Genomic DNA, 50,722 nt, shown 5'->3' with positions numbered 1-50,722 from the left:
CGCGCATCATGATGCGCGCAGGTCACGTGTCACCTATGTCTCCGAACACCTGTTACCCATGTCTCCGGTCTGTACAAGCGGGAGAGGGAGCAAACCAGCAGCGTCGGAAACACATAAGATCATTCAGACAGAGGAGACAACCATGGCGCCCAAAACCCCAACGACACTCGCCCGCCTCGCACTGGCCGCGGCCCTCGCCTTCAGCGCCGGCACCGCCCTGGCCGACATCACCGTCGGCGTCAGCCTGTCCACCACCGGCCCGTCGGCGTCGCTGGGCATCCCGCAGAAGAACTCGCTGGCCTACCTGCCGCAGAAGATCGGCGGCGAGGCGGTACGCTACATCGTGCTGGACGATGCCTCGGACCCCACCCAGGGCGCCAAGGTGGCGCGCCGCTTTGTCTCCGAGGACAAGGTCGACATCATCCTGGGCTCGTCCGCGGTGGCGCCGTCGATCGCCATTGCCGAGGTGGCCGATGAGGCCCAGACCGTGCAGCTGGCGTTCTCGCCGATCGAACTCAAGCCCGGGCGCGGTGCCTGGACCTTCCGGCTGGCGCAGCCGGTGCGGCTGATGGCCAATGCCGTGGCCGCCACCGCCAAGACCAACGGCGTCAAGACCATCGGCTTTATCGGCTTTGCCGATGCCTACGGCGAGACCTGGCTGAAGGACTTTACCGCCGCCGCCAGCGCCAACGGCATCCGCCTGATCGCCACCGAGCGCTACGGCCGCGCCGATACCAGCGTGACCGCGCAGGCCATCAAGCTGATCGCCGCCAAACCCGATGCCATCCTGATCGCCGGCGCCGGCACCGGCGCCGCGCTGCCGCACACCACGCTGCGCGAGCGCGGCTACGGCGGCACCATCTACCACACCCATGGCGCGGCCACCAAGGACCTGATCCGCATCGGCGGGCGCATGGTCAATGGCGCGATCCTGCCGGCCGGGCCGGTGATCGTGCCGGAGCAGTTGCCCGCGGGCGACCCGGTGCGCAAGCCGGGGCTGGACTACGTCACCCGCTATGAGAAGCAATACGGGGCCGACAGCCGCACGCAGTTCGGCGCCCATGCCTACGACGCCGGGCTGGTGCTTGAGCGCATCGTGCCGGTGGCGCTCAGGCACGCCAAGCCGGGGACGCCGGCATTCCGCCAGGCGCTGCGGCAGGCACTGGAGACCGAGCGCGACATCGTGGTCTCGCACGGCGTGCTGAATTACAGTGGGCAAGACCACTATGGCTTCGACCAGCGCGGGCGGGTTATGCTGACCATCGACAACGGCAACTGGAAACTGCTGAAATGAATCCCGAAGCATCCGGCACACCGCCCGCCGCACCCCCGCGCCCGCGCAGCACCACCGCCGCGTCCGCGCGGCGCAAGGCGCGCGACCCGCTCGCGCCGGATCCGGCCGCAAGCGCCGGTGCCGATGCCGGTTTCGACCCGCATGTGCCGAATATCGACTATGGCGTGCTCGACAACCTGATCGGCTACGCCATCCGCCGCGCGCAGATCCGCATCTATGAAGACTTTGTGCTGTCGCTGGCGCAATGGCAGATCACGCCGCCGCGCTTTTCGGCGCTGATCATCATCTCGCGCAACCCGCACCTGAAGCTGACCGAGCTGGCGCAGATCCTCGGCATCGCGCGCTCGGGGGCGGTGCTGCTGGTCGACGCGCTGGAAGAGATGAACCTGGTGGCGCGCCGCCCGGCAGCCGGCGATCGCCGCGCCTACAGCCTGGTGCTGACGGCAGCCGGCCGCCGCACGCTGGAAGCCGCCACGCAGGCGGTGGTGGCGCACGACGCGCACGTCGGCTCGGCGCTGAGCGAGGCCGAGCAGGCCACGCTGAAGTCGCTGCTGGCACGGCTGGCGCCGCCGCGCGCCGGCTGAGGGCAGCCGGCAAGACTGTCACCCGCCTGCCAGTGGCCATGCGTTAACATGGCCGCCATGCCAAGAACAATCGCCGCGCCTACTGCATCGCGACCCGGCGCCCTGCTGCGCCGCCTGTCGCCACTGCTCTCGCCCATCCTTGCCGCCGTGCTGCTGGCCGGCGGTCCCGCGCTCACCCCGGCGCAAGCCAAAGCGCCCGTCAAGACGGTCAAGGCGGCAAAAGCGGCCAAGGCCGCCACCGCCGCAAAAACCGCTGCCGATCCCGCACTGGTGAGCGCCGGCGTGCCGGCCCCGGTGGCCGCGGCGCTGCGCCGAGCCGGCGTACCGGCGTCCGCCGCCAGCTTCTACGTGGTCAGGCTGGGCGCGAGCACCGCCCGCGCCAGCTGGAATGCGCAGCAGCCGATGAACCCGGCCTCGACCATGAAGCTGGTCACCACCTTTGCCGGGCTGCAGTTGCTGGGCCCCGACTACCGCTGGCAGACCTCGCTCTACGCCGACGCCCAGCCCGGCTTCGACGGCACCGTCAACGGCAACGTCTACCTGCGCGGCCACGGCGATCCCAAGCTGGTGCCCGAGGAAATGGCCAAGCTGGTGGCGAAGGCGCGCGCCGGGGGCGCCACCGGCATCAACGGCGACCTGGTGCTGGACCGCAGCTACTTTGCCGATGGCCTGGACGGCAACGGCACCATCGACGGCGAGGTGCAGCGCGCCTACAACGTCGGCCCGGATGCGCTGCTCTATGCGTTCAAGACACTGTCGTTCACGCTGACGCCGGACCCGGCCAGCCAGACCGTGGCAGTCAGCGTCACGCCCGAGCTGGCGCAGCTCAAGCTGGACAACCGGCTCACGCTGACCAACGGCCGCTGCGGCGACTGGCAGTCGAGCGCCAGCCCGAGCGTGCTGCCGCAGGCGGACGGCACCGTGCTGGCGTCGTTCTCGGGCGACTATGCCAGCGACTGCGGCGAGCACGTGCTCAATATCGCCACGCTGTCGCATGCGGAGTTCACCTGGGGCGGCTTCGTCGCCGAATGGCAGCGCGCCGGCGGGCGCTTTGCCCATATGCCCGGGCTGCGCAGCGGCAAGGTGCCGCGCGGCGCGGTGCTGCTGGCGCGCCACTACGGCCTGCCGCTCGCGGATATCGTGCGCGACATCAACAAGTTCTCGAACAACGTGATGGCGCGGCAGCTGTTCCTGACCATCGGCGCCGAAATGGACCGCGGCGGCCCGGCCAGCACCGGGCGCTCGATCCGCGTGGTGCAGCGCTGGCTGGCACGCCAGGGGCTGGACATGCCCGGCCTGGTGCTGGACAACGGCTCGGGCCTGTCGCGCGAGGAACGCATCAGCGCCTATGACATGGCGCGCCTGCTGCAGCAGGCCGCGGCCAGCAGCGTGGGGCCGGTGCTGATCGATTCACTGCCGGTGCTGGGCGTCGACGGCACGCTGCGCAACCGCCTGACGCGCGCCAACGCGGCCGGCAACGGCTACCTGAAGACCGGCACGCTGGCCGACGTGCGCGCGCTGGCCGGCTTTGTGGATGCTGCCGAGGGCGGCCGCTACGTGGTGATCAGCATGATCAACCACCCCAACGCCGCGCAGGCGCAGGAAGCGCACGACGCCCTGCTGCAATGGGTGTACCGCGGCGCACCCTGAGTCCGCGCCGGGCAGGCTGCGGCGCGGCGCCGTGGCCTGGCGCCAACGCCGCGGCCGCATTTTGTTAAGCGGACACTTACCAGCGTCCGATCCGCCCCTATAATGCCAGGGTGCCGGCCGCGTCCTGCGGCGGCAGCCTTCCGGGCCGGCCCTCGGCCCCGGGCCTGCATTGCCCCCTCGCCCTCTGACATGACTTCCCGACAACCCCCGGTGTGGTTGCGCCTCTGGCATCGCTTCGCACCGGCCGAACGCGCCGGCTTTATCGACGGCGCGCGCTACTTTGCCCCGTCCCTGCCCGCGGTCTTCTCCTGGGGCCTGGTGACCGGCGTGGCGATGAGCAAATCCGTAATGACCGTGCCCGAAGCCATCGGCATGTCGCTGCTGGTCTATGCCGGCTCGGCGCAGCTGGCGGTGCTGCCGCTGTTCGCTGCGGGCCTGCCGCTGTGGACCATCTGGCTGACCGCGGCCGTGGTCAACCTGCGCTTCGTGATCTTCAGCGCCGGCATGCAGCCGCACTTCAGCTACATGCCGCTATGGCGGCGCACCATCCTGGGCTCGTTCAACGGCGACCTGCACTTCGTCTACTTCCTGCAGAAGTACAGCACGCCCGGCTACGAGCCCGGCAAGGAAGGCTACTTCTGGGGCATGGCGCTGACCAACTTCTGCATGTGGCAGCTGTCGTCGATCATCGGCATCGTGCTGGCCAGCCTGTTCCCCGACAGCTGGGGCCTGGGGCTGGCGGGCACCATGGCGCTGATCCCGGTGATGATCGCCACCATCAACTCGCGCTCCACGTTGCTGGCCGTGGTGGTGTCGGCGGTGCTGGCGCTGCTTTGCTTCGACTTGCCGTACCGCCTCAGCCTGGTGGTGGCAGTGGTGGGCGCGATTGCCGCCGGCATGGCCAGCGACGACCTGGCCGCGCGCGCGGCGCTGCGCGGCATCCGCCGGCGCAAGCCCAAGGCCCCCGAGGTCACCAACGCCGCCGCGCCGGAAACGCCGCCGGGAGACCGCGCATGAGCCATCTTGAAATCTGGATTGCCATCCTTGGCATGGCGGTCGTCACCATCGTCACGCGCGCGCTGTTCCTGATGGCCGGCGAGCATGTCACCGTGCCCGACCGCATCGCGCGGGCGCTGCGCTATGCGCCGGCCGCGGCACTGGCGGCGATCATCCTGCCGGACCTGATGACCTGGCAGGGGCATTTCACGGTGGCGTTCTCCAACGACAAGCTGATGGCCGGGATTGCGGCCACGCTGTTCTACCTGCTGACGCGGAAGATGGTGGGGATGATCATGGTGGGGATGGCGGTGTATACGGCGTTGAGGTTGCTGGGGTGAGGGCCGGCGCGTCGACGAAGTAAGGCCAGCGGCGAGCCACCGCCCGCCTCATCCTCCAAACGCCGCCGCCGCCCGCTCCAGCCGATCCCGCACCCCGGCCCAATCCTGCCCTTCAGGCAACACCTCGAACATCAGCTGCGTATAGCCCTGCTTGTCGAGCTTGCGCAGCAAGCGGTAAAGCTCGCGCGCATAGGCCGCCGCGTCCGCAGGCGCCTGCACCCAGGTACAACGCTGGTCCACCAGCGGCGCCCGGCCGACCCACGCCACGCGGGCATCGTCCGGCAGCGAGGCCAGCTGCGCCGATGCTGCTTGCGCATCGGCCAGCAGCAGCGGTGTGTGCGGCGCGTAGTGGGCCTTGAGCGTGCCTGAAGCCCGCGGCGCGGCCGCATCGGGCGGCAGCGGGGCCGCGCCCAATACCTGCGCCATCATCGCCGCGGTGATCGCCCCCGGCCGCAGCAGCACCGGGCCGATGCCCTGGTCCAGCCGCGACAGGTCGACGATGGTCGATTCGATACCGACCTCCACGCCATCGCCTTCCAGCACATAGACCGCATCGCCGAACTCGTCGCGCACATGCTGCGCGGTGGTCGGGCTGACCTGGCCGAACTTGTTGGCCGACGGCGCGGCAATGCCGCCGCGGCCGCGCTTGAAGCGGGCCAGCAGCGCCTGCGCCACGGGGTGCGAGGGGCAACGCACGCCAATGCTGTCCTGGCCGCCGGCGACGGCCGGATGGATATGCGCGGCGCGCTTCAGGATCAGCGTCAGCGGGCCGGGCCAGAAGGCGTCGATCAGCTGCTGCGCGGCCTCGGGGACCTCGTCGGTCCAGTAGCCGATATCGGCGCCGTCCACCACGTGGACGATCACCGGATGGTTCGACGGCCGGCCCTTGAGCGCGAAGATGCGGGCGACCGCCTCGGGATTCTCGGCGTCCGCACCGAGCCCGTAGACGGTTTCGGTGGGAAAGGCGACCAGTTGCCCGGCCTCGAGCAGGCGGACGGCTTCGTCCAGTTCAGCGGCCGTGGGCATGCGCGGCGACATCGTGTTCCTTGGAGCTATGGCTTCAGAGCGGGATATGCAGCGCCTGCGCGGCGGCGGCAAAGGCGGCGTCGGCCGCTTCGGCATGCTCGCCCACGCAGTTGACGTGGCCCATCTTGCGCGACGGGCGCGCATCGCCCTTGCCGTACAGGTGCAGCTTGGCGCCGGGTTGCGCCACCACCTCGTCCCAGGACGGCGTGCGCTCCAGGCCGAACTCGAACCACACGTCGCCCAGCAGGTTCAGCATCTTGCCGGCCGAGTGCTGGCGCGTGCTGCCCAGCGGCAGCCGCGCCATGGCGCGCACCTGCTGTTCGAACTGGCTGGTCTCGCACGCATCCATGGTGATATGGCCGGAGTTGTGCGGGCGCGGCGCCATCTCGTTGGCGACCAGCGAGCCGTCGGTCAGCACGAAGAACTCGATGCACAGCACGCCGACGTAGCCCATCTCCGTAGCGATGGCAGCCGCTGCAGCACGCGCGCGGTCGGCAATGTCAGGCGACACGCTGGTCGACGGCATCACCGTCGAGAACAGGATGCCGTCGCGGTGCACGTTCTCGGCCAGCGGCCAGGTGGCGGTGGAGCCGTCCGCGGCACGCGCGGCCAGCACCGAGACCTCATAGGCCAGCGGCAGCATCTGCTCCAGCACGCACGGCACGTGCTGCATGGCATTCCAGGCGGCGCGCACGTCGTCGCGCGTCTTCACGCGCGCCTGGCCCTTGCCGTCGTAGCCCATGCGCGCGGTCTTGAGGATGCCGGGCAGCACGTGGTCGGGCAACTGGTCGACATCGGCATCGTGCTGGATCACCCAGTGCGGGGCCGGCGACACGCCGGTGCGCTCGGCGCACGCGGCAAAGAACTTCTTCTCGCCGATGCGGTTCTGCGCGATCGACACGCAGTAGCCGCGCGGCGCGACAAAGGCGCCCAGCTGCTCGAGCCGGTCCAGCGACAGCGACGGCACGTTCTCGAACTCGGTGCTTACCGCCTGGCACAGCTTGCCCATTTCGGCCAGCGCGGCCTCGTCGGTGTATTGCGCACAGATATGCTTGTCCGCCACCGAGCCGGCCGGGCTGTCCTGGTCCGGATCGAGCACGCATACGCGATAGCCCATCGCCTGCGCCGCATGCGTGAACATGCGGCCGAGCTGGCCGCCACCCAGCATGCCGAGCCACGCACCGGGCAGGATAGGCGCGTCGGGACGGTCGACGCCGAACTCGGCGCGCGATTCCGGCGTGTGGGCTTCGGAGAGGTAGGGATGGATATCGGTAGGCATTGCTAGGTTCCGTGGGATGTCCGGATGATTACAGCGGCAGCGTCATCGCGCGCGCGGCTTCGGTCTGCTTCGCGCGGAACGCTTCCAGCGCGCCGGCCAGCGCCTCGTCGGTGGTGGCCAGCGTGGCGATCGCGTGCAGCGCGGCATTGGCGGCACCGGCCTCGCCGATGGCAAAGGTGGCCACCGGCACGCCCTTGGGCATCTGCACGATCGACAGCAGCGAATCCTCGCCACGCAGGTACTTGGACGGCACCGGCACGCCGAACACCGGCACAATGGTCTTGGCGGCGATCATGCCGGGCAGGTGCGCGGCCCCGCCGGCCCCGGCGATGATGGCGCGGATGCCGCGGCTGCGCGCGCTCTCGGCATAGCGGAACATGTCGTCCGCCATGCGGTGCGCCGACACCACCTGGGCTTCGAACGGCACGCCGAAATCCTTCAGCATGGCCACTGCGTGCTGCATCACGTCCCAGTCGGAACTGCTGCCCATCACCACGCCGACCAGCGGCTTGTCTTGCTTGCTCACGTTTGATCCTTCCTTGTTTGCGCCCCTCTCCCGCTTGCGGGAGAGGGGCGGGGGTGAGGGCCGGCGCCTCTTGACGCGTGGCGCCTTGCTGAACCACCCCTCACCCTGCCCTCTCCCCATGAGGGGAGAGGGGAACACATTTTGGTTACTGCAGTTCTTCGCCCGTCAGGCGCGTCAGCGCTTCACGGTACTTGGCGGCGGTCTTTTCGATCACCTCGTCCGGCAGTTGCGGTGCCGGCGCGGTCTTGGGCCAGGGCTTGCCGTCGATGCGCACGGCTTCCAGCCAGTCGCGCACGAACTGCTTGTCGAACGACGGCGGGTTGGTGCCCACCTGGTAGGAATCGGCCGGCCAGAAGCGCGACGAATCGGCGGTCAGGACCTCGTCCATCAGCGTCAGCACGCCATTGTCGTCCAGGCCGAACTCGAACTTGGTATCGGCGATGATGATGCCGCGCGTGGCCGCAAACTCGGCCGCTTCCTTGTACAGGCGGATCGAGATCTCGCGCATCTGGCGCGCCAGCGCGATGCCGATGCGGGCCTCGACTTCGGCGAACGAGATGTTCTCGTCGTGCTCGCCCATCTCGGCCTTGGCGGCCGGGGTGAAGATCGGCTCGGGCAGCTTCTGCGCGTTCTGCAGGCCGGCGGGCAGCTCGATCCCGCACACCTTGCCGGTGGCCTGGTAGTCCTTCCAGCCGCTGCCGGCGAGATAGCCGCGCACCACGGCTTCGACCAGGATCGGCCGCAGGCGCTTGACCACTACGGCGCGGCCCTTGACCTGCTCCACTTCCTCCGGCGCGACCACGGTCTCGGGCGCGATGCCGGTCTCGTGGTTCGGCACGATGTGCGCGAGCTTGCGGAACCAGAAGTTCGCCATCTGGTTCAGCACGCGGCCCTTGTCGGGAATCGGCTCGCCCATGATGACGTCGAACGCCGACAGGCGGTCGGTGGTGACGATCAGCAGCTTGTCATTGCCGACGGCATAGTTGTCGCGCACTTTGCCGTGGCCCAGCAGCGGCAGCGAGTTGATGGAGGACTGGTAGAGAGCGTTGGACATGATGGTTCCGATAAAACGGCGAAGCCGCCGGGCGCTGGATGCGTGCCGCGGCGGCCGGAACTGCAATCCGCCTTCCCCTTGCGCGGAAGGCGGACTAGGGACATTTACTGCACGACCTGCGACAGCTTGCCCGCCTTGTACTGCTGCGCGATGTCGGTCAGGCCGATCGGCTTGATCTTGCCGGCCTGGCCTTCGCAGCCGAAGGCGATGTAGCGCGCCTTGCACACCTGCTTGGCGGCTTCGCGGGCCGGCTTCAGGTATTCGCGCGGGTCGAACTTGCTCGGGTTCTCGGCGAAGAAGCGGCGGATCGCGCCGGTCATGGCCAGGCGGATGTCGGTGTCGATGTTGATCTTGCGCACGCCGTACTTGATCGCTTCCTGGATTTCCTCGACCGGCACGCCGTAGGTTTCCTTCATGTCGCCGCCGAACTTGCGGATCTCTTCCAGCAGCTCTTGCGGAACCGACGACGAGCCGTGCATCACCAGGTGGGTGTTGGGGATGCGGGCGTGGATTTCCTTGATGCGGCTGATCGCCAGGATGTCGCCAGTGGGCTTGCGCGTGAACTTGTAAGCGCCGTGCGAGGTGCCGATGGCGATGGCCAGGGCATCCAGCTGGGTGGCCTTGACGAAGTCGGCGGCCTGCTCCGGATCGGTCAGCAGCATGGAGTGGTCCAGCACGCCGACGGCGCCGATGCCGTCTTCTTCGCCGGCTTCACCGGTTTCCAGCGAGCCCAGGCAGCCCAGTTCGCCTTCCACGGTCACGCCGACGGCGTGGGCCAGCTGCACCACCTTGCGGGTGACGTCGATGTTGTACTCGTACTCGGCCGGGGTCTTGCCGTCTTCGCGCAGCGAGCCGTCCATCATCACCGACGAGAAGCCCAGGTCGATCGCGCCCTGGCAGATCGCCGGCGACTGGCCGTGGTCCTGGTGCATCACCACCGGAATATGGGGATAAGCCTCTACCGCGGCTTCGATCAGGTGGCGCAGGAAATGCTCACCGGCGTATTTGCGCGCGCCGGCCGAGGCTTGCATGATTACCGGGGCGTTGACCTCGTCGGCAGCCTGCATGATGGCCTGCACTTGCTCGAGGTTGTTGACGTTGAAGGCCGGCAGGCCGTAGCTGTTCTCGGCCGCGTGGTCCAGCAGCTGGCGCATCGATACGAGTGGCATGTCTAACTCCTAATAAAAAATGGGGTGTCTTCCGCGTATTCTTCTAATCGGCGCTTACGCAGTGCATCGACTTACGTGGCGCTGCCCGTGCCTGCCGGCTCCGTCAGCCTTGCGCATTCCGCGCTGGCGCTCCGTCCGGCATGGCACGCATTGCTTCATCTCACTTTCAGCTGCCCACCCTGACGATCTTCAGGGTGTTGGTGCCGCCCGGCTGGCCCATCGGCTCGCCGATGGTCAGCACGATGAAATCGCCGCGCTGCACCACGCCCTGCGCCAGCAGCAGTTCTTCTGCCTGCTCCAGCGCGGTGTCGCGGTCGGCGCTGGACTGCAGCGGCAGCGGCACCACGTTGCGGTACAGCTGCATCTTGCGCTGCGAGGCCAGGTTGGGCGTCATCGCATAGATCGGCACATGGATGCGGTGACGGCTCATCCACAATGCGGTGGCGCCGGAATCGGTCAGCGCGGCAATCGCCTTCACCTGCAAATGATAGGCCGTGAACAGCGCACCCATCGCCACCGACTGGTCGATGCGCGAAAAGGTCTGGTTCAGGAAATCGGTGTCGAGCTGCACCACCTCGGACTTCTCGGCTTCGATGCAGACCGCGGCCATGGCCTCGACCGTCTCCACGGGGTAGCGGCCGGCGGCGGTTTCGGCCGACAGCATCACCGCGTCGGTGCCGTCCAGCACGGCGTTGGCCACGTCCGAGACCTCGGCGCGCGTGGGCACCGGGTTGACGATCATGCTCTCCATCATCTGGGTGGCGGTGATGGTCAGCTTGTTGGCCTCGCGCGCCAGCTTGATCATGCGCTTCTGCAGCGCCGGCACGGCGGCATTGCCGACTTCCACGGCCAGGTCGCCGCGCGCCACCATGATGCCGTCGGACGCCTGCAGGATCTCTTCCAGCACGCCCGGGCGGATCGCCTCGGCGCGCTCGATCTTGGCGATCATGCGGGCCTTGTGGCCGTGCGGCTGGCCGGCCACCGCGGTCAGCTGGCGCGCCATTTCCATGTCGGTGGCGTTCTTGGGGAAGCTGACCGCGACGTAGTCGGCGCCCAGGGCCATGGCGGTCTTGATGTCGTCCATGTCCTTGGCGGTCAGCGCCGGCGCCGACAGCCCGCCGCCCTGGCGGTTGATGCCCTTGTTGTTGGACAGCTCGCCGCCCACGCGCACGGTGGTGAAGATCTCGCTGCCGAACACACGGTCCACCACCAGCACGATCAGGCCGTCGTTGAGCAGCAGCAGGTCGCCCGGGCCGACGTCGCGCGGCAGGTCCTGGTAGTCCAGGCCGGCGCGCTGCTCGTTGCCTAGCTGGCAGCTCGAATCCAGGATGAACGGGTCGCCCGCCTTGAGCGTGATCTTGCCGTGCTCGAACTTGCCGACGCGGATCTTGGGGCCCTGCAGGTCGGCCATGATGGCGACCTCGCGCCCGCATGCCTGCGCGGCTTCGCGCACCAGGCGGGCGCGGTCGAGATGGTCCTGGGCGGTGCCGTGCGAAAAATTCAGCCGCACCACGTCGACCCCCGCCGCGATCATGCGGGTCAGGATTTCCAGCGAGCTGGAGGCGGGGCCGATGGTGGCGACGATCTTGGTGGAACGAGTCATGCGCGGAATTCCTGGTTCAGGGCCCCGGCAACACCGCCGGGCCCGGCGGATGCGTCAGCCTGCGGCGCGCTGCTCCAGCACTTCGAATGCGGGCAGCTTCTTGCCTTCCAGGAATTCCAGGAACGCCCCGCCGCCGGTGGAGATATAGCCCACGCGATCGGCGATGCCGTACTTGGCAATGGCCGCCAGCGTGTCGCCGCCGCCGGCAATCGAGAACGCCTTCGATTCGGCGATGGCCTGGGCCAGCACCTTGGTGCCGTTGCCGAACTGATCGAACTCGAACACGCCCACCGGGCCGTTCCAGACGATGGTGCCGGCGGCCTTGAGCTGCTCGGCCAGCATCGCGGCGGTCTTGGGGCCGATGTCCAGGATCATGTCGTCGTCGGCCACGTCCTTGACGTCCTTGACGGTGGCCGCGGCGGTGGCGCTGAATTCCTTGGCGCACACCACGTCGACCGGGATCGGCACCGAGGCGCCACGCTTGGCCATGATGTCGATGATGGTTTTGGCGTCGCCGACCAGGTCGGCTTCGGCCAGCGACTTGCCGATCTTCAGGCCGGCGGCCAGCATGAAGGTATTGGCAATGCCGCCGCCAACGATCAGGTTGTCGACCTTGTCGGCCAGCGACTTCAGGATGGTCAGCTTGGTCGAGACCTTGGAGCCGGCCACGATCGCCACCAGCGGGCGCGCCGGCTGGCCCAGCGCCTTGCCCAGCGCGTCGATCTCTGCGGCCAGCAGCGGGCCGGCGCAGGCGATCGGCGCGTACTTGGCGATGCCATGCGTGGTGGCTTCGGCACGGTGGGCGGTGCCGAAGGCATCGTTCACGTAGACGTCACACAGCTTGGCCATCTTCTGGGCCAGTTCGTCGCTGTTCTTCTTTTCGCCCTTGTTCACGCGGCAGTTTTCCAGCAGCACCACCTGGCCCGGCGCCACCTCGACGCCGTCGACCCAGTTCTGCACCAGCTTGACCGGCTTGCCCAGCAACTCGGACAGGCGCGTGGCGATCGGCGCCAGCGAGTCCTCGGGCTTGAACTCGCCCTCGGTCGGGCGGCCCAGGTGGGAGGTGACCATCACCGCGGCGCCGCCAGCCAGGCAGGCCTCGATCGCCGGCACCGAGGCGCGGATGCGGGTGTCCTCGGTGATGTTGCCGGCGTCATCCTGCGGCACGTTCAGGTCGGCGCGGATAAACACCCGCTTGCCGGAGATTTTGCCTTGGGAAATCAGGTCGGAAAGACGCAGGACAGAGGTCATGGCGATGGATGGCGCGAGATTTCGCTGGAATTCGGGGAAACGGGCATTTTACCTGATCGTGGTCAACGCTTTGCCGATTCCGGACCGTTACGCACATGTGATATGCCTCTTACAGCACATTATGCGCAATCCCGCACAAGCCAGGTGGCGCCCCTCCCCACGAAAGAAGGGGCAGCTCCGTGCCCCTCTTGACCCCCGAGTGCGGTAATGTATGCAACGTCTGCTACAACAGACACGCAAAAGCGCCAGAGCCGGTCTTGAAACGGCCATGACAACAGGCGGCCAAAATAACAAGCAGCCAAAAAGAAAGCAGCCGGTGTGCGATCAGACGCACCGCCGGCGCCGCGCATTTCCTTGTCGCGAATGCAGGGGGTGAGTCAGATGAAAGAAGCCGACATGCACGGAGCGATCCGTGGCTTGTACGAGGGCATTCTCGATCCCGGTGCCTGGCAGCAGAGCCTGCGCACCCTGACGGATCTGGCGGGCACGGCACACGCCTCGATGATGGTCTGGGACACTGTCCGCGACCAGGTCACCGTCAATGAGATCGTCAATCCGGTGGTGGAACTGTTTACCGAGTACGAATCGGACTACCAGGCCATCGATCCGGCCAAGCAGTTCGCGCCGCGCCTGCGGCCGGGCGACTGGTATATCGACGCGCGCGAACTGGGCGAAGGCACCATGGCCCGCCATCCGTTCTACCGTGACTTCTTCCACCGCTACGACCTGCGCTCCTACGTGGCCTGCCTGGTCGAGCGCCAGCCCCACTACGAAGTCTATTTCTCGATGCAGCGCGCGCGCACGCAGCCGCTGTTCTCGCCCGACGACACCCGCGGCATGGACTGGATCATCCCGCATATGCGCAGCGCCATGGCCATGCGCGACCGCACGCTGGGGCTGACGGTGCTGGCGCGGCTGTCGACGCAGCTGGTGGAGCGGCTCAATTTTGCCCTGCTGGTGTTCTCGCCGCAGCGCCAGGTGCTGCTGAGCAACCGCGCCGGCGAGCGCTGGGCGCGGCGCCTGGACCCGGCCGGCAAGGTGTCGGACTGGACCCTGTCGCGCCCGTTCGCCGACATGGTCCAGGCCGCCTGCGACCCGCAGCGCGCGGTCGCCGCGCAGGCCGCCCGCGCCACCGACGGCAACGGCGCCTGCGCGCAGGTGATCGTGCTGCCGCTGCCGCCCTCGCACGCGTTTGCCGCGCAATGGCAGGAACCGGCGGCGCTGGTGATCGTGCATGAGCAGGACAGCGCGCCGCTGTTGCTGGCGCCGGTGCTGCGCGACCTGTACGGACTGACCCCGGCGGAGACCCGGCTGACCACCCAGCTGGCCACCGGACAGGGCCTGCCCGAAGCCAGCCAGCAGCTGAACATCCGCCACGAAACCGCGCGCACCCAGCTCAAGGCCATATTCCACAAGACCGGCTGCAACAGCCAGGCCCAGCTGACGCATCTGCTCTCGCGCCTGGGCGCGGCGCTGGACCAGGCCTGAACACCACGCGCCCGGCAGCGGGCCGGCGCCGCGCCCGCGGCCCGCCCGTTGCCCCGCGAAGAAAGTGCTAAAAATAAAAGAAGTAAAAAGAAGGGAAGCCATGAGCGACACACAGATGCACGACACCATTCGCGCGCTGTACGAGGGGATCTTCGATGCCGATGCCTGGCAGCGCAGCCTGGGCGCGCTGTGCCAGGCCAGCGGCAGCACGCATGCCCATCTGCTGGTGCTCGACACCGTCAACGAGCGCGTGCTGGTGAACCAGGAGGTCAACCCCATGCCGGAGGCGGTGGCCGCCTACAGCGAACAATACGTAGCCATCGACCCGGCCCTGCCGTTCGCCAGGCGCATGTCGGTGGGCAACTGGTATATCGATTCACGCGAGCTGGGCGCGCAGGCGATGCGCAAGTCGCCCTTCTACGGCGAGTTCCTGCGGCAATTCGAACAGTCATCGGTGATGGCCTGCCTGATCGAGCGCCAGCCGCACTACGACGTGTTCCTGTCGCTGCAGCGCCCGCAGGGCCACGACCACTATTCGCCCGAAGACGCGCGCGCGCTCGACTGGGCCATCCCGCACGTGCGCCATGCGATGGCGCTGCGCGACCGCACCCACCAGGTGTCGGCACTGGCGCATGCGTCGGCGCAACTGATGGAGCGGCTGCCGTTCGGCGTGATCGTGTTCCGCGACGACGGCAAGCCGCTGATGGCCAACAGCATTGGCGAGACCTGGGTGCGCCGGCTGCTGCCGGCGGTGTCGGTCGAAACCCGCGCCGTGGCGCCGCCCGCCATAGCCGTGCGCGAGGAAGCCGACTGGCAGCTGTCGCGCTCGTTTGCCGAGGCGCTGCGGGCGGCATGCAACCCCGCCAACCCGCAGCCGGCGCAGGCGCTGCGCGCGGCTGACAGCGCCGGCCGCCAGGCCCAGGTCGTCCTGCTGCCGCTGCCGCCGGCGCACCATCTGGCGATGGACTGGCAGCGCCCCAGCGTGCTGGTGGCGATCCACGAGCCCGGCACCGCGCCGATGACGCTGCCAGCCGTTTTGCGCGACCTCTACGGCCTCACGCCGGCCGAGACCCGGCTGGCCTTGCAGCTGTCATCGGGCATCGGCCTGCCCGAGGCGTGCGAGCTGATCGGCATCCGGCGCGAGACCGGACGCACCCAACTCAAGGCAATCTTCACCAAGACCGGGACGGGCACGCAGGCGCAACTGGCGCACCTGCTCACGCGGCTGGGGGTACGGACCTGACCGAGGCCAGCGCGCGTCAGTCGATCGACGCGCCCACGGTCTTGACCACCCCCGCCCACTTCTGCCGATCCCCCTTCACCGTAGCCTTGAACTGATCCACGGTCTCGACCCGCGGCGTGTTGCCGGCATCGATCAGCTTCTGGCGGATCGCCGGCGTTTCCAGCGCCACCTTCACCGCATCGTTGACCTTGCGCGCGATCTTCGGATCCAGCCCCTTGGGCCCGAAGAAGCCGAACCAGATGGTGCTGTTGAAGCCGGGCAGGCCGCTCTCGGCAATGGTCGGCACGTCGGGAATCACTTGCACGCGCTGCTTGGTGGTCACGCCCAGCAGGCGCACCTTGCCGGCGCGGTACTGCGGCAGCACGCTCTGCACCTGGTTGAAGATGCAGCAGACCTCGCCCTTCACCACCGCCTGCAGCGCGTCGGGGCCGCCCTTGTAGGGCACGTGGACCATGTCCAGGCCGGCGCGCGCGTTGAACTCGGCAAAGGCCAGGTGCGTGCCGGTGCCGTTGCCGGTGGAGGCAAAGTTGTACTTGCCCGGGTTGGCCTTGACCTTCTCGATAAACTCCTTGACCGACTTCACGTCCAGCACCGCCGGGTTGACGGTCAGCACGTTGGAGACATCGACCAGCGGCGCGATCGGGGTGAAATCGGCCTCGGCGTCGAACGGCAGGTTCTTGTACAGCGCCGGGTTGATGCCGTGCGTGGCGGCAGTGCCCAGCAGCAGCGTGTAGCCATCCGGCTTGGCATGCGCGACCACCTCGGAGGCCACGTTGCCGCCGGCGCCCGGCCGGTAGTCGTAGATGATGGTGGTCTTCAGCGACTTCTGCAGCGACTCCTGCAGCGTGCGGCCGACGATGTCGACGCCGGAGCCGGCAGTAAAGCCCATCAGGATCGTCACCGGCTGCGTCGGCCACTCCCCTTGCGCGCGGGCGGGCATGCTGACCGTGCTGACGGCAGCGGCGGCGCACAGCGCGGCCAGGCCGGTAGCGGAACGGAAGGACAAGCGCGGAAGCAGGCGGGACGAAATAGGCATGGGGGCACCGTCGGAGAGAGTCAGGACTGAACATGGGGCCGGCCGGGATCTGAGCCTCGGGCCAGCCCCACAAGATAGCAAGGATCCTGCCAAAACCAAACGACCGAGTTCGCTTGAAGGTATGCCATGCGGGCATATGGCCGCTCAGCGCCGCAGCAGGCCTACCAGTTCGTCGATCTCCGGCAAGGGCGCGCCGGTGCCGGCAGCGGCTTCTTCGTCCGCCTCCAGCAGCCCGTCGGCCAGCGCGCGCTTGTCGCGGTGCAGGTCGACGATGCGCTCTTCGATGGTGCCGGCATTGATCAGCCGGTACACCGTCACCGGACGCTGCTGGCCGATGCGGTGCGCGCGGCCCATGGCCTGGTCTTCGGCGGCGGGGTTCCACCAGGGGTCGGCAATGATCACGTAGTCGGCCGCGGTCAGGTTCAGGCCGAAGCCGCCGGCCTTCAGGCTGATCAGGAAGACATCGCCCTCGCCGGCCTGGAAGGCGGCCACGCGGCGGGTGCGCTCGGCCGCGGGGGTGGCGCCGTCCAGGTACTGCAGCGCCAGCCCGGCACGCTCCAGCCCCTGGCGCAGCAGCTGCAGGAAGTCGACAAACTGGCTGAACACCAGGGTCTTGTGGCCGCTCGCGGCAAGCTCGCTGGCCAGCTCGACAAAGGCGCGCACCTTGGCGCCTTCGGACAGCTGGCCGCTGAGTTCCGGCGTGACCAGGCGCGGGTCGCACGCGGCGCGCCGCAGCCGCATCAGCTGCGCCAGCACGTGGATGCGCGCCTGGGCCTGGTGCTGGGCCTGCGCCAGGGCGCGCGCTCGGGCCCCGGCAGGCGCGCCTTTGGTGGCCTTGCGTGCCGCTTCCACGCGCGCCAGCGCGGCCTCGGCCTCGGTCTGGGCCTGGCGGCGCAGGGCCTCGTAGTGCGCGGCTTCGACCGGCTCGGGCTCGACCCGGATCACCAGCTCCGTGCGCGGCGGCAGTTCGTCCAGCACCTGCGCCTTGGTCCGGCGCAGCACGAACGGCGCGATCATGCGGCGCAGCCGCTGGCGCGCCTCGCGCATGCCGCCGCGCTCGATCGGGTTGGCAAAGTGTTCGTTGAAGCGGGCCAGCGAGCCCAGCAAACCCGGATTGCAGAACCGCATCACCGACCACAGCTCGGCCAGCCGGTTCTCCACCGGCGTGCCGGTCAGCGCCATGCGGAAGCCCGACGGCAGCGCGAACATGGCCTGCGCCCGCCGCGTGACCGCGTTCTTGAAGGCCTGCGCCTCGTCCGCGACCACGGTATGCCATGCGCGCGCGCAGAACGCCTTGCTGGCCTGCTGCAGCAGCGTGTATGAGACGATCACCAGGTCATGCGGCCCGCCCTGCGCCAGCAGCGTCTCGCGATCGCCCTCGGCATAGACATGGACGTTGAGCGTGGGCGCAAAGCGCCGCGCCTCGGCCGCCCAGTTGCCGCACACCGAAGTCGGCGCGATCACCAGCGCGGCGCCGCCGCCGGCGCGCGCCACCAGCACCGCCAGCGCCTGCAGGGTCTTGCCCAGGCCCATGTCGTCGGCCAGGCAGGCGCCCAGGCCCGAGGCCGCCAGCGTCATGGCCCAGCGGTAGCCGGCCTCCTGGTAGGGCCGCAGCTCAGCCGCCAGCGTGGCAGGCAGCGCGATGTCAGCCTCGCGCGCGGCGCGCAGCCGGGCGATGCGCTGGCGGAAATGCGCGTCGGGATCGACGCCGGCGCCGGCCAGCACGTCATCGAGCCACGGCGTTGCCATCTGCGGGACGCGAATGCCGTCGGGCACATGCTCACCGACGCCCGCCAGGTCGCGCAGCCGGCCGCGCAGCGTGCGCGTCAGCGCCACGTAGACGCCCTGCCCCATCGGCACGAAGCGCCCGGCGTGGCTGCCGGTCCAGTCGATCAGCTTGCCCAGCTCCAGCACCAGCCCCTCGGCCACGCGCAGCTCGCCGGCCAGCCGGTACCATGCGCCGCGGCTCTCGATGTGCACGCCCAGCTGCGGCAGGTCGGCCGGCAGCACCCGCAGTTCCTTGCCGCGCGGCCATTCCACGGCCTGCACCGCGGCCAGGCCGGGCAGCGCCTCGACCACCGCGAGCGCGTCCTCCGGATCGTCCAGCATCCAGGTGTATTCGCCGCCCGGCGGCGCCAGCGCCACCAGCTGCGGCAATGCCGCGAAGACCTCGGCCACGCTGGCCAGCTCGGCATCCAGGTCGCGTTGCGTGGCCAGGGTCTCGCCGCGCACCGCGGCCATCAGGCGCTCGCGCCCGGCGCCGGGCGCGAGCCGCGGCCCGAGCGGCCCCAGCGGCGTCACCACCAGCCGCAGCGAAATGCCGCGCCCCGCCAGCCCGCCCAACGGTGCCACCTCGGCGCGCAGGCGCGCGTCAGCCTCCACCGCGCGCGATCCGCCCGCCTGGTCGGCCTGGACCTGGAACTGGCCGGCCAGCGCGCGCAAGGTCTGGTCGAGCTGGGCGTGGCCGTCCTCAGGGATCGCCAGGCCATCGCCGATCAGCCGGGCAGCCTCGAACTGCGCCGGCGTAAAGCGGATCAGCCGCAGCCGGTGCGGGCCGTCGCGCACCACCGTGAGCTGGCGCAGCGCCTCGGCCTCCTGGCGCGCGGCGGCCGGCAGCAAGGCTTCCATCGCCGGCGCCTCGCGCACCGGCGGGAACATGCGCAGCACGTAGCGGCCGGCGCTGCGCACCGCTTCCAGCGCGGGCGCGTCCTCCACCACCTCCAGCGTCTGCGACGGCGCATGCGCCAGCACCACGCCCGGGTGCCCCACCAGCGCCATCGCCGCGGCGGCGCGGTCGAGCACGTAGCGCCGGTTGTGCGACTGGTCGCGGCGGATGGCGCGGGCCACGCGGGCGTCCCAGGGCTCCAGCCGGTCGTCCTCGGCCACGCGCGCCAGCGGCACTGGCCTGGGCTTGCCCCAGCCGCGCGCGCCGCGCACCTGCTCGAGCGGCTCGATCGTGCCGGGCGCGCCGTCGGCATCCAGCGTCAGCGCCCACAGCAGGCGCCTGCCGCCTTCGGCCCCGGCGGCAGGCTCGCTGCCGGCGAGCGCGCGCAGCGCCTCCAGCGCCTGCTGCCAGCCGGCCTGCGGCGCGGACGCGCCGCCGGGGTCGGAAGCCCTGTCAGGCGGGACATCGGGTCCGGGATGTGGGGTCAAAGGCACGGCGAGTGTGGGAATCAAGGCCGCCAGCGCGGCGGCACGATGCGCGGAACAGGGCAAGAATGCCCGAAAAAGAGGATTCTAGACCGCAGCGGCGCCCGCGCCGCGTTGTGACCCATGTCCCCCGGGCTTACAATGTCGTTTTTGCTATTTCCACGGCGCAGGGAGAACAGACATGTCGATGGCGGATCGCGACGGCAAGATTTGGATGGACGGCAAGCTGATCGAATGGCGCGACGCCAAGATCCACGTGCTGACGCATACGCTGCACTATGGCATGGGCGTGTTCGAGGGCGTACGCGCCTACAAGACCCCCGAAGGCACCGCCATCTTCCGCCTGAAGGAGCACACCCGCCGCCTGTTCAATTCGGCCAAGATCTTCCAGATGGTCATGCCCTTCGACGAGGCCACGCTGGAAGCGGCGCAGCGCGAAGTGGTGCGCGCCAACAAGCTGGAATCCTGCTACATCCGCCCGATCGTGTGGGTCGGCGACGAGAAACTGGGCGTCTCGGCCAAGGGCAACACGATCCACGTGGCAATCGCGGCCTGGCCGTGGGGCGCCTACCTGGGCGAGGAAGGCATGGAGCGCGGCATCCGCGTGAAGACCTCGTCGTTCACGCGCCACCACGTCAACGTGTCGCTGGTGCGCGCCAAGGCGAGCGGCTACTACATCAACTCGATCCTGGCCAACCAGGAAGCCACCGGCCTGGGCTACGACGAAGCGCTGCTGCTCGACACCGAGGGCTATGTCAGCGAAGGCTCGGGCGAGAACGTGTTTATCGTGCGCAACGGCGTGATCTACACGCCGGACCTGGCCTCGTGCCTGGACGGCATCACCCGCGACGCCACCCTGACCATCGCGCGCGACCTGGGCATCGAGGTGCGTGAAAAGCGCATCACCCGCGACGAGATGTACTGCGCCGACGAGGCCTTCTTCACCGGCACCGCCGCCGAAGTGACGCCGATCCGCGAACTGGACGACCGCGTCATCGGCGAAGGCCGCCGCGGCCCGGTAACCAAGCAGATCCAGGACGCGTTCTTTGCCGCCGTGGGCGGCACCAACGAAAAGTACAAGAAGTGGCTGACGCTGGTCTGAGCACCGGCTGCCAGCCCCTGTTGCGCGCGCCCGGCACTGCCGGGCGCGGCACACCCGCTGTTTTCATCGAACAATAAGCATCACTCCCTGCAACACCATGACGCAAACCGCCACCATCATCGAAATCGGCGCTGAAGACATTCCGCTGCATTGCCCGACCGCCAACACCCCGGCATGGAACTACCATCCGCGCGTGTTCCTCGACGTGGCAGACACCGGCGAAGCCAAGTGCCCCTACTGCGGCACCGTCTACAAGCTCAAGCCGGGCACCGTGCTGAAGGGCCACCACTGACCCGAGCCGCCCGCATGCGCACGATCCCGACGCTCCGGGCCGCTTGCAGGCGCCCCGGAGCGTCGGCATTGCCGGCGTCCGCGCCGACGCACCCGTGCAGGCTCCAAGCGCCCCGCCCATGAAGAAAGCCCTCGTCATCGCCCCCAACTGGATCGGCGACGCCCTGATGGCGCAGCCGCTCTTTGCGCTGCTCAAGGCGCGCCATCCGCGCCTGGTCATCGACGCACTCGCACCCAAGTGGGTCGCGCCCGTGCTCGCGCGCATGCCGGAGATCGGCCGCGTGTTCCCGTCCGACCTCGCGCACGGCAAGCTGCAGCTGTCGGCACGGCTGATGTTCGCGCAGCAGCTCAAGAACGAAGGCTACGACCTCGCCTACGTGCTGCCGAACTCGCTCAAGTCGGCACTGGTCCCCTGGCTGGCCGGCATCCCGCTGCGCATCGGCTACCGCGGCGAAGCCCGCTTCGGCCTGCTCAACGTGCGCCACGCCAACCCGCCGCGCGACAAGCGCCCGCCGATGGTGGAGCACTACGCCCGCCTGGCGCTCAAGCCCGGCGCGCGCCTGCCCGAAGACCTGCCCGAGCCGCGCCTGCGCGTCGACCCGACGCGCATGGCGGCCACCGCCGAGCGCTTTGGCATCGCCCCGCACACGCGCGTGATCGCGTTCTGCCCGGGAGCCGAGTTCGGCCCGGCCAAGCGCTGGCCGGCCGGGCATTTCGCCAGGCTCGCGCAGATGCTGCGGCGTTCCTACCCGTATGCGCAGATGATCACGCTGGGCTCGGCCAAGGACGCCGAGCTCGCCGCCGAGATCGTCAGCGAGGCCCCGTTCGTGCGCAACCTTTGCGGCCAGACCTCGCTGGATGATGCCGTGGACCTGCTGGCGCTGTCCGAAGCCGCGGTCTGCAACGACTCCGGCCTGATGCACGTCACCGCGGCGCTGAACCGGCCCCAGGTGGCGGTGTTCGGCTCGAGCGACCCGCGCCACACGCCGCCGTTGTCACAGGCAGCGAGTATCATGTGGCTGCAGCTGGAGTGCAGTCCCTGCTTCAAGCGCGAGTGCCCGCTGGGCCACCTGCGCTGCCTGAAAGAGATCGAACCTGAAATGGTGTTCGTCGAGCTGCGCAAGCTGCTGCACCGGCCCTGACCTCACTGCCCTCGCCACTTCTACTGCCACCATGCCTCGCTTTGCCCGCCTGTTCGATTCCGCCGAAGACATCGTCGAAGCCTTTCGCGAAGCGCTGAAGCTGCGCGACGCAGACGGCGCGCTGCGCCTGTGGCTGGACGAAGACTCGATCACCTGCGTGCTGCCCGACGGCCAGCGCCTGATCGGCCACGAACAGCTGCGCCAGGCCTTCCTGCAACTGCTGGAAGAACAGCCGGTGCTGGTCGATGCAATCGAGACCAGCAGCCATGCGTCGATGGCCGTGTCGATCTTCGACGTGACCGAGGCGCTGCGCTTCGGCGGCGACCGCGTCGAGGCCGACCTGTACGTGCACACCACCTATGTGCTGATGCAGAACCACGAAGGCTGGCGCCTGGCGCATATCCACTGCAGCCCGGCCAACGCGGTGCAGGTTGCCGCCGTGGCCGCCGCGCCGGGGCAGGCGCTGCACTGAACCCGCATGGCCGCCGCGCCGCGGCCTGCTGCAACACCACGCCGGCATGACGCTGCTTCCGCACCACCGCCTTCCCCAGGCCGTCCACGCCGCCCAGGCTGATCCCGCCACGGCGCCCGGCCATGGCTACGGCGAAGGCGTGCCGATGCCCTGGTGGCTGCGCGGCGGCCATGCCCAGACCATCATCCCCGCGCGCTTCACGCGCCGCCCGCCGCGCGTGAGCTTCCGCCGCGAGCGCTGGGATACCCCCGACCAGGACTTCATCGACCTCGACTGGACCACCCACCCGGTACGCCCGGACACGCCGCTGGTGGTGATGTTCCACGGCCTGGAGGGCGACTCCGGCAGCCATTACGCGCAGGCGCTGATGCATGCGCTGTCCCTGCGCGGCTGGCAGGGCGTGGTCCCGCATTTCCGCGGCTGCTCGGGCGAGCTAAACGTGGCGCCGCGCTTCTACCACTCGGGCGATTCGGCCGAGATCCGCTGGGTGCTGGAGCGCATGCGCCAGCGCCATTGCGCCAACGGGCGCAAGCTGCTGGTGGTGGGGATCTCGCTGGGCGGCAACGCACTGCTGCGCTTCCTGGGCGAGGACGGCACCAGCGCCGGCCACGTGCATGCGGCCGCGGCGATCTCCGCGCCGCTGGACCTGGCTGCCGGCGGCGCGGCGCTGTCGGCCGGCTTCAACCTGGTCTACACGCGCATGTTCCTGCAGACGCTCAAGCGCAAGTCGCTGGCCAAGCTGGGGCAGTTCCCGGGGCTGTTCGACCGCGACACGATGCTGGCCAGCCGCGACCTGTACGCCTTCGACAACGTCGTCACCGCGCCGCTGCACGGCTTTGTCGATACCGACGACTACTGGCGCCGCGCCGCCAGCAAACCCGTGCTGCGCGACATCGCCGTGCCCACGCTGGTGCTCAATGCGCGCAACGATCCCTTCCTGCCGGCCCGGCACCTGCCCGGCCCGGCCGACGCCAGCCCCCAGGTATGGCTGGAACAGCCCGAGCACGGCGGCCATGTCGGCTTCATGACCCCGCCCGAGGGCTGGCGCCGGCACCTGCCCCTGCTGCCCGACGGGCGCTTCAGCGGCGACATCGAATGGTTGCCGGCACGGATCCTGAGATTTTTTGACGGCATGATGTGAGGCGGGCGCAGTCCCCCCACGGCCCGCCGAGGAGACAGACATGGACGAGATCGTCAGGCAAGCCATGGCACGCTGGCCCAACGTGCCCAACGCCTACGGCTGGCTGGCACTGGACCGCCGCGGCCAGTGGCGCCTGCGCAATGAGTACGCCCAGCAGCACGGGCTGTCGGGCGACCCCATCCGCCATGAAGCGCTGATCGGCTTTATCGAACGCAACTACCTGTGCGACGAGCGCGGCGCCTGGTACTTCCAGAACGGCCCGCAGCGGGTGTTCGTATCACTGGGCTATGCGCCGTGGGTCGTGCGGCTGCATGAAGGCGCGTTGCGCACGACCACGCAGCAGCCCTTCACGCTGCAGGCCTGCTACGCCGACGAGCACGGCAACGTGGTGCTGGCCGGCACGGTCGAGGGCATGGCGCAAGGCAGCCCGCCGGCACAGCAGGCCGCCCTGCTGCACGACCACGACCTGGAACTGTTCAGCGGCGCCAGCACCTGGCAAGGCGAAGCCTGCGGCACTGACCTGGGCGTATTTCACCATGATGGCCGCGACATCCCGATCGAGCCGATTGCCGAGAGCGAGGTGCCCAGGCGCTTTGGCTTCGTGCGCCAGCCGGCGCCGCCGGCTGGCTGAACGCCTGCCTCAGTTAGGCATGCCCTTGCTGTCCTGCTTGTCCTCGCGGTACTGGCGCTCCAGCTGGTGCAGGCGCGCATCGACCTCGGACAGCGTGTAGAAGTCGCCATCGCCGGCCTTGCGCGCGATCTGCAGCTGCTCGATCGCGGCCTGGTAGGCGCCGTCCATCGCATACTTCTCGGCCAGCGCCTGGTGCTGCTGCAAGCGCTTGCCCTGGCCCGCGTAGGCGCGCGCCAGCAGCTCCCACCATTCGCCGCGGCTGGTCTCCTGGCGCGTGCGTTCGCGCAGGAAGCGCACGGCCTCTTCATAGCGGCCTGAGCCGACCAGGGTGTCGGCATAGGCAATCGCCACCGCATGCGACAGCGGGAACACCTTCATCGACGCGCTGGCCTGGGACAGTGCCTCGGGCACGCGGCCCTGCGCGCGCGCCAGTTCCACCGCCATCACGTCCAGCATGGGGCTGCCCGAGGTGGCGCCGGGGATATTGCCGTAGAGTCGGCGCGCCTCGGCCAGCTCCTGCTCGGCGGCCGGGTAGCGGCCCAGCCGCTGCTCGGTAAAGGCAAGGCCGTAGTGCAGCGCCGGAGCGCGCAGTGCCGTTGCTCCCGGCAGTTGCGTGCGCAGCGCCGCGCGCAGGTTCTGCAGGTCGCTGGGCGAAGATTCCTGGATCACGCGGGCCCGCATCCGCGCAAACTCGTATTCAGGCGTGTTGGCGACCTTGCGCTTGCTGGCATGGCTGACGCGGTCCTGCATGTCGGCAATCCGCTCGGAGGTCAGCGGGTGAGTCCGCACATAAGACGGGACCGAGTTTTCCGCGGTCCCCGATGCGCGCTGCAGCCGCATGAAGAATTCGGGCATGCCCTGCGGGTCAAACCCCGCCGCGGTCAGGATCTGGAAGCCGACCCGGTCGGCCTCGCGCTCGGCCCCGCGCGAGAACGACAGCTGGTTGGCGATGGCCGCGCCCTGCCCGCCCATGGCCAGCGCCGCCACGGCGTCCGGGCTGCGCGTGGCGGCCAGGCCCGCCAGCACCATCGAGGCCAGCGCGATCCACATCGACTGGTCCTGCGAGGTGATGCCACGCGCGATATGCCGCTGCATCACGTGGCCGATTTCATGGCCCAGCACCGAGGCCAGTTCCGATTCCGTATCGGACTGCACCAGCAGCCCGGTATGCACGCCGATATAGCCGCCCGGCAGCGCAAACGCGTTGATGCTGCGGTCACGCACCGCGAACAGGTCAAAGCCGGTGGCAAAGGTGCCCGCACCGGTCGAGCCGGAGATATTCTGGCGCCGCGCCGCCTGCACCAGCCGGTAGCCCAGCGCATTCAGGTAATCGGACAGCAGCGGATCCGGCACGTACAGCGGGTCGCGGCGGATATCGCGCATGATGCGGTCGCCCAGGCGCTTTTCCATGTCGGGCGACAGCGACGCCGTGGACGGGTCGCCCAGGTCCGGCAGTTGCACGCCGCCGGCCTCCACCACCGCGTTGTTGGTGCGCAGGCCGAACTCGGACTTCTGGCCCGCCTTCACGCTGCGGTTCAGGTTGTCATAGACCTGGTCGCTGGCCTCGCCCGAGATGGCGGGCACCGGCTGTGGGGGCCTGGCAGGCACGGCCGCTACCGGCGTGGCTGGCGCCGTGGCCGTGCGCGGCGTACCCTGGGGCCAGGCCGGCGCCGCCAACGTCAGCGCCAGCAGCGCCGCCAGCGGCCGCCGCCATGGCGTCCATGCGCCGCCAGCGCGGCAATGGCCGGCGCCTGCGCGATGTGACGCAGAGCCGGCGGGAACAGCGTCCGCCACGGCGCCGGGGCCGCGTGCGGCAGACCTGCGAAGCGATGGGTGTTTTGGCATGTTGCTATGATAGCGGCCTCCCGTGGCCGTTCCCATCGGATGCTTCCCAGGGACGCCGGCGGCCACCAGCACGCAGTTCGCACTGAAGCTCTCGATCATGACCCAGCTCACCCATTTCGATACCGCCGGACAGGCCCACATGGTCGACGTCGGCGACAAGGCCAGCACCCACCGCGTCGCCGTGGCCACCGGCACCATCACCATGCAGCCCGCCACCTTCGCGCTGGTGCGCGACGGCAGCGCCAAGAAAGGCGACGTGATCGGCATCGCCCGCGTGGCAGCGATCATGGCCACCAAGCGCACCGCCGACCTGATCCCGCTATGCCACCCGATCGGCCTGACCAAGGTGGCGGTCGAGTTCGCGCTGGACGAGGCCACCGCCACCGTCGCCTGCACCGTGCGCACCGAAACCCGCGGCCAGACCGGCGTGGAGATGGAAGCACTGACCGGCGTGCAGGTGGCGCTGCTGACGATCTACGACATGTGCAAGGCAGTGGACCGCGGCATGGTGATCGGCAATGTGAAGTTGCTGGAAAAGCATGGGGGCAAGTCAGGGGATTGGGTCGCGGCCGGCTGACCTCCGCACGTGACGCCTGCAACACGCGCCGCGATGGGCTGTGTCACGATGTCTTACGCCAGGGTCGTTCCCCGGTAATAAAGGTAACGCCGCATTTCCAGCCGGGCCGCCGTGGCGCCGGCGCGGGACAATTTGGTATTCAATATGATTGCAGGCCCCGCGCTGGTTGGGGCCTGCTGACCCTGTCCGTGGCGTGCCATGCGGTGCGCGCGGGGATGAGGTGGATACCATGAACGGGCGCATGCTCTGCCAGATCGCCCTGGCACTCGCGGCCACGGCCGCAAGCGGCGCCGCCCTCGCCGGGCGGGCCGATTTCCCCGATACCGCTTTACACGATAGCGACGCACGCGGCGGCTTCATCAAGACGCGCACAAGCGTCGGCGTGGGCCTCTATTTCGGGCCTGGCGTGTTCTACGGCGGCTACCCGTATGGCTACCCCGCCCCGTACTACTACCCGCCCGCCGTGGTCACCGCACCCGCGGCGCCGCCGCAGTATATCGAACAGGGTCCGAACGGCCCGGTGCCGGTCCCCGGCCCGGACGGCGTAGCGCCGCAGCAGGGCTGGTGGTACCACTGCAACCAGCCCGAAGGCTACTACCCCTATGTGCAGTCCTGCCCCGGCGGCTGGCAACGCATACCGGCACAGCCGCCGGTCAACTTCTGATGCGGGGTGACACCATGCATGCCCTGACCCGCGCCACGCTGGCCGTGGCCACCCTGACCCTCGGCGCCTGCGCCGTGATGCCTGCCGGCCCCAGCGTGATGGTGCTGCCGGGCACCGGCAAGAGCTTCGACCAGTTCCGCGCCGACGACTACAACTGCCGCCAGTTCGCCTTCGGGCGGGTGGGCGGTGTCTCGTCCGCGCAGGCCGCCAACAATGCGGCCGTCGGCAGCGCGGTGGTCGGCACCGCCCTCGGCGCTGCCGCGGGCGCGGCCTTTAATGGCGGTTCGGGTGCGGCGGTGGGTGCAGGCGTCGGCCTGCTGACTGGCGCGGCGGTCGGCGCTGGCAATGCCCAGTACGCGGGTTACGGCACGCAACAGCAATACGATGCCGCCTACGTTCAGTGCATGTACGCCAGCGGCAACCGCGTGCCGGCCCCCGGACGCGTAGCCGCTGCGCCGCCGGCACCTCGGTACTACTACTATCCGCCGCCTCCGCCGCCGGTCTACTACAGCCCGTACCCGTACTACTAGGTCAGTCCCGGGGCCATTCGGAGTACCGACGCGAACGGTCGCCGACCCATGCGCAGAATCCCTGCGGGCGTTGGTCTGCTGCCAGATCGCGGCATGCCTTCGCAATCTCGGCGTATTGCGCAACTTCATCGCCAAGGTAGTACCAGCGCAGCCGTTCCATCCACTGGCGGCCTTGCGCAGGATCGCCGGTCAGCGCCAGCAGCCATGCGGTGCGCGCGATCATGGTCGGCGTAGGCAGCAGGTGGACGGCGGCGATGTGGGCGGGCAACAACTCGGCCGCATTGGCCGGCGTAATCGTGGCCAGGCCGGCAGCATCGGCCTGCGCGTGCTGGCGGAACCAGAAGCGCGGCATCGGCAAGGCGCTGCGGCCTTCGCTGCTGGCGTATTCGCGCGCTTCGGCGCGGCGGTAGTCTTGCCACATGGTGGCCAGCACGATCGCGGCTACAACGACAAACGCGATCGCCAGCCCACGTGCCACTGGCATCGGCACACGCCACCGCCCGAAACCCGACGGCTCCAGCCAGCCGAGCATGAAGCAGAACGGCAGGAAGAAATAGAGATAATGCAGCGGGTATTCGAGCATCGAATGCGCGCACAGCATCGCCAGCCAGGTGAGAACCAGCACGGTCTGCTTGCGCTCTTCGCTATCGCCGTGCCACAAGCGAACGCGAACGACGCGCCATAGCCACGCCAGCAGGATCAGGCCTACGCCGGCGGTGCCGACGATGCCCGTCTTCGCCAGCAGGTCGAGGATCGCGTTGTGGGCGTGCAGGGACATCTCCACCTTCACGCCGACTTGCTGCATTTGCTGGAATTGGGCCCAGCCGAACTCGCCCCAGCCGACGCCGAACCAGGGGTGGGAGCGGAACATTGCCAGCGCGTGGGTCCACAGTGCGCTGCGTGCGGACATCTGGTCTTCTGCTTCGAGTTGGGCGATGGTGTCGAACAGGCGCCAGTCGAAGGCTTGCCCTGCTGCGCGGATTGCGGGTTGCAGGATCAGTAGCATTGCCACCATTGAGACTGCTGCGACGAGCAGGCCGACGGGTCGCTGCATCGGATCCGAGTCGCGCCGCTCGCCTCGTGCGAGCCACGCGGCGACCAGTGCATAGACCGCAGCCAGGCCAACATGCAGCACGCCGGTGCGCGATCCGGACAGCACGATGCCGCTTTCCAGCAGGGCCACGGCGGCGAGCCACATCGGGAAACGCAGGCGGCCGCGCGAGGCCAGCCACATTGACGCCACCAACGCCAGGCCCTCAACGGTGGCCTGGTGGTTGGGCTGGTTCAGGTTGCCCCAGAGGCGGCGGTTGCTGTCGTAAAAGTAGCTGGAGACGAGGCCGAAGGCACGGGGTTCGAGATGGAACAACTGCACCCATTGCGTGAGGGTACCCAGCAGGCCGGCGATGAGGAAGGCGGTGGCGAGAGTGTCGCCGATGTTCTGAGTGGATGCCGCAGACGTGCCTCGGTACGACCATGCGGCGCATGTCACCGCTGCGCCCAGGAACAGCGTGAGGATGGTGGTGAGGCGGCTACCGGTGATGTCGTGATGGCCAGTGGCGCCCAAGACAAGTCCGACGGCGACCAGCCAGAGAAACAGCAGTGTCACCCACGGCAGCGACACTCCAGGCGATGCCACGGGGCGGCGACCCGCATGGATAGCGAGGACGGCGAGCGCGCAGAGCGCGGCGGTCCATTCGCCGTAGAACGTCGCCAGCGGCAGCGTGTGCCGGGAGATTAGCAGCGGGACGAAGATTGCTGCGAAAAGGGCGGCCGACGGTAGGAAGGTCCTGGACGGCAGCATTAGCGCGGCTGTTTAGGGAAAAGGCGCATGATAGCTTGCAGGGTGAACAAAGAAAAAGCGCCCGAAGGCGCTTTCCATACAACCTACGTCAATCCTGTCGTTACGGGCGGCAGTTTCCCGGACGCAGGTTGTTCGGCAGGGTGCCGCCGAGGGAGCAGCTCCACTGGTTGGGCCAAGTTGCTCCAGCGGCCACGTCTAGGGCCATCGCTGCGCCAGCGGCGTCCACGGGAGTGAACAAGAGCGTCGGTGCGGCCGCCGTTCCCATAACAGCCTGATTGTAAGTGATGGTGATCACGCCTGTATCTGCGATAGCGACGCTGTTAACACTCGGCGTCGCGGCCGGCGCGACCCAACCGGTGGCGGCGATCATGGCGCCAATCCCGCGCGACTGGAAAGTTTCTGTAACCGCCGTCTTCGCCGAGGAAGCCAGTGCAATGCCTTCAGAGACGCGTGCGCGTCGCGTGTAATCCTGATACTGCGGAATTGCAATGGCCGCCAGGATACCAACGATCGCCACCACGATCATCAGTTCGATCAGCGTAAAGCCCTTCTGGACACGACGGCCCAGTTTCTTCAGTTGTACCCGTTGCATGATTTGACCCCTCGAAGAGATTTTGGTTAAGCGTTGCACGTCTTCGGTTTCGTGACGCGGGGACTATTGAGCAGTAAGCGTGCCAGCGGCATCCCCCATCCGTAGGGGGTGAAAAGCGACAAATTTCGTCACCCATCAGGGGTATGCATGCCGTATGCGCCAGAATTTGTCACTTGCACCCCCCTACCACCGCGCAAACCGACAAAATGTGCGATCACTCACATGAGTTAGTTGGCCAAGGCACCGACGACCGCCTTGCCGGCGCACCAATGAAAAAGGGCGGCCCGCTGGCCGCCCTTCTCGCCTGGGCGGAACCTCGTCAGGCGGCCTGCGCCGACCGGCGGCTCAGCAGCTTGCCCATGATCACCACCAGGATCGCGCCGGCGGCGCCGAATACCAGGTGGGCATGCGGCACGTGGACTTCGAACCAGGCGGCGTCGACCGGGTCGCTGACCAGCATTTCACCGGCCAGGTAGCCCAGCAGCGCGGCGCCCAGCACGATGATGACCGGGAAGCGCTCCATGACCTTGAGCAGCAGCGTGCTGCCGAACACGATCAGCGGGATCGACAGGCCCAGGCCGATGATCAGCAGCATCAGCTGGCTGCCCTCGGGGCCCTTCTGCGCGGCGGCGGCCACGGCCACCACATTGTCGAGCGACATCACCAGGTCCGCGATCAGGATGGTGCGGATGGCGGCCCAGATATTGTCCTTGCCGTCGTGGCCTTCCTCGTCGTCATCGCCGGTCAGCAGTTGCACGCCGATGTAGACCAGCAGCACGGCGCCGACGATCTTCAGGTACGGCAGGCTCAGCAGCTTGACCGCGGCCACGGTCAGCACCACGCGCATGATGATGGCGGCGGCGCTGCCCCAGAAGATGGCTTTCTTCTGCTGGGCGGGCGGCAGGTTGCGCGAGGCGAGCGCGATCACCACCGCGTTGTCGCCGGACAGGACGATATTGGTCAGGATGATCGATCCCAACGCAATCCAGAATGTGGTGGAAGACAGCAGTTCCACGAGAGGGCTCCTCGAATTTTATAGGTGGCACACCCGTCATCTGACGGGATTTCGGATGTCTCGAAACACGGACATGACTGTTTACCGCACGAACCTTTCGATTAGATTTCAATCTTGTAATGTTTCGTGCCGGAAGCCACGCCGAGCCGTCCTCCAGAACGACAATGCCCCCGCACGGGCGGGGGCATTGTCTGGTTCTTCATCCCCGCGCTAGCGGGAATGAGGAGGTACAACTTACAGCATTGCCTTCAGCAGGCGGCCCATCTCCGACGGGTTCTTGGTCACCTTGATACCGCAGGCTTCCATGATTTCCAGCTTGGCCTGGGCGGTATCGGCACCGCCCGAGATCAGCGCGCCGGCGTGGCCCATGCGCTTGCCCGGAGGCGCGGTCACGCCAGCGATGAAGCCAACCACCGGCTTCTTCATGTTTTCCTTGATCCAGTAAGCCGCGTTAGCTTCGTCCGGACCGCCGATCTCACCGATCATGACCACGGCGTCCGTTTCCGGATCGTCGTTGAACATCTTCATCACGTCGATGTGCTTCAGGCCGTTGATGGGGTCGCCACCGATGCCGACAGCCGACGACTGGCCCAGGCCCAGCGCGGTCAGCTGGCCCACGGCTTCGTACGTCAGCGTGCCCGAGCGCGACACCACGCCGATGCGGCCTTTCTTGTGGATATGGCCCGGCATGATGCCGATCTTGATTTCGTCCGGCGTGATCAGGCCCGGGCAGTTCGGTCCCAGCAGCAGGGTCTTCTTGTTCTCGCGGCGCATGCGGTCCTTGACTTCCATCATGTCGCGCACGGGGATGCCTTCGGTGATGCAGACCACCAGGTCCAGGTCGGCCTCAACGGCTTCCCAGATCGCGGCAGCGGCGCCTGCGGGCGGCACGTAGATGACCGACACGGTGGCGCCGGTCTGGGCCTTGGCGTCCTTGACGCTGGCGTAGATGGGAATGCCTTCGAAGTCTTCGCCGGCCTTCTTCGGGTTCACGCCTGCTACGAAGGCGTTCTTGCCGTTGGCGTAGTCGCGGCAGCCACGGGTGTGGAACTGGCCGGTCTTGCCGGTGATGCCCTGGGTGATGACCTTGGTGTCTTTGTTGATCAGAATCGACATGCTGTAATCCTTTGCTTGGCTACGAGCGGCGCGCACAGGGGCTCAAGGGAGCGCCTGCGCACCGCTCGCGTTCGCGTATGGTTGCGTTCGTGCGACGGCTTACTTGCCAGCGGCAGCGGCCACCACCTTCTGGGCGGCTTCTTCCATCGTGTCGGCCGAGATGATGGGCAGGCCCGAGTCGGCCAGCATCTTCTTGCCGAGGTCTTCGTTGGTGCCCTTCATGCGCACGACCAGCGGCACCGTCAGGTGCACGGCCTTGGAAGCGGAGATCACGCCTTCGGCGATCACGTCGCAACGCATGATGCCGCCGAAGATGTTGACCAGGATGGCCTCCACATTCGGGTTGCTCAGCATCAGCTTGAAGGCTTCGGTCACCTTCTCGGTGGTGGCACCGCCGCCCACGTCGAGGAAGTTGGCCGGCTCGCCGCCGAACAGCTTGATGGTGTCCATGGTGGCCATGGCCAGGCCGGCGCCGTTCACCAGGCAGCCGATGTTGCCGTCCAGCGAGATGTAGGCCAGGTCGAACTTCGAGGCTTCGATTTCGTTGGCGTCTTCTTCATCCAGGTCGCGGTAGGCCACGATTTCCGGGTGACGGAACAGCGCGTTCGAGTCGAAGTTGAACTTGGCGTCCAGCGCGATGACCTTGCCGTCGCCGGTCAGGATCAGCGGGTTGATTTCGGCCAGCGAAGCGTCGGTGTCGTAGAACGCCTTGTACAGGCCTTGCAGGGCCTGGCGGGCTTGCGACACGCTCGCGTCGGGCACGCCGATCTTGCGGGCGATGTCGTCGGCGTCAGCGTCGGTCAGGCCGGTCGACGGCTCGATGATCAGGGTGTGGATCTTTTCCGGGGTGTGGGCAGCGACTTCCTCGATGTCCATGCCGCCTTCGCTCGACGCCATCAGCGCGATCTTCTGCGAAACGCGGTCCACCACCAGCGAAACGTACAGTTCCTTCTTGATGTCGGCGCCTTCTTCGATCAGCAGGCGGTTGACCTTCTTGCCTTCCGGGCCGGTCTGGTGCGTGACCAGCTGCATGCCCAGGATGTTCGAGGCGTAGGTCTTGACGTCGTCGATGCTCTTGGCAACCTTCACGCCGCCGCCCTTGCCGCGGCCACCCGCATGAATCTGGGCCTTGACGACCCACACCGGGCCGCCGAGCGTTTCTGCGGCCTTCAGGGCCTCGTCAACCGAGAACGCGGGGATGCCGCGCGGAACCGGCACATTGTATTTGCGCAGGATTTCCTTGCCTTGATACTCATGGATATTCATGCGTGTTTCCTTTCGGGTAGGCGTAAAAGGTAGAAGGGAAGAATCTGAAAGAAGACGAACTCTCTCGTCTGGCTGGCCAATCCTGAGAATCAGCCGGAGGTGCCGGTCGGCCGCTCGGCCGGGACAGCGTCGTTGCCATCATTGCCGCGGTCGCCATTGGCCGCGGGCGGCGCCTGAGGCGCAGTTGCGACGGCAGGTGCTGCCTCGGCCCGTACCTTGGGCGTCGGCTGGTGACCATACCAGCGCGGGTAAAACTGACGAACCACCTCGCCATCGAAACGCAGGGCGTGGCAGCCGTTCAACTGATAGGGCGGCTCCGGATTCGGGTCGTCCTCGCCGTTGTCGCGGATATTGATGACTTCACCGGCAAAGGCCTGGATCGCCGTGCTGGGCAGCACGCCAGCGGCCTCGGTCAGGTGCGAGCAACCATGCATGCCGCCGAGGCGCTCGCGCACGGCCTTGCGAAAGCCCTTGCGCAGGTTCAGGCCGATCAGCTTGCGGTAAGCCGGGCCGATCGTGTCGCAATGGGACGGATACGGCACCCAGTCCGAGCAGGCCTCGGCATCCAGCACCGTCATTTCCTCATTGATGGTGACGCGCAGCCACAGGTCGTGCAGGGGCTGGCCTACCGGGCGGACGCGGTCGCCGGCCAGTTCGATGTCGCGAGGCTTGGTGTCGGTCAGGCGCACCTCGATGTCCCACAAGCCGTCCTCTCTCTGGTACGCCTCGGCCGAAATGGCGCGACGGTGACGCTGGGAGCGGTTGACGGGCTGGGACAGAGGCATGGCCAGGCTGGAAATACGGGGGGCTGGGGAACGGCGGTGCCGGAGCACCGAAAACCGGGGGAGTTTAACATGCCGCGCCGCTTTGGCCGGGAACATCCTTGTGCAGCAACTGTCGCAGCGGGATTGTCGGCTCGACCATCGCGCATCAGGCCTCGCCACCGTCGTCGCCGTAGTCTTCGTCCGCACCCTGGATGATCTTGCTGACGACCGAACGCGAAAACCCGCGCGCCACCATGAAGCGGATCTGCTTGGCCCGCGCCTCGGGCGTGTCCGGCGGGGTGCCGAAGCGCTTGCGCCAGACCTCACGGGCGCGCGCCACTTCCGTGGCGCGCAGCCGCTCCTGCAGATCGCCCAGCTGCTCGCTGCCGAGCTTGTGGGTCTTGGCTTCCTGCATCACGCGCGCGGTGCCGTAGCGGGCGCCGCGGCGGTGCACCAGGCTGTCGGCAAAGCGCTGGTTCGACAGCCAGTTCTCGCGCTCCAGCGCGTCCAGCAACTGCTCCAGCTGCTCGGCCGACTCGGCATGCGGCGCCAGCTTGCGCGCCAGTTCGGCGCGGCTGTGCTCGCGGCGCGACAGGTAGCCGACAGCGCGGGCCTTCAGCGAAAGCGGGGGACGGGTTGCCATGGTTGCCGGAATCTGTGGATGGAGGGGTCCGCGCCAAGCAAAAAGGCCGGGGCATCGGCGATGCCCCGGCCTTCCTGATGGCGCAATGGCCGCTGGCGCGGTCAGTCTTCGACCGCTACCGGCGTGGCAGCCGCCGTGGGGTTCATGGCCACCACGCCCAGCGCGGCGCGCACCTTGTTTTCAATCTCGGCGGCGATGTCAGGGTTCTCGCGCAGGTATTCGCGCGCGTTGTCCTTGCCCTGGCCGATCTTGTCGCCGTTGTAGCTGTACCAGGCGCCGGACTTCTCGACGATCTTGGCGTCCACGCCCAGGTCGATGATCTCGCCCTGGCGCGAGATGCCCTGGCCGTACAGGATGTCGAAGAAGGCTTCGCGGAACGGCGGCGAGACCTTGTTCTTGACCACCTTGACCTTGGTCTCGTTGCCGATCACGTCGTCGCCCTTCTTGATCGAGCCGATGCGGCGGATATCCAGGCGCACCGAGGCGTAGAACTTGAGCGCGTTGCCGCCGGTGGTGGTTTCCGGCGAGCCGAACATCACCCCGATCTTCATGCGGATCTGGTTGATGAAGATCACCAGGCAGTTGGTGCGCTTGATGGTGCCGGTCAGCTTGCGCAGCGCCTGGCTCATCAGGCGGGCCTGCAGGCCCGGCAGCGAATCGCCCATTTCGCCTTCGATTTCGGCCTTGGGCACCAGCGCCGCCACCGAGTCGATCACGATCAGGTCGATCGAGCCCGAGCGCACCAGCGCATCGGTGATTTCCAGCGCCTGTTCGCCGGTGTCCGGCTGCGAGATCAGCAGGTCGCCGACGTTGACGCCCAGCTTGTTGGCGTAGCTGACGTCCAGCGCGTGCTCGGCGTCGATAAAGGCGCAGGTGCCGCCCAGCTTCTGCATCTCGGCCACGACCTGCAGCGTCAGCGTGGTCTTGCCCGACGATTCCGGACCATAGATCTCGACCACGCGGCCGCGCGGCAGGCCGCCGACGCCAAGCGCGATGTCCAGGCCGAGCGAACCGGTGGATACCACCTGAATGTCCTTCTCGACCTCGCCGTCGCCCAGGCGCATGATCGAGCCCTTGCCGAACTGCTTCTCGATCTGGGAGAGCGCGGCGGCAAGCGCCTTCTGCTTCTCGGCGCTCACGCCGGCACCTGCCTTCTTGTCGTCCATGGTCGTCCTTGAATCAATGGTGTATAAATAGGCCGCATGTGGCGCGGCACCGGCATTTTCCGGCTCCAGCGCCGGCCCGGCTGTCTGCGCGGCCGCTCTCCAGGGGGTCTCCCCGGGCAGCCCCAGCGGAACGTGCGGGTACTGTATAAAAAAACAGTATGCTTGGCAAGCCCCATCGCGCCCCATTCCGCCGGCGCCGGCTATGCCGGCCAGGGTGGAGACAACCATGCGCATTCTGATCGCCGAAGATGACGACGTGCTGGCCGACGGCCTGACGCGCTCGCTACGCCACTCGGGTTATGCCGTCGATCACGTCACCAACGGCCTGGAAGCCGATTCCGCGCTGTCGACCCAGACCTTCGACCTGCTGATCCTGGACCTGGGCCTGCCGCGCATGTCCGGGCTGGAAGTGCTCAAGCGCCTGCGCGCGCGTGGCGCCATGCTGCCGGTGCTGATCCTGACCGCCGCCGACAGCGTCGACGAGCGCGTCAAGGGCCTGGACCTGGGCGCCGACGACTATATGGCCAAGCCCTTTGCCCTGTCCGAGCTTGAAGCGCGCGTGCGCGCGCTGGTGCGGCGCGGCGCCGGCGGCGGCGCCACGCTGATGCGGCACGGGCCGCTGGCCTACGACCAGGTCGGGCGCATCGCCTATCTCAACGACCAGATGCTGGACCTGTCCGCGCGCGAGATCGGGTTGCTGGAGATACTGCTCACACGCAGCGGCCGCCTGGTATCGAAAGAGCAACTGGTGGACCACCTGTGCGAGTGGGGCGAGGAAGTCAGCAACAACGCCATCGAGGTCTACGTGCACCGGCTGCGCAAGAAGATCGAAGTCGGCGGCATCCGCATCGCCACCGTGCGCGGGCTTGGCTACTGCCTGGAGAAATTCCAGCCGGCGGTGGCCGCGCACGACTGACCTCCGTCCAACGCCACCGCAGGCCAAGCGACCGACCTGAGCGCAAACCGCCGAGATGAGCCTGCTGCGACTACCCTGGCGGCGCGCGCCCCGCGCCGCGCCACCCTCTCCTTCCGCCACCCCGGGCCCGGACGCCGCCGACCAGGACCTGGCCGACGCGCTGCCGCACCTGGAGGAAAGCACCGCGCATCCGTCGCCGCGCTCATTGTTCGGCGAGATCCTCGACTGGATGCTGGCGCCGCTGCTGCTGCTGTGGCCGATGAGCATCGCGGTGACTTACCTGGTGGCCAAGTCGATCGCCAACGGGCCCTTCGACCGCGCCCTCGAAGCCAGCGCCATCGTGCTGTCGCAGCAGGTGCGCGAGGTCAACGGGCGCATCACGCTGCAGCTGCCGCTGTCAGCGCGCGAGATCCTGCGCGCCGACGAGACCGACAGCATCTACTACCAGGTGGTCGGCAAGCGCGGCGAATACATCGCCGGCGACCACGACCTGCCGCTGCCATCCGAGGAAGACCAGGGCCATGCGGGGCTGGTGTCCCTGCGCGATGACCGCGTGGCCGGCAACGACGTGCGCGTGGCCTACACCTATATCGACCTGAAGCAGGTCAGCGGCACCCAGCCGGTGCTGGTGCAGGTGGCCGAGACCCTGGACAAGCGCGCGCGCCTGGCCAACGAGATCATCAAGGGCGTGATCCTGCCGCAGTTCGTGATCCTGCCGCTGGCGGTGGTGCTGGTGTGGTTCGGGCTGTCGCGCGGGCTGGCGCCGCTGACCGCGATCCAGCAGCGCATCCGCGCGCGCAACCCCGGCGATACCAGCCCGATCGACGAACGCGCCGCGCCGCAGGAGATCACACCGCTGGTGGGTTCGTTCAACGACCTGCTGGCGCGCCTGGACCAGTCGGTGCAGACCCAGAAGCGCTTTATCGCCGATGCCGCGCATCAGATGAAGACACCGCTGGCGGGCCTGCGCATGCAGGCCGAGCTGGCGCAGCGAGAGCAGTCGCCGGAAGAGCTGCGGCGCTCGCTGGCGCAGATCGCCGGCAGCTCTGAGCGCACCGCGCACCTGGTCACGCAGCTGCTGTCGCTGGCACGCATGGAAAACCTGGCGGGCACCGGCGGCATGGCCGCGCTGGACCTGGCGGCGCTCGCGCGCGAGGTGGTCAAGGACTGGCTGCCGCAGGCCTGGGCGCGCGACATCGACCTGGGGCTGGACGCGGACGAACATCCGGTGATGGTGCAGGGCAACCGCCTGATGCTGACCGAGATGCTGAACAACCTGCTCGACAACGCCATCCGCTACACGCCGCGCGGCGGGCACGCCACGGTGCGCGTCAGCGCCGATGCCTTCGAGCCGTTCGCCTACCTGGATGTGGAAGACACCGGCCCGGGCATTGCGCCGGCCGAGCGCGAGCGCGTGATGGAGCGCTTCTACCGCGTGCTCGGCACCAATACCGAAGGCAGCGGCCTGGGCCTGGCCATCGTGCGCGAGATCGTGCAGCAGCACGGCGGCGACGTCCAGATCTCCGACCACGTCTACCAGCAATCGCCACGGCTGGCCGGCGCGCATTTCCGCGTGACGCTGCGCCGGCCCGACTACCTCCCGCCCGCATGAACGACAGCCTCGCCCCCGACAGTGCCGAAGCCCGCCAGCGCCAGGCCTGGCGGCGCAACCTGCGCTGGATCTGCGGCCTGCTCGCGATCTGGTTCACCGTCACCTTCGTGGTGGCATGGTTTGCGCGCGACCTGCGCTTCGACTTCTTTGGCTGGCCGTTTTCGTTCTGGGTCGGCGCGCAAGGCGCGCTGGTGGTTTACGTGCTGATGGCCGCGCTCTACGCCTGGCGCATGAACCGCGCCGACGGCGAAGCCGACGCCGACAGCCTGGCCGCGCCCGCCCCTGCGCCTTCGCAGGGCGCCTCGCGTGGAACAGGCACCGATGCTGCATAGCCGCACCCCTGCAAAGCGCGCCATTCCGCCACACAAGTGAATTGCGCCCCGCAGCGCAGCATCCAAACTCCCGCCCACGGCTAGCGTATACCCCGATATTCTTTGACGATTCCGTCCCCCGTTCTGTCAGAACGCAGTAAGTTTCGCCACCCACAATCCTCTGCAACTCAGGCATAGCGGCCAGCCGCGCGGTCTTTCCCGCGCCACGCCCACCCGAGATCCATTCCAGACGGAGGAGACAATATGGCAAACGTGCAAAACGTTGCGGTGCCCGGAGGGGGCGCGCAGAACGCACCGATGACAGCCGAAGAGCGCAAGGTGATCTTTGCCTCATCGCTGGGCACGGTGTTCGAGTGGTACGACTTTTATCTCTACGGCTCGCTGGCGGCGATCATTGCCAAGCAGTTCTTCGCCGGACTGGATCCCACCTCGGCCTTCATCTTCGCGCTGCTCGCATTCGCCGCCGGCTTTATCGTGCGGCCGTTCGGCGCGCTGGTGTTCGGCCGCCTGGGCGACATGATCGGGCGCAAGTACACCTTCCTGGTGACGATCCTGCTCATGGGCCTGTCGACCTTCATCGTCGGCCTGCTGCCGGGCTACGCCACCATCGGCTGGGCCGCGCCGATCATCCTGATCGCACTGCGCATGCTGCAGGGCCTGGCGCTCGGCGGCGAGTACGGCGGTGCCGCCACCTACGTGGCCGAGCACGCACCGCACGGCAAGCGCGGCGCCTATACCTCGTGGATCCAGACCACGGCCACGCTGGGCCTGTTCCTGTCGCTGATCGTGATCCTGCTGTGCCGCGAAATGACCGGGCCCAACTTCGAGACCTGGGGCTGGCGCATCCCGTTCCTGGTGTCGATCCTGCTGCTGGGCGTGTCGGTATATATCCGCCTGTCGATGAATGAATCGCCGGCGTTCCAGCGCATGAAGGCAGAGGGCAAGACCTCCAAGGCCCCGCTGACCGAGTCCTTCGGCCAGTGGCGCAACCTGAAGATCGTGATCCTGGCCCTGCTCGGCCTGACCGCCGGCCAGGCCGTGGTCTGGTACACCGGCCAGTTCTATGCGCTGTTCTTCCTGACCCAGGTGCTCAAGGTCGATGCCAAGACGGCCAACCTGCTGATCGCCGGCGCACTGGTGCTCGGCACGCCGTTCTTCATCTTCTTCGGCTCGCTGTCGGACAAGATCGGCCGCAAGTGGATCATCATGGCGGGCTGCGCGCTGGCCGTGCTGACCTACTTCCCGCTGTTCAAGGCCATGACCCACTACGCCAACCCGGCGCTGGAGCGCGCCCAGCAGAGCGCCCAGATCGTGGTCACCGCCGACCCGAAGCAGTGCTCGTTCCAGGGCAGCCCGATCGCCCGCGAGATCGACTTCCGCAGCTCCTGCGACATCGCCAAGCGCACGCTGGCCCAGGCATCGGCCAGCTATGAAGTGGTCGAGGCCCCGGCCGGCACCGTGGCCACGGTGAAGATCGGCGACAAGGAGATCAAGGCCTTCGACGCGCAGCTGGTGAACGGCCACAGCTTCGACGACGCCAGCAAGAAGCAGATCGCGGCGTTCAAGAAGGAGGTGGGTGAATCGATGGCCTCCGCCGGCTACCCGACCAAGGCCGACCCGGCACAGATGAACACGATCATGGTGCTGGTGATCCTGGTCATCCTGGTGATCTACGTCACCATGGTGTACGGCCCGATCGCCGCCATGCTGGTGGAGCTGTTCCCGACCCGCATCCGCTACACCTCGATGTCGCTGCCCTACCATATCGGCAACGGCTGGTTCGGCGGCCTGCTGCCCACCATCTCGTTCGCGCTGGTGGCCCAGAACGGCAACATCTACTACGGGCTCTGGTACCCGATCATCATCGCAGCCATCACCTTCGTGATCGGCGCGCTGTTCATCCGCGAGACCAAGGACGTGAACATCTACGCCAACGACTGAGCGGTCGTTCGGCACTAACGGAAACGGCAGGCCCACCGGCCTGCCTTTTTTTATGCATGGGCCCTTCGTGCAAAATCTTCACGCGAAGGTGTTGACAGCAACGAAAACCCAGGTATAATCTCAGTCTTCGTTGGCGAATTAGCTCAGTCGGTTAGAGCGACGGAATCATAATCCGCAGGTCCGGGGTTCGAGTCCCTGATTCGCCACCATTTATTTGAAAAGCCGCGTTCTCGCAAGAGAACGCGGCTTTTTGCTTTGGATTGCGCGCGAGATGAAAGCCAAGCCGGACGAGGCATAGATTGTTGACCGGACCACGTCCATCGACTTCGATGAGTTCTGCCGGCCCAGGCGAGTCCACGTCCAAGCCGGGCCAAACGAGCAAGAAGCGGCCAATACCGCCATCCCGACGGCGCTCACAAGCCCTCCCGTCCCCGCACACCACCTCGCCGATCGCGCGCCGCCTGCTATTGAAAATTCCTTTGCCACCTCGGCGGATCTGCTGCCAAAAATAGATAGCCTGAAAATCTGATCCGGTTGCAGACTCTGGCGTCGAATGCGAGAGCCCACCACCAGACCAGTAAACGCGTCAAAGCGGAGAGGCACAATCCAGCGTCGGGGACGTGCAGACTCGCAGGGGGGAGTTCCCAGAACGACACACGGCCAGCTTCGGGGTCAGCATCTCCCCAGCCCTCCTGAAACAGGATAATCAGCAGAACACAATAAACCCTATCGACCAAGCACCTTCGATACGATAAAGTTACACTTCCATTTCAGGAGGAGCAGGAAGTGAATTTCGGAGAAGCCCTTCAGGCGAAACTCGCGGCAAACACTCACAAATATGCGATTGGTGGGGCTGTGGGGCTCGACGGAACTGTCTACCCCCTTGGCAGCGATACCAAGGTCCTGAGTACCATTTTTGAACTGTTCACGCGCCCGTTGATGCTTGAAATGGCGTCAGAACACGGATTTCACCTAATTGAACCGACCGTTCAAAATCATTACCCTGATTTCACTCTGTGCCGAGATGCTGCCAGCGGAGGAAAGATCGCAGTCGACGTTAAGACTACATATATCATCCGCCCAACTGACACCTTCGGATTCACGCTTGGAGGCTATACCTCGTTCATTCGCCCCGGCAATGAACGCAAGAACATAGTATTTCCCTTCACCGATTACTCCGAGCACTGGGTAATCGGCTACGTATATGAACGCGTGGCCGAAAAAAAGGCAGCGGAGCATGCCGTCTACTCGCTCGATCAAATTAAAGACATTCCACTTCCTTACCGAAATGTCCGGGTGTTCGTTCAGGAAAAATGGCGTATTGCGAGTGACCGCGCGGGTAGCGGCAACACCACAAACATCGGCAGCATCACTGGAAGCCTGGACCGATTTGTGACGGGCAATGGCCCATTCCGCGATGAAGCCGAGTTTTTGGATTATTGGCGCAACTACGGACGCACGGCAGCCGATCGAGGTACGACGTTCAAAAATATCAGCGAATACCGCGCATGGCGCGGCAGGACGATCTAGGCAGGGAACAGTTCCCTTTGCTCAATTTCGGCGTCACTTTCGTCCTCAGTCAGATCGGGGGGCGAAAGTCGGCGCGACTCATCCACTAAATTCTGCGGGCTGATAATCAGAGCCTCTTCCATCTCACCGCGCAGGCTTTCAGTAGAGCCAACGTGATAGAAGTGGCTGAACGTCTCCATTGGATAATCGGAAAAATGTTCTGCCAGATGATTATTTTCCCGATATTTGTTTCCCTTCCACATTGAGTAGGCGAAGCCAGCTGGCAAAGCTTTAATCGCGTGGGAAAGCTCATCGGCTTCGCTTTCAGACCACTGATTGTAGTAATCAGTATGGCGCCCGAAGTATGGAGGATCCAGGTAAACAAAGTCGTCCGAACGCGCATCTCCCAGGGTCTCTCGCCACGGCTGACATTTGAATTGCCAATCTTTGCCATGCATGGTTTTTTGCGCCCATGCGATTTGATTACAGATTTTTGTTACGAGAGCTTGACGGAATCGCTCTGGTTTTCTGCAAAACGGTACGTTGAACGCCCCCTTCTTGTTGAATCTCATGATTCCGTTGAAACATGAACGATTCAGAAAAAGCAGATCGAGAGCACCCTTACGCTGATTGAATCGCTCGCGTATCGCGTAAAAATGCTCCTCGCCGATCGAAAGCAGCTTTCCCCCTTCTTGCTCCAAAAAGTGACGGGCAGACGCAGCGGAAATTTCCCCGCTCTGAATCGCGCTATAGAAGCGAATTACGTGCTCATTTGTGTCGCAAAGAAGGGCACGAGGAGGGGCAATATTCAACGCGACAGCGCCCGAGCCCAAGAATGGTTCAATCCACCGTCCGCGTCCACTCCAACTGATGGCGTCAGCAATCCACGGAACCAGCTTTGTTTTGATGCCTTGAATCTTTATCGGCGGAGCTTTGGCTTTAAGGCGGCGCGGTAGAAAATCGTTCAATTGATGCAATCCCATGGCGAGGAAAGAGGAGCCATGCACACACGCGGGCACATGCCTTGGCTAGCATTGTAGCGGGCCGACGTACCAGCCGCGCACTTTTGACTCGCGATCGAGAGGTTGCGGGCGACCGATCGCGGTTGATTATGGGGACAAATCCCTGATTCGCTACTATCCATTTTAAAAGCCTCGATCCCGTAAGGGTTCGCGGCTTTTTTCTTTGGGTCATTACCAGGGCGCGCAAGCGAGCCGCCCATCACGGGCGGCCACGGACAACGCCTACCAGTAACGCACGCGCCCGGTATCGATGTGCACGAACTGGTCAGACTCATAGAAGCCGACGCCCCCGCCCTGCAATGACTTGGCCGCGTCGCGCACGTCCGCCAGCGGCACGCCGGCCAGGCGGATGTCGATGGCCTTGCCGTCCATGTGCAGGCTGTGCCTGGCCACGCCGCCGCCGCGCGAGTTGCGCAGGCGCGAGTTGGTGGCCGGGCTGCGGTAGCCGGAAATGACCTGGAACGGCTGCTCGGTGCCAAGCTCGCGGCGGACCTGGAACAGGAGGTCGAACAGCTGCGGATCGATCATGCCGACCTTGCCGGAGTAATGGTCACGCAGGAAGCCGTTGAGCGTAGTCAGCGCGTCGGGCACGAAGCGGTCGCCAACGGCATAGACCAGCGACACGCGTTCGCCGGTATGGGTGTGGTCGAAAGCCAGCGTGCGGGCGTCCGGCAGGCCTGCCAGGGCCTGGTTTGCAGGCAGGTTTGCCAGCGCCTGGCGCGGTGCCAGCGGCATCAGGCTGGCGGCGAGGGCCAGGCCTCCGGTGGTATGAAGAAAGCGGCGGCGTGCCTTGCGCGTCGCATCAGTCATGGTACTTCCTCTGAATGTCCCAGTGGCGCCTCAGCGGGTGGTGCCGGAGGCGCTTGCGATAGCTGGTTGCTGGGGCCGTCCGTTGCGTTGCCGCAGTGCCTTGTCCAGCAGTTTGTCGTGACCGTAAATGTCAGGCAAGAAGGATACACGACCATCGGCGCGCGCAATGACCGTGCCGTAGGCCAGCACCACCGGCAAGGGCTGCTCCAGGCGCACCGTATTGGACTTGCCACGCGTCATCGCTTCGCGGATACGGGTTTCGTTCCAGTCCGGCATATCGTGCAACACGAACTGGGCCAACGCTACTGGGGATTCCACGCGGATGCAGCCGTGGCTGAAGTCGCGCCGGCCGCGCTTGAACAGCTGCGGCGAGGGCGTGTGGTGCAGGTAGATGTTCTCGTTGTTGGGAAACACAAACTTGATATCGCCCAGCGCGTTCAGCGGGCCTGGCCGCTGGCGGATGCGCATGCGGCCATTCAGCACTGCTTCGAGATTTTCCTCGGACAGCGTGGTCACGGCCTTGCCGTCGCCGGTAACGAACTCCAGGCCCTGCCGGTTGAAATAGGCCGGATCGCTGCGCAGGTGCGGCACGGTCTCGCGGCGCGCGATCGAGGGCGGGATGTTCCAGTACGGGCTGAACTCGATGTAGCGCATATCCTCCTCGAACAGCGGCGTGCGCGTATCCAGTGCCTTGCCGACGATCACCTTCATCTCGAGCTTGATGTCGAGCTTGCCGTCGCGGATCTCATAGGCGCGCAGCATGAACTCCGGCACATTGACCACGATCATGCGCGGACCGTCCAGCGGCGTCCAGCGCAGCCGCTCCATGGTCAGTTCGATTTGCCGCACACGGCTGGCGATGGGCGGGTTGAGTTGTGCCAGCGTGGCCGCGCCGATCACGCCGTCGGCCTCCAGGCCGTGGCGCGACTGGAACGCCTTGACGCCGTCGACCAGGGCGCCTTCGTAGCGGGCCGGCACCTGGGTGCCGGCGGGCAGGTCGCCCAGCGCAACCAGGCGTGCAGCCAGCGCCGCGGCACCGGCCCAGGGCTGGCCCGGCGTCAGCTTGCTCGCCGGCAACGGTGGCAGCGGCTGCCCCCAGACCGGCTGCTTCGCGATCTCGCGGTACCGCGCCAGGGCGTCCCGCAGCGTGCCGTAGAGCGGGAAGGTGGGCGCTGCCTGGCGGATGGCGGCGGGCAGCCGCTGCTGCTTGACGGCATCGCGCAGCCAGACGGCGGCATCGAAGGGCCGTTCCGCCTGCGGGGCAAAGTTGGCATGGACCGCGCGCGGGTTGACGCGCCCGCCGTGCAGGTCTGCCAGCATCCGCTCCATCGCGGCGCTCAGCGCCGCGTCCACGCGTGCGGCCGCGTCCGGCGGCAATGCTGGCCCGCTGGCGGCCTGGGCCACGGCCTGGCGCAAGGCGTCGGCATCGTAGTCGCGCGGGTCGAGGCCGTCGGCCGCGGCCGCGGCCAGCGCATCGACGGCCTGGCGGGCCGCCGGCACCGGTCGGCCCTGCGCAAACCACATCGGTTCGTTGGCGAAGGCAGGCGTGGCCAGGCATGCGGCGGCACAGGCAAGCACGACAGCGCCCAGGCGGCGTGCGGCGGCATTCAGGGTCGGTGGCATCGGGCGAAAAGTTCGGATTCGTCACACACGCCAACAGTCTACCCGCGATGGCGGCATGGTGCCGCAAGCCGCCCGGGGTGCGCGTTACCACACCAGCTGATGCCGCCGCGCGTAGTCCACCATTTCGACCAGGGAGCCGACATTGAGCTTGGCCATGATGTTGGCCTTGTGCGTGCTGACCGTCTTGCTGCTGATCAGCAGTTGCGCCGCGATCGACTTGTTGGAATGGCCGCGCGCCAGGTATTGCAGGATGGTGATCTCGCGGTTGCTCAGCCGCGCAAAGCCGGATTCCCGCTGCTCGCCGATCTGGCGCACGGTTTCCAGCGTATGCATGGGAAATACCAGGTAGCCGCTGAGCACGCCGCGTACGGCCTGCATCACCTCGGCCAGCCCACGCTGCTTGACCACGAAGCCATGGGCGCCGGCGCGCAGCGCCCGCACCGACGCCAGGGTGGCGTCGCTGTCGGACAGTACCAGCAAGGGCACGGCGGGCTGCGTCGCCGAGACGCGCCGGACAAAGTCGATGCCGGGATTGCCGAAGCACTCGATATCGACCAGCACCAGCCCCGGCCGTTGCTCGCGGACCAGCCGGAATGCTTCCTGCATGCCGTCCATTTCCAGTACTTCACCGGCGCCCAACTCAGCGCGGATTTCAGCGGACAGCGTGGTGCGGAACCGGGAGGGTTCATCGACGATCAGCGCGAGATGCAATTTGAGGCTCCTTAACGACTTGCATGGCTTGGCCTGGTGCCAAGGTTAAGGGGCCGGAGAGATCCTGATGCGCCGAATCCTCGCCGCGCAGATGCGGCAAAATCTGCATCAGAGTCAGACTCTTCTGCATGGCTGTTTTCGTATCGATGCCGCGGTCGGCGTTACCCGTTGGCAGCGTCGAGGACTTCAGTCAGCTTGCGGCTGGCATCCAGCGCCGCGGGGAACCCGCAGTAGACCGCGCTGTGCACCATCAGTTCGCGCAGTTCCTGCGGCGTAACGCCATTGGCGAGCGCGCCGCGCAGGTGGCCGGCCAGCTCCTGCGGCCGGTTCAGCGCAATCAGCATCGACACCGTGGCCAGGCTGCGCTGCTTGCGGTCCAGGCCGTCGCGGGTCCAGACCGTGCCCCAGGCGAACTCCGTCACCAGTTGCTGCAGGCTGGTGTCGCCCTGCTGTGCGGCGGCGTCCAGCGCGCGCCGGACGTGCTCGGGGCCGAGCACTTCGGTGCGCACGTCAAGACCGGCCTCGAAGGCCGGCGTGGGAGTGTAGGCGGGAAGTTGGCTGGGTTCGGCCATGGCATGGGTCTCCGGTTTGGGTGGATGCCGCATGGTAGCCGAACCGATCAAGCCGATTCGAGCGGCCGCAGCATCGGTGCCGCGGCCCCAAGGTCATTCCATGCCCGCGGGCAGGAAGCGCGGCGCCGGCGCCGAACGCGGCACCTCGCGCTCGCCCTGCTGGTACAGCCGATACGTGCCGCGTGCCTGGTTGTGCGGATGGCGCGCGGCCTCGTCCAGGGTCAGCACGCGTGCAAAGCACACGTCGGTGCCGCCCAGCACCGCCTCCCAGTGGGTGCTGGGCTTGCCTGCGATGCAAGCGGCAATGCGTGCCTTCACCGCGGGCCACTGGGCGCGGTCATACTGCGTGGCGGGGTCGATGTCGGTCAGTTCGAGCCGCTCGAGCAGCTCGCGGTAGAACTGCGGCTCGAGCGCGCCCAGCGTGATGGCGCGGCCGTCGGCACAAGGGAAGACGTCATAGAACGGCGAATCGTGGAAGGGGCTCGGTTGCGGGCCGCCCAGCGTGCCGGCTGCGCGCGACACCTGCACCAGCGAGCCCAGCATGGCGACGATATCGGTGATGGCCGCATCCACCACGCAGCCCTCGCCGCTTGCGCGCGCGCTCAGGATGGCGCTGGTGATGCCGAATGCCAGGCCAAGCGCGCCGGTGGCATCGCCCATCACGGTCGGCGGCACCATCGGCAGCTCGCCCTCGCGCGCGGCCATCGACAAGAGGCCGGTCAGCGCGATGTAGTTGAGGTCGTGGCCGGCGCTCTGCGACAGCGGGCCGGTCTGGCCCCAGCCGGTCATGCGCCCGTAGACCAGGCGCGGATTGCGTGCATGGCACGCCTTCGGGCCCAGGCCGAGGCGCTCCATCGCTCCCGGGCGCAGCCCTTCGATCAGCGCGTCGGCGCCGGCCACCAGGTCCAGCGCGGCGGCCACGTCGTCCGCAGACTTCAGGTTCAGTTGCACCACGCGCTTGCCGTGCTCCAGCTCCATCTCAGGCGGCACGGGCTGGCCGCGCAGGATGCGGCGGGCATCCGGCGCGACCGGCCGGGTCACCAGCGTGACCTCGGCGCCCAGGCCGGCCAGCATCGCACCGCACAACGGGCCGGGGCCGATGCCTTCGAATTCCACTACCTTGATACCGCGCAGGGGCAGCAGGTTGCCACGCTCACTCATGATCGTCGTCTCCGGAATCGCCGCCCGCCCGGGCCATGGCCGGGGGACAGCTTGCATTGAATTGGTATGGGATGGGCTGTGCCTGCGGCAGCGCGGGCGTGCCAATGCCTGCCGCGGGGCTCGGGAGCATGCTACGCGCCACGGCGTTGACGGGGCAATGGCCAAATGCTTCAGCCGGCTTGACGGAATCCGTCAGCCGGCCGGCTATCGCACGGCGAAATCGGATAAATCCGATCCGACTTGATCTAAATCGGGTCCTGGCAGGACACTAGGTGCCATGATGGTTCCAGATGGCGGTGCCGCCTCATGGTGCACCGCCTGCCGACAGCCCCCATCCAGGAGATTTCCAACATGACCAATATCGTGCTCGCCACCGACGGTTCGGCCTTCAGCGACGCCGCGGCCCGTTTTATCGCCGAAGGCAAGCTGCTGCAGAGCGGCTTCACCGTGCATGTCGTGCATGTCGCGCCGGAAGTAAGCGGCCAGGTGCGCGCCTTTGTCAGCAAGGAGACCATCGATGACTGGCACAAGGAGGCCAGCGACAAGGCCATGGCGACGGTCTGCGAGATTCTGTCCGCAGCCAAGGTGCCGTTCGAGCGGCACCCGCTGCACGGCTTCGCGCCGGAGCGCATCGTCGCCTGTGCGCGCTCGGTCGACGCCGCAGCCATCGTGATGGGCACGCATGGCCGGGGTTCGTTCTTCGATGCGGTGATCGGTTCGGTCGCAGGCCGCGTGCTGGCGCAGGCCGAGTGCCCGGTGCTGCTGGTCAAGGCGCCGGAAAAGAAGGGTTGAGCAAAGTAGTGGAAAACCGGCGCCCTGGCGGCGCCGACCGGTAGACCTCAGGCGCCCCACAGGGGCGCTTCGTCCATCAGCGCCACCTGTTCGCGCAGTTCCAGGATGCGATCCTGCCAGTAGCGCGCCGTGCCGAACCAAGGGAACGCGGCCGGAAAGGCCGGGTCGGCCCAGCGGCTGGCGAGCCAGGCGCTGTAATGGAGCAGCCGCAGCGTGCGCAGCGCTTCCACCAGCCACAGTTCGCGCGGCTGGAATTCGGCGAAGTCCTCATAGCCGGCAACGATGTCGGCCAGTTGGTCCTGCATGGCCGCGCGGTCGCCCTCGAGCAGCATCCAGATGTCCTGGATCGCCGGCGCCATTCGGCTGTCATCGAAGTCAACGAAATGCGGGCCCGGTGCGCCATGAGTGCCGCCGCGCGCGTCGTCCTCGCCGATCCACAGCACATTGCCGCGATGGCAGTCGCCGTGGGTGCGCAGCAGGCGCACCTCGCCGGCGCGCTCATAGCAGCAGCGCACGCCGTCCAGCGCCAGGTCGGTCACCGATTGCCATGCGGGCAGCAGGTCGGCGGGAATGCAGCCGCTGGCGAGCAGCCAGTCGCGTGGGACAACGCCGAAGGTTTCAAGATTTAGCGCCGGGCGCGCCTGGTAGGGCTGCGTCGCCCCCAGCGCGTGGATGCGGCCGATGAAGCGGCCGAGCCAGGTCAGCGTGTCGGAACGGTCCAGCGCGGGCTCGCGGCCGCCGCAGCGGGGGAATACCGCGAAACGGAAGCCGGCGTGATGCAGCAGCGTGCCGGCCGCGCCCGGTGCCAGCACCATGGCCGGCACGGCCGGGATCTCGGCATCGGCCAGCTGCTGCACGAAGGCGTGTTCTTCCAGGATGGCCGCATCGGTCCAGCGGCCCGGACGGTAGAACTTGGCGATGACCGGCGCGGCATCTTCGATGCCCAGCTGCCAGACGCGGTTCTCATAGCTGTTGAGCGCCAGCAGGCGCCCGTCGGGGCGCAGGCCAGCGCCTTCCAGCGCGTCCAGCATCAGCTCCGGCGTCAGGCCGGCGTAGGGAACGCCGGGGTCGGCCGGGGTGTCGGACGCGTGCATGTTGTCAGCCTGTCCCGCTCAGCGCGCCGGCTTGCGGTTGCCGCCGAGCAGCGCGGCCTGCGGCGCGGGACGGCGATTGCGCGCCGGTGCCGGGGCCGCGTCGTGCGGCTGGCGCGCGGGTTGCGCCGCGGCCCGTTGCTGGCGCGCCGGCTCCTGGCCGTCGCGGCGCGGTGCGGGAT

At 67.3% G+C, this 50,722-nt stretch carries 47 protein-coding genes and 1 tRNA gene; 23 read left to right on the top strand and 25 right to left on the bottom strand.

Annotation, left to right across the window (positions count from 1 at the left end):
- The first annotated feature begins 142 nt into the window (after positions 1-142).
- The 5 genes from AC3WLE_RS29645 (at position 143) to AC3WLE_RS29625 (ending at position 4,865) form a co-directional block, all read left to right on the top strand.
- Positions 143-1,294: an ABC transporter substrate-binding protein gene (locus AC3WLE_RS29645; protein WP_492355791.1), complete on the top strand. Its 1,152-nt coding sequence runs from the start codon at positions 143-145 to the stop codon at positions 1,292-1,294.
- The gene (locus AC3WLE_RS29640; RefSeq protein ID WP_492317625.1) at positions 1,291-1,878 is read left to right on the top strand and encodes a MarR family winged helix-turn-helix transcriptional regulator; all 588 of its coding nucleotides are present in this window, start codon (positions 1,291-1,293) and stop codon (positions 1,876-1,878) included. The genes AC3WLE_RS29645 and AC3WLE_RS29640 overlap by 4 nt, the downstream gene beginning before the upstream one ends.
- Before the next feature lie 48 nt (positions 1,879-1,926).
- Positions 1,927-3,528 (top strand): D-alanyl-D-alanine carboxypeptidase/D-alanyl-D-alanine endopeptidase, encoded by a 1,602-nt coding sequence (dacB, locus tag AC3WLE_RS29635; RefSeq protein WP_492355792.1) that lies wholly within the window; start codon positions 1,927-1,929, stop codon positions 3,526-3,528.
- A 189-nt stretch (positions 3,529-3,717) separates the two neighbouring features.
- Positions 3,718-4,545 carry an AzlC family ABC transporter permease gene (locus AC3WLE_RS29630; protein ID WP_041687155.1) on the top strand — a complete coding sequence of 276 codons (828 nt, stop codon included), beginning with the start codon at positions 3,718-3,720 and terminating at the stop codon, positions 4,543-4,545.
- Positions 4,542-4,865, top strand: a complete 324-nt coding sequence (locus AC3WLE_RS29625) for an AzlD domain-containing protein (RefSeq protein WP_492317628.1) — start codon at positions 4,542-4,544, stop codon at positions 4,863-4,865. The genes AC3WLE_RS29630 and AC3WLE_RS29625 overlap by 4 nt, the downstream gene beginning before the upstream one ends.
- A gap of 48 nt (positions 4,866-4,913) precedes the next feature.
- Here AC3WLE_RS29625 and AC3WLE_RS29620 read toward each other — a convergent pair whose 3' ends face one another.
- The 7 genes from AC3WLE_RS29620 to AC3WLE_RS29590 all read right to left on the bottom strand — a co-directional run bounded on the left by AC3WLE_RS29620 (position 4,914) and on the right by AC3WLE_RS29590 (position 12,773).
- Positions 4,914-5,903: an L-threonylcarbamoyladenylate synthase gene (locus tag AC3WLE_RS29620; protein WP_010812193.1), complete on the bottom strand. Its 990-nt coding sequence runs from the start codon at positions 5,901-5,903 to the stop codon at positions 4,914-4,916.
- Positions 5,904-5,925: 22 nt separating this feature from the next.
- Positions 5,926-7,170 (bottom strand): 5-(carboxyamino)imidazole ribonucleotide synthase, encoded by a 1,245-nt coding sequence (locus AC3WLE_RS29615; protein ID WP_492317629.1) that lies wholly within the window; start codon positions 7,168-7,170, stop codon positions 5,926-5,928.
- A gap of 28 nt (positions 7,171-7,198) precedes the next feature.
- Positions 7,199-7,696, bottom strand: a complete 498-nt coding sequence (gene purE, locus AC3WLE_RS29610) for a 5-(carboxyamino)imidazole ribonucleotide mutase (RefSeq protein ID WP_010812195.1) — start codon at positions 7,694-7,696, stop codon at positions 7,199-7,201.
- Positions 7,697-7,841: 145 nt separating this feature from the next.
- A complete protein-coding gene (locus tag AC3WLE_RS29605; protein ID WP_492317630.1) occupies positions 7,842-8,750 on the bottom strand; it encodes a phosphoribosylaminoimidazolesuccinocarboxamide synthase in 909 nt (302 codons plus the stop codon).
- Between the two features lie 104 nt (positions 8,751-8,854).
- Positions 8,855-9,919: a class II fructose-bisphosphate aldolase gene (gene fba / locus AC3WLE_RS29600; RefSeq protein WP_010812197.1), complete on the bottom strand. Its 1,065-nt coding sequence runs from the start codon at positions 9,917-9,919 to the stop codon at positions 8,855-8,857.
- A 166-nt stretch (positions 9,920-10,085) separates the two neighbouring features.
- The gene (pyk, locus tag AC3WLE_RS29595; protein WP_492317632.1) at positions 10,086-11,522 is read right to left on the bottom strand and encodes a pyruvate kinase; all 1,437 of its coding nucleotides are present in this window, start codon (positions 11,520-11,522) and stop codon (positions 10,086-10,088) included.
- 54 nt (positions 11,523-11,576) lie between these two features.
- On the bottom strand, positions 11,577-12,773 hold the full coding sequence (locus tag AC3WLE_RS29590; protein WP_492317633.1) for a phosphoglycerate kinase: 1,197 nt from the start codon (positions 12,771-12,773) through the stop codon (positions 11,577-11,579).
- 381 nt (positions 12,774-13,154) lie between these two features.
- Between AC3WLE_RS29590 and AC3WLE_RS29585 the strand changes: the two genes are divergently transcribed.
- The gene (locus AC3WLE_RS29585; protein WP_492355793.1) at positions 13,155-14,261 is read left to right on the top strand and encodes a helix-turn-helix transcriptional regulator; all 1,107 of its coding nucleotides are present in this window, start codon (positions 13,155-13,157) and stop codon (positions 14,259-14,261) included.
- Positions 14,262-14,361: 100 nt separating this feature from the next.
- Entirely contained in the window at positions 14,362-15,504 is a 1,143-nt protein-coding gene (locus AC3WLE_RS29580) for a helix-turn-helix transcriptional regulator (protein WP_492355794.1), read from the top strand.
- 16 nt (positions 15,505-15,520) lie between these two features.
- Here the strand turns inward: AC3WLE_RS29580 and AC3WLE_RS29575 are convergent, their stop codons facing one another.
- Positions 15,521-16,540 carry a Bug family tripartite tricarboxylate transporter substrate binding protein gene (locus AC3WLE_RS29575; RefSeq protein ID WP_492355795.1) on the bottom strand — a complete coding sequence of 340 codons (1,020 nt, stop codon included), beginning with the start codon at positions 16,538-16,540 and terminating at the stop codon, positions 15,521-15,523.
- A gap of 144 nt (positions 16,541-16,684) precedes the next feature.
- Complete coding sequence (locus tag AC3WLE_RS29570; RefSeq protein WP_492355796.1) at positions 16,685-19,699, bottom strand: SNF2-related protein; 3,015 nt, start codon at positions 19,697-19,699, stop codon at positions 16,685-16,687.
- Positions 19,700-19,871: 172 nt separating this feature from the next.
- On the opposite strand from AC3WLE_RS29570, the gene AC3WLE_RS29565 reads away from it, so the two are divergent.
- The 6 genes from AC3WLE_RS29565 to AC3WLE_RS29540 all read left to right on the top strand — a co-directional run bounded on the left by AC3WLE_RS29565 (position 19,872) and on the right by AC3WLE_RS29540 (position 24,469).
- Complete coding sequence (locus AC3WLE_RS29565) at positions 19,872-20,792, top strand: branched-chain amino acid transaminase (RefSeq protein WP_010812204.1); 921 nt, start codon at positions 19,872-19,874, stop codon at positions 20,790-20,792.
- A gap of 97 nt (positions 20,793-20,889) precedes the next feature.
- Positions 20,890-21,084 (top strand): zinc-finger domain-containing protein, encoded by a 195-nt coding sequence (locus tag AC3WLE_RS29560; RefSeq protein WP_010812205.1) that lies wholly within the window; start codon positions 20,890-20,892, stop codon positions 21,082-21,084.
- Between the two features lie 118 nt (positions 21,085-21,202).
- On the top strand, positions 21,203-22,225 hold the full coding sequence (waaF, locus tag AC3WLE_RS29555; RefSeq protein WP_492355797.1) for a lipopolysaccharide heptosyltransferase II: 1,023 nt from the start codon (positions 21,203-21,205) through the stop codon (positions 22,223-22,225).
- A gap of 31 nt (positions 22,226-22,256) precedes the next feature.
- Positions 22,257-22,697, top strand: a complete 441-nt coding sequence (locus AC3WLE_RS29550; protein WP_010812207.1) for a YybH family protein — start codon at positions 22,257-22,259, stop codon at positions 22,695-22,697.
- Between the two features lie 46 nt (positions 22,698-22,743).
- A complete protein-coding gene (locus AC3WLE_RS29545; RefSeq protein ID WP_492355798.1) occupies positions 22,744-23,838 on the top strand; it encodes a YheT family hydrolase in 1,095 nt (364 codons plus the stop codon).
- Between the two features lie 40 nt (positions 23,839-23,878).
- Positions 23,879-24,469, top strand: coding sequence for a DUF2946 family protein (locus AC3WLE_RS29540; protein WP_492355799.1), 591 nt, complete (start codon positions 23,879-23,881; stop codon positions 24,467-24,469).
- A gap of 9 nt (positions 24,470-24,478) precedes the next feature.
- Here AC3WLE_RS29540 and AC3WLE_RS29535 read toward each other — a convergent pair whose 3' ends face one another.
- On the bottom strand, positions 24,479-26,314 hold the full coding sequence (locus tag AC3WLE_RS29535) for a beta-barrel assembly-enhancing protease (protein ID WP_492355800.1): 1,836 nt from the start codon (positions 26,312-26,314) through the stop codon (positions 24,479-24,481).
- Positions 26,315-26,411: 97 nt separating this feature from the next.
- Between AC3WLE_RS29535 and moaC the strand changes: the two genes are divergently transcribed.
- The 3 genes from moaC to AC3WLE_RS29520 all read left to right on the top strand — a co-directional run bounded on the left by moaC (position 26,412) and on the right by AC3WLE_RS29520 (position 28,085).
- The gene (gene moaC, locus AC3WLE_RS29530) at positions 26,412-26,891 is read left to right on the top strand and encodes a cyclic pyranopterin monophosphate synthase MoaC (RefSeq protein WP_035816150.1); all 480 of its coding nucleotides are present in this window, start codon (positions 26,412-26,414) and stop codon (positions 26,889-26,891) included.
- Positions 26,892-27,120: 229 nt separating this feature from the next.
- On the top strand, positions 27,121-27,555 hold the full coding sequence (locus AC3WLE_RS29525) for a hypothetical protein (protein ID WP_492355801.1): 435 nt from the start codon (positions 27,121-27,123) through the stop codon (positions 27,553-27,555).
- 14 nt (positions 27,556-27,569) lie between these two features.
- Positions 27,570-28,085 (top strand): hypothetical protein, encoded by a 516-nt coding sequence (locus AC3WLE_RS29520; RefSeq protein ID WP_492351627.1) that lies wholly within the window; start codon positions 27,570-27,572, stop codon positions 28,083-28,085.
- A gap of 1 nt (position 28,086) precedes the next feature.
- Here the strand turns inward: AC3WLE_RS29520 and AC3WLE_RS29515 are convergent, their stop codons facing one another.
- From AC3WLE_RS29515 to recA, 8 genes are all read right to left on the bottom strand, one after another.
- On the bottom strand, positions 28,087-29,886 hold the full coding sequence (locus AC3WLE_RS29515) for a PglL family O-oligosaccharyltransferase (protein ID WP_492355802.1): 1,800 nt from the start codon (positions 29,884-29,886) through the stop codon (positions 28,087-28,089).
- 100 nt (positions 29,887-29,986) lie between these two features.
- Positions 29,987-30,517, bottom strand: coding sequence for a pilin (locus AC3WLE_RS29510; protein ID WP_492363608.1), 531 nt, complete (start codon positions 30,515-30,517; stop codon positions 29,987-29,989).
- Positions 30,518-30,797: 280 nt separating this feature from the next.
- Complete coding sequence (locus AC3WLE_RS29505; protein WP_058698367.1) at positions 30,798-31,493, bottom strand: TerC family protein; 696 nt, start codon at positions 31,491-31,493, stop codon at positions 30,798-30,800.
- Positions 31,494-31,727: 234 nt separating this feature from the next.
- On the bottom strand, positions 31,728-32,609 hold the full coding sequence (gene sucD, locus AC3WLE_RS29500) for a succinate--CoA ligase subunit alpha (RefSeq protein ID WP_492317643.1): 882 nt from the start codon (positions 32,607-32,609) through the stop codon (positions 31,728-31,730).
- A gap of 99 nt (positions 32,610-32,708) precedes the next feature.
- The gene (gene sucC, locus AC3WLE_RS29495; protein WP_492355803.1) at positions 32,709-33,875 is read right to left on the bottom strand and encodes an ADP-forming succinate--CoA ligase subunit beta; all 1,167 of its coding nucleotides are present in this window, start codon (positions 33,873-33,875) and stop codon (positions 32,709-32,711) included.
- Positions 33,876-33,964: 89 nt separating this feature from the next.
- Positions 33,965-34,660: a DUF2889 domain-containing protein gene (locus AC3WLE_RS29490; protein WP_035816134.1), complete on the bottom strand. Its 696-nt coding sequence runs from the start codon at positions 34,658-34,660 to the stop codon at positions 33,965-33,967.
- Between the two features lie 145 nt (positions 34,661-34,805).
- On the bottom strand, positions 34,806-35,282 hold the full coding sequence (gene recX, locus AC3WLE_RS29485; protein WP_492317645.1) for a recombination regulator RecX: 477 nt from the start codon (positions 35,280-35,282) through the stop codon (positions 34,806-34,808).
- Positions 35,283-35,383: 101 nt separating this feature from the next.
- Positions 35,384-36,448, bottom strand: coding sequence for a recombinase RecA (recA, locus tag AC3WLE_RS29480; protein ID WP_492351631.1), 1,065 nt, complete (start codon positions 36,446-36,448; stop codon positions 35,384-35,386).
- A 226-nt stretch (positions 36,449-36,674) separates the two neighbouring features.
- Here recA and AC3WLE_RS29475 point away from each other — a divergent pair, with 226 nt between their 5' ends.
- The 6 genes from AC3WLE_RS29475 (at position 36,675) to AC3WLE_RS29450 (ending at position 42,779) form a co-directional block, all read left to right on the top strand.
- Positions 36,675-37,364, top strand: a complete 690-nt coding sequence (locus tag AC3WLE_RS29475) for a response regulator (protein ID WP_456803113.1) — start codon at positions 36,675-36,677, stop codon at positions 37,362-37,364.
- A 55-nt stretch (positions 37,365-37,419) separates the two neighbouring features.
- Positions 37,420-38,976 carry a sensor histidine kinase gene (locus tag AC3WLE_RS29470; protein WP_492317647.1) on the top strand — a complete coding sequence of 519 codons (1,557 nt, stop codon included), beginning with the start codon at positions 37,420-37,422 and terminating at the stop codon, positions 38,974-38,976.
- Positions 38,973-39,308, top strand: a complete 336-nt coding sequence (locus AC3WLE_RS29465) for a DUF4212 domain-containing protein (RefSeq protein WP_492351632.1) — start codon at positions 38,973-38,975, stop codon at positions 39,306-39,308. Before AC3WLE_RS29470 ends, AC3WLE_RS29465 begins: the two co-directional genes overlap by 4 nt.
- 243 nt (positions 39,309-39,551) lie before the next feature.
- On the top strand, positions 39,552-41,249 hold the full coding sequence (locus AC3WLE_RS29460) for an MFS transporter (RefSeq protein ID WP_492317649.1): 1,698 nt from the start codon (positions 39,552-39,554) through the stop codon (positions 41,247-41,249).
- Between the two features lie 132 nt (positions 41,250-41,381).
- A tRNA-Met gene (locus AC3WLE_RS29455) sits at positions 41,382-41,458 on the top strand.
- Between the two features lie 577 nt (positions 41,459-42,035).
- Positions 42,036-42,779 (top strand): type II restriction endonuclease, encoded by a 744-nt coding sequence (locus AC3WLE_RS29450; protein WP_492355804.1) that lies wholly within the window; start codon positions 42,036-42,038, stop codon positions 42,777-42,779.
- Here AC3WLE_RS29450 and AC3WLE_RS29445 read toward each other — a convergent pair.
- The 6 genes from AC3WLE_RS29445 to AC3WLE_RS29420 form a co-directional block, all read right to left on the bottom strand.
- Positions 42,776-43,726 (bottom strand): DNA adenine methylase, encoded by a 951-nt coding sequence (locus AC3WLE_RS29445; protein WP_492355805.1) that lies wholly within the window; start codon positions 43,724-43,726, stop codon positions 42,776-42,778. The two genes, AC3WLE_RS29450 and AC3WLE_RS29445, sit on opposite strands and share 4 nt — an antisense overlap.
- 276 nt (positions 43,727-44,002) lie before the next feature.
- Entirely contained in the window at positions 44,003-44,590 is a 588-nt protein-coding gene (gene mepK, locus AC3WLE_RS29440; RefSeq protein ID WP_492355806.1) for a peptidoglycan L,D-endopeptidase MepK, read from the bottom strand.
- 30 nt (positions 44,591-44,620) lie between these two features.
- On the bottom strand, positions 44,621-46,213 hold the full coding sequence (locus AC3WLE_RS29435) for a L,D-transpeptidase family protein (protein ID WP_492351634.1): 1,593 nt from the start codon (positions 46,211-46,213) through the stop codon (positions 44,621-44,623).
- Positions 46,214-46,297: 84 nt separating this feature from the next.
- Entirely contained in the window at positions 46,298-46,924 is a 627-nt protein-coding gene (locus tag AC3WLE_RS29430) for a LuxR C-terminal-related transcriptional regulator (protein ID WP_492317652.1), read from the bottom strand.
- 161 nt (positions 46,925-47,085) lie between these two features.
- On the bottom strand, positions 47,086-47,496 hold the full coding sequence (locus tag AC3WLE_RS29425) for a carboxymuconolactone decarboxylase family protein (RefSeq protein WP_492317653.1): 411 nt from the start codon (positions 47,494-47,496) through the stop codon (positions 47,086-47,088).
- Between the two features lie 93 nt (positions 47,497-47,589).
- On the bottom strand, positions 47,590-48,657 hold the full coding sequence (locus AC3WLE_RS29420; RefSeq protein ID WP_492317654.1) for a CaiB/BaiF CoA transferase family protein: 1,068 nt from the start codon (positions 48,655-48,657) through the stop codon (positions 47,590-47,592).
- Positions 48,658-49,008: 351 nt separating this feature from the next.
- Here AC3WLE_RS29420 and AC3WLE_RS29415 point away from each other — a divergent pair, with 351 nt between their 5' ends.
- Positions 49,009-49,449: a universal stress protein gene (locus tag AC3WLE_RS29415; RefSeq protein WP_492351635.1), complete on the top strand. Its 441-nt coding sequence runs from the start codon at positions 49,009-49,011 to the stop codon at positions 49,447-49,449.
- Between the two features lie 47 nt (positions 49,450-49,496).
- Here AC3WLE_RS29415 and AC3WLE_RS29410 read toward each other — a convergent pair whose 3' ends face one another.
- Complete coding sequence (locus AC3WLE_RS29410; RefSeq protein WP_492355807.1) at positions 49,497-50,543, bottom strand: serine/threonine protein kinase; 1,047 nt, start codon at positions 50,541-50,543, stop codon at positions 49,497-49,499.
- Positions 50,544-50,722: the final 179 nt, after the last annotated feature.

The sequence above is a fragment of the Cupriavidus sp. FW306-1B-F12B genome (assembly GCF_058781795.1).
This window is presented reverse-complemented; position numbering and strand designations above follow the sequence as displayed.

Excerpts from the sequence above, each read along its gene's own strand:
- AC3WLE_RS29645 (WP_492355791.1), top strand. The coding sequence starts at position 143 with ATGGCGCCCAAAACCCCAACGACACTCGCCCGCCTCGCACTGGCCGCG.
- AC3WLE_RS29640 (WP_492317625.1), top strand. The coding sequence starts at position 1,291 with ATGAATCCCGAAGCATCCGGCACACCGCCCGCCGCACCCCCGCGCCCG.
- dacB (WP_492355792.1), top strand. The coding sequence starts at position 1,927 with ATGGCCGCCATGCCAAGAACAATCGCCGCGCCTACTGCATCGCGACCC.
- AC3WLE_RS29630 (WP_041687155.1), top strand. The coding sequence starts at position 3,718 with ATGACTTCCCGACAACCCCCGGTGTGGTTGCGCCTCTGGCATCGCTTC.
- AC3WLE_RS29625 (WP_492317628.1), top strand. The coding sequence starts at position 4,542 with ATGAGCCATCTTGAAATCTGGATTGCCATCCTTGGCATGGCGGTCGTC.
- AC3WLE_RS29620 (WP_010812193.1), bottom strand. The coding sequence starts at position 5,903 with ATGTCGCCGCGCATGCCCACGGCCGCTGAACTGGACGAAGCCGTCCGC.
- AC3WLE_RS29615 (WP_492317629.1), bottom strand. The coding sequence starts at position 7,170 with ATGCCTACCGATATCCATCCCTACCTCTCCGAAGCCCACACGCCGGAA.
- AC3WLE_RS29605 (WP_492317630.1), bottom strand. The coding sequence starts at position 8,750 with ATGTCCAACGCTCTCTACCAGTCCTCCATCAACTCGCTGCCGCTGCTG.
- fba (WP_010812197.1), bottom strand. The coding sequence starts at position 9,919 with ATGCCACTCGTATCGATGCGCCAGCTGCTGGACCACGCGGCCGAGAAC.
- pyk (WP_492317632.1), bottom strand. The coding sequence starts at position 11,522 with ATGACTCGTTCCACCAAGATCGTCGCCACCATCGGCCCCGCCTCCAGC.
- AC3WLE_RS29590 (WP_492317633.1), bottom strand. The coding sequence starts at position 12,773 with ATGACCTCTGTCCTGCGTCTTTCCGACCTGATTTCCCAAGGCAAAATC.
- AC3WLE_RS29585 (WP_492355793.1), top strand. The coding sequence starts at position 13,155 with ATGAAAGAAGCCGACATGCACGGAGCGATCCGTGGCTTGTACGAGGGC.
- AC3WLE_RS29580 (WP_492355794.1), top strand. The coding sequence starts at position 14,362 with ATGAGCGACACACAGATGCACGACACCATTCGCGCGCTGTACGAGGGG.
- AC3WLE_RS29575 (WP_492355795.1), bottom strand. The coding sequence starts at position 16,540 with ATGCCTATTTCGTCCCGCCTGCTTCCGCGCTTGTCCTTCCGTTCCGCT.
- AC3WLE_RS29565 (WP_010812204.1), top strand. The coding sequence starts at position 19,872 with ATGTCGATGGCGGATCGCGACGGCAAGATTTGGATGGACGGCAAGCTG.
- AC3WLE_RS29560 (WP_010812205.1), top strand. The coding sequence starts at position 20,890 with ATGACGCAAACCGCCACCATCATCGAAATCGGCGCTGAAGACATTCCG.
- waaF (WP_492355797.1), top strand. The coding sequence starts at position 21,203 with ATGAAGAAAGCCCTCGTCATCGCCCCCAACTGGATCGGCGACGCCCTG.
- AC3WLE_RS29550 (WP_010812207.1), top strand. The coding sequence starts at position 22,257 with ATGCCTCGCTTTGCCCGCCTGTTCGATTCCGCCGAAGACATCGTCGAA.
- AC3WLE_RS29545 (WP_492355798.1), top strand. The coding sequence starts at position 22,744 with ATGACGCTGCTTCCGCACCACCGCCTTCCCCAGGCCGTCCACGCCGCC.
- AC3WLE_RS29540 (WP_492355799.1), top strand. The coding sequence starts at position 23,879 with ATGGACGAGATCGTCAGGCAAGCCATGGCACGCTGGCCCAACGTGCCC.
- AC3WLE_RS29535 (WP_492355800.1), bottom strand. The coding sequence starts at position 26,314 with ATGCCAAAACACCCATCGCTTCGCAGGTCTGCCGCACGCGGCCCCGGC.
- moaC (WP_035816150.1), top strand. The coding sequence starts at position 26,412 with ATGACCCAGCTCACCCATTTCGATACCGCCGGACAGGCCCACATGGTC.
- AC3WLE_RS29525 (WP_492355801.1), top strand. The coding sequence starts at position 27,121 with ATGAACGGGCGCATGCTCTGCCAGATCGCCCTGGCACTCGCGGCCACG.
- AC3WLE_RS29520 (WP_492351627.1), top strand. The coding sequence starts at position 27,570 with ATGCATGCCCTGACCCGCGCCACGCTGGCCGTGGCCACCCTGACCCTC.
- AC3WLE_RS29515 (WP_492355802.1), bottom strand. The coding sequence starts at position 29,886 with ATGCTGCCGTCCAGGACCTTCCTACCGTCGGCCGCCCTTTTCGCAGCA.
- sucD (WP_492317643.1), bottom strand. The coding sequence starts at position 32,609 with ATGTCGATTCTGATCAACAAAGACACCAAGGTCATCACCCAGGGCATC.
- sucC (WP_492355803.1), bottom strand. The coding sequence starts at position 33,875 with ATGAATATCCATGAGTATCAAGGCAAGGAAATCCTGCGCAAATACAAT.
- AC3WLE_RS29490 (WP_035816134.1), bottom strand. The coding sequence starts at position 34,660 with ATGCCTCTGTCCCAGCCCGTCAACCGCTCCCAGCGTCACCGTCGCGCC.
- recX (WP_492317645.1), bottom strand. The coding sequence starts at position 35,282 with ATGGCAACCCGTCCCCCGCTTTCGCTGAAGGCCCGCGCTGTCGGCTAC.
- recA (WP_492351631.1), bottom strand. The coding sequence starts at position 36,448 with ATGGACGACAAGAAGGCAGGTGCCGGCGTGAGCGCCGAGAAGCAGAAG.
- AC3WLE_RS29475 (WP_456803113.1), top strand. The coding sequence starts at position 36,675 with ATGCGCATTCTGATCGCCGAAGATGACGACGTGCTGGCCGACGGCCTG.
- AC3WLE_RS29470 (WP_492317647.1), top strand. The coding sequence starts at position 37,420 with ATGAGCCTGCTGCGACTACCCTGGCGGCGCGCGCCCCGCGCCGCGCCA.
- AC3WLE_RS29465 (WP_492351632.1), top strand. The coding sequence starts at position 38,973 with ATGAACGACAGCCTCGCCCCCGACAGTGCCGAAGCCCGCCAGCGCCAG.
- AC3WLE_RS29460 (WP_492317649.1), top strand. The coding sequence starts at position 39,552 with ATGGCAAACGTGCAAAACGTTGCGGTGCCCGGAGGGGGCGCGCAGAAC.
- mepK (WP_492355806.1), bottom strand. The coding sequence starts at position 44,590 with ATGACTGATGCGACGCGCAAGGCACGCCGCCGCTTTCTTCATACCACC.
- AC3WLE_RS29435 (WP_492351634.1), bottom strand. The coding sequence starts at position 46,213 with ATGCCACCGACCCTGAATGCCGCCGCACGCCGCCTGGGCGCTGTCGTG.
- AC3WLE_RS29425 (WP_492317653.1), bottom strand. The coding sequence starts at position 47,496 with ATGGCCGAACCCAGCCAACTTCCCGCCTACACTCCCACGCCGGCCTTC.
- AC3WLE_RS29420 (WP_492317654.1), bottom strand. The coding sequence starts at position 48,657 with ATGAGTGAGCGTGGCAACCTGCTGCCCCTGCGCGGTATCAAGGTAGTG.
- AC3WLE_RS29415 (WP_492351635.1), top strand. The coding sequence starts at position 49,009 with ATGACCAATATCGTGCTCGCCACCGACGGTTCGGCCTTCAGCGACGCC.
- AC3WLE_RS29410 (WP_492355807.1), bottom strand. The coding sequence starts at position 50,543 with ATGCACGCGTCCGACACCCCGGCCGACCCCGGCGTTCCCTACGCCGGC.